Origin of the sequence: Pseudomonas sp. P7759, assembly GCF_013386445.1 — a bacterium.
GTDB lineage: Bacteria > Pseudomonadota > Gammaproteobacteria > Pseudomonadales > Pseudomonadaceae > Aquipseudomonas > Aquipseudomonas azotoformans_A.
This window is the reverse complement of the sequence record NZ_JACART010000045.1, coordinates 1-56,212: the sequence shown is the minus strand read 5'-3', so window position 1 is coordinate 56,212 and position 56,212 is coordinate 1. Positions and strand designations below refer to the sequence as shown.

55 protein-coding genes, 1 tRNA gene, 1 pseudogene and 1 riboswitch (1 of these 58 cut by a window edge) are annotated in these 56,212 nt (G+C 60.8%); of the genes and pseudogenes, 18 read left to right on the top strand and 39 right to left on the bottom strand.

Features of this window, described 5'->3' with window-relative positions:
- Window positions 1-143, top strand: the final stretch of a protein-coding gene (locus HX823_RS25555) for a response regulator transcription factor (protein WP_177077253.1). Its footprint begins 481 nt before the window's first position; 143 of the gene's 624 nt are visible here — the last part of the coding sequence; its start codon lies beyond the left edge, outside the window; the stop codon is at window positions 141-143.
- Between the two features lie 94 nt (window positions 144-237).
- On the opposite strand, the pseudogene HX823_RS32060 reads toward HX823_RS25555, so the two are convergent.
- The 6 genes and pseudogenes from HX823_RS32060 to HX823_RS25530 all read right to left on the bottom strand — a co-directional run.
- Window positions 238-399, bottom strand: a pseudogene (locus HX823_RS32060) (Arm DNA-binding domain-containing protein); the annotation flags it as partial.
- A gap of 226 nt (window positions 400-625) precedes the next feature.
- Window positions 626-701, bottom strand: a tRNA-Gly gene (locus HX823_RS25550).
- A gap of 60 nt (window positions 702-761) precedes the next feature.
- Window positions 762-1,322 (bottom strand): CDP-diacylglycerol--glycerol-3-phosphate 3-phosphatidyltransferase, encoded by a 561-nt coding sequence (pgsA, locus tag HX823_RS25545; RefSeq protein ID WP_003232771.1) that lies wholly within the window; start codon window positions 1,320-1,322, stop codon window positions 762-764.
- Between the two features lie 32 nt (window positions 1,323-1,354).
- Window positions 1,355-3,178: an excinuclease ABC subunit UvrC gene (uvrC, locus tag HX823_RS25540; protein ID WP_177077251.1), complete on the bottom strand. Its 1,824-nt coding sequence runs from the start codon at window positions 3,176-3,178 to the stop codon at window positions 1,355-1,357.
- Window position 3,179: 1 nt separating this feature from the next.
- Entirely contained in the window at window positions 3,180-3,821 is a 642-nt protein-coding gene (gene uvrY, locus HX823_RS25535) for a UvrY/SirA/GacA family response regulator transcription factor (protein WP_032886613.1), read from the bottom strand.
- A 151-nt stretch (window positions 3,822-3,972) separates the two neighbouring features.
- Window positions 3,973-4,338, bottom strand: coding sequence for a helix-turn-helix domain-containing protein (locus tag HX823_RS25530; RefSeq protein ID WP_033902122.1), 366 nt, complete (start codon window positions 4,336-4,338; stop codon window positions 3,973-3,975).
- A gap of 82 nt (window positions 4,339-4,420) precedes the next feature.
- Between HX823_RS25530 and HX823_RS25525 the strand changes: the two genes are divergently transcribed.
- Window positions 4,421-4,660, top strand: a complete 240-nt coding sequence (locus HX823_RS25525; RefSeq protein ID WP_038851376.1) for a DNA-binding protein — start codon at window positions 4,421-4,423, stop codon at window positions 4,658-4,660.
- Window positions 4,661-4,695: 35 nt separating this feature from the next.
- Here HX823_RS25525 and HX823_RS25520 read toward each other — a convergent pair whose 3' ends face one another.
- Entirely contained in the window at window positions 4,696-5,127 is a 432-nt protein-coding gene (locus tag HX823_RS25520) for a GNAT family N-acetyltransferase (protein ID WP_177077249.1), read from the bottom strand.
- Between the two features lie 611 nt (window positions 5,128-5,738).
- On the opposite strand from HX823_RS25520, the gene HX823_RS25515 reads away from it, so the two are divergent.
- Window positions 5,739-6,809, top strand: a complete 1,071-nt coding sequence (locus HX823_RS25515) for a 3-deoxy-7-phosphoheptulonate synthase (protein ID WP_177077247.1) — start codon at window positions 5,739-5,741, stop codon at window positions 6,807-6,809.
- A 130-nt stretch (window positions 6,810-6,939) separates the two neighbouring features.
- On the opposite strand, the gene HX823_RS25510 is transcribed toward HX823_RS25515, so the two are convergent.
- The 11 genes from HX823_RS25510 to HX823_RS25460 all read right to left on the bottom strand — a co-directional run bounded on the left by HX823_RS25510 (window position 6,940) and on the right by HX823_RS25460 (window position 19,971).
- Complete coding sequence (locus HX823_RS25510; protein ID WP_177077245.1) at window positions 6,940-7,641, bottom strand: NAD(P)H-dependent oxidoreductase; 702 nt, start codon at window positions 7,639-7,641, stop codon at window positions 6,940-6,942.
- A 9-nt stretch (window positions 7,642-7,650) separates the two neighbouring features.
- The gene (locus tag HX823_RS25505) at window positions 7,651-9,270 is read right to left on the bottom strand and encodes an ABC transporter ATP-binding protein (protein ID WP_177077243.1); all 1,620 of its coding nucleotides are present in this window, start codon (window positions 9,268-9,270) and stop codon (window positions 7,651-7,653) included.
- A gap of 2 nt (window positions 9,271-9,272) precedes the next feature.
- Window positions 9,273-10,100 carry an ABC transporter permease gene (locus tag HX823_RS25500; RefSeq protein WP_028619646.1) on the bottom strand — a complete coding sequence of 276 codons (828 nt, stop codon included), beginning with the start codon at window positions 10,098-10,100 and terminating at the stop codon, window positions 9,273-9,275.
- A gap of 3 nt (window positions 10,101-10,103) precedes the next feature.
- The gene (locus HX823_RS25495; protein WP_095017575.1) at window positions 10,104-11,063 is read right to left on the bottom strand and encodes an ABC transporter permease; all 960 of its coding nucleotides are present in this window, start codon (window positions 11,061-11,063) and stop codon (window positions 10,104-10,106) included.
- A gap of 11 nt (window positions 11,064-11,074) precedes the next feature.
- On the bottom strand, window positions 11,075-12,661 hold the full coding sequence (locus HX823_RS25490; RefSeq protein WP_177077241.1) for an ABC transporter substrate-binding protein: 1,587 nt from the start codon (window positions 12,659-12,661) through the stop codon (window positions 11,075-11,077).
- A 19-nt stretch (window positions 12,662-12,680) separates the two neighbouring features.
- On the bottom strand, window positions 12,681-14,288 hold the full coding sequence (locus HX823_RS25485) for a 5-guanidino-2-oxopentanoate decarboxylase (RefSeq protein WP_177077239.1): 1,608 nt from the start codon (window positions 14,286-14,288) through the stop codon (window positions 12,681-12,683).
- Window positions 14,278-16,386: an acetate--CoA ligase family protein gene (locus HX823_RS25480; protein WP_177077237.1), complete on the bottom strand. Its 2,109-nt coding sequence runs from the start codon at window positions 16,384-16,386 to the stop codon at window positions 14,278-14,280. The genes HX823_RS25485 and HX823_RS25480 overlap by 11 nt, the downstream gene beginning before the upstream one ends.
- Before the next feature lie 16 nt (window positions 16,387-16,402).
- Window positions 16,403-17,563 carry an acyl-CoA dehydrogenase family protein gene (locus HX823_RS25475; protein WP_038851362.1) on the bottom strand — a complete coding sequence of 387 codons (1,161 nt, stop codon included), beginning with the start codon at window positions 17,561-17,563 and terminating at the stop codon, window positions 16,403-16,405.
- Window positions 17,564-17,589: 26 nt separating this feature from the next.
- Window positions 17,590-18,381, bottom strand: a complete 792-nt coding sequence (locus tag HX823_RS25470; protein ID WP_177077235.1) for an enoyl-CoA hydratase/isomerase family protein — start codon at window positions 18,379-18,381, stop codon at window positions 17,590-17,592.
- 151 nt (window positions 18,382-18,532) lie between these two features.
- Window positions 18,533-19,171: a TetR family transcriptional regulator C-terminal domain-containing protein gene (locus HX823_RS25465; RefSeq protein WP_038851358.1), complete on the bottom strand. Its 639-nt coding sequence runs from the start codon at window positions 19,169-19,171 to the stop codon at window positions 18,533-18,535.
- Window positions 19,172-19,212: 41 nt separating this feature from the next.
- Window positions 19,213-19,971, bottom strand: coding sequence for a class II aldolase/adducin family protein (locus HX823_RS25460; RefSeq protein WP_177077233.1), 759 nt, complete (start codon window positions 19,969-19,971; stop codon window positions 19,213-19,215).
- 131 nt (window positions 19,972-20,102) lie between these two features.
- Here HX823_RS25460 and HX823_RS25455 point away from each other — a divergent pair, with 131 nt between their 5' ends.
- From HX823_RS25455 to HX823_RS25440, 4 genes are all read left to right on the top strand, one after another.
- A complete protein-coding gene (locus HX823_RS25455) occupies window positions 20,103-22,058 on the top strand; it encodes an FAD-dependent oxidoreductase (protein WP_177077231.1) in 1,956 nt (651 codons plus the stop codon).
- The gene (locus HX823_RS25450) at window positions 22,046-22,624 is read left to right on the top strand and encodes a cupin domain-containing protein (RefSeq protein WP_038851353.1); all 579 of its coding nucleotides are present in this window, start codon (window positions 22,046-22,048) and stop codon (window positions 22,622-22,624) included. Before HX823_RS25455 ends, HX823_RS25450 begins: the two co-directional genes overlap by 13 nt.
- A gap of 121 nt (window positions 22,625-22,745) precedes the next feature.
- Complete coding sequence (locus tag HX823_RS25445; RefSeq protein ID WP_016977387.1) at window positions 22,746-22,946, top strand: hypothetical protein; 201 nt, start codon at window positions 22,746-22,748, stop codon at window positions 22,944-22,946.
- Window positions 22,934-23,761 carry a hypothetical protein gene (locus HX823_RS25440; protein WP_177077229.1) on the top strand — a complete coding sequence of 276 codons (828 nt, stop codon included), beginning with the start codon at window positions 22,934-22,936 and terminating at the stop codon, window positions 23,759-23,761. The genes HX823_RS25445 and HX823_RS25440 overlap by 13 nt, the downstream gene beginning before the upstream one ends.
- A 10-nt stretch (window positions 23,762-23,771) precedes the next feature.
- On the opposite strand, the gene HX823_RS25435 is transcribed toward HX823_RS25440, so the two are convergent.
- The 3 genes from HX823_RS25435 to HX823_RS25425 form a co-directional block, all read right to left on the bottom strand.
- Entirely contained in the window at window positions 23,772-24,539 is a 768-nt protein-coding gene (locus HX823_RS25435; protein WP_038851349.1) for an outer membrane protein, read from the bottom strand.
- Window positions 24,540-24,663: 124 nt separating this feature from the next.
- A complete protein-coding gene (locus HX823_RS25430) occupies window positions 24,664-25,215 on the bottom strand; it encodes a DUF3455 domain-containing protein (protein WP_177077227.1) in 552 nt (183 codons plus the stop codon).
- 148 nt (window positions 25,216-25,363) lie between these two features.
- Complete coding sequence (locus HX823_RS25425) at window positions 25,364-26,062, bottom strand: hypothetical protein (protein WP_038851347.1); 699 nt, start codon at window positions 26,060-26,062, stop codon at window positions 25,364-25,366.
- A gap of 274 nt (window positions 26,063-26,336) precedes the next feature.
- On the opposite strand from HX823_RS25425, the gene HX823_RS25420 reads away from it, so the two are divergent.
- From HX823_RS25420 to HX823_RS25405, 4 genes are read left to right on the top strand one after another with little or no spacing between them, the layout of a single operon-like run.
- Window positions 26,337-27,185: a hypothetical protein gene (locus tag HX823_RS25420; protein WP_038851346.1), complete on the top strand. Its 849-nt coding sequence runs from the start codon at window positions 26,337-26,339 to the stop codon at window positions 27,183-27,185.
- A gap of 30 nt (window positions 27,186-27,215) precedes the next feature.
- Window positions 27,216-28,094, top strand: a complete 879-nt coding sequence (locus HX823_RS25415; protein ID WP_177077225.1) for a DUF3365 domain-containing protein — start codon at window positions 27,216-27,218, stop codon at window positions 28,092-28,094.
- A 10-nt stretch (window positions 28,095-28,104) separates the two neighbouring features.
- Complete coding sequence (locus tag HX823_RS25410) at window positions 28,105-29,508, top strand: serine/threonine-protein kinase (protein ID WP_177077223.1); 1,404 nt, start codon at window positions 28,105-28,107, stop codon at window positions 29,506-29,508.
- Window positions 29,505-30,320, top strand: a complete 816-nt coding sequence (locus HX823_RS25405) for a PP2C family serine/threonine-protein phosphatase (RefSeq protein WP_177077221.1) — start codon at window positions 29,505-29,507, stop codon at window positions 30,318-30,320. Before HX823_RS25410 ends, HX823_RS25405 begins: the two co-directional genes overlap by 4 nt.
- Before the next feature lie 6 nt (window positions 30,321-30,326).
- On the opposite strand, the gene HX823_RS25400 is transcribed toward HX823_RS25405, so the two are convergent.
- Entirely contained in the window at window positions 30,327-30,722 is a 396-nt protein-coding gene (locus HX823_RS25400; RefSeq protein WP_177077219.1) for a carboxymuconolactone decarboxylase family protein, read from the bottom strand.
- Between the two features lie 114 nt (window positions 30,723-30,836).
- Window positions 30,837-31,042, top strand: a riboswitch (cobalamin riboswitch).
- Window positions 31,043-31,132: 90 nt separating this feature from the next.
- On the opposite strand from HX823_RS25400, the gene HX823_RS25395 reads away from it, so the two are divergent.
- From HX823_RS25395 to dkgB, 4 genes are all read left to right on the top strand, one after another.
- Window positions 31,133-33,061, top strand: coding sequence for a TonB-dependent siderophore receptor (locus HX823_RS25395; RefSeq protein ID WP_177077217.1), 1,929 nt, complete (start codon window positions 31,133-31,135; stop codon window positions 33,059-33,061).
- Entirely contained in the window at window positions 33,061-33,420 is a 360-nt protein-coding gene (locus HX823_RS25390) for a ferredoxin (RefSeq protein ID WP_177077215.1), read from the top strand. Before HX823_RS25395 ends, HX823_RS25390 begins: the two co-directional genes overlap by 1 nt.
- The gene (locus HX823_RS25385; RefSeq protein WP_177077213.1) at window positions 33,417-34,349 is read left to right on the top strand and encodes an ABC transporter substrate-binding protein; all 933 of its coding nucleotides are present in this window, start codon (window positions 33,417-33,419) and stop codon (window positions 34,347-34,349) included. The genes HX823_RS25390 and HX823_RS25385 overlap by 4 nt, the downstream gene beginning before the upstream one ends.
- Window positions 34,350-34,436: 87 nt before the next feature.
- Entirely contained in the window at window positions 34,437-35,255 is an 819-nt protein-coding gene (dkgB, locus tag HX823_RS25380; protein WP_177077211.1) for a 2,5-didehydrogluconate reductase DkgB, read from the top strand.
- Here dkgB and HX823_RS25375 read toward each other — a convergent pair.
- The 6 genes from HX823_RS25375 to HX823_RS25350 all read right to left on the bottom strand — a co-directional run bounded on the left by HX823_RS25375 (window position 35,252) and on the right by HX823_RS25350 (window position 44,565).
- Window positions 35,252-35,674: a chemotaxis protein CheY gene (locus HX823_RS25375; protein WP_038851332.1), complete on the bottom strand. Its 423-nt coding sequence runs from the start codon at window positions 35,672-35,674 to the stop codon at window positions 35,252-35,254. The genes dkgB and HX823_RS25375 overlap by 4 nt on opposite strands.
- A gap of 134 nt (window positions 35,675-35,808) precedes the next feature.
- Window positions 35,809-39,423: a transporter substrate-binding domain-containing protein gene (locus HX823_RS25370; RefSeq protein ID WP_177077209.1), complete on the bottom strand. Its 3,615-nt coding sequence runs from the start codon at window positions 39,421-39,423 to the stop codon at window positions 35,809-35,811.
- A gap of 1 nt (window position 39,424) precedes the next feature.
- Complete coding sequence (locus HX823_RS25365) at window positions 39,425-40,051, bottom strand: response regulator transcription factor (RefSeq protein WP_033902088.1); 627 nt, start codon at window positions 40,049-40,051, stop codon at window positions 39,425-39,427.
- A 298-nt stretch (window positions 40,052-40,349) separates the two neighbouring features.
- A complete protein-coding gene (locus HX823_RS25360) occupies window positions 40,350-41,066 on the bottom strand; it encodes an MgtC/SapB family protein (RefSeq protein WP_033902087.1) in 717 nt (238 codons plus the stop codon).
- Window positions 41,067-41,082: 16 nt separating this feature from the next.
- Entirely contained in the window at window positions 41,083-43,788 is a 2,706-nt protein-coding gene (gene mgtA, locus HX823_RS25355; RefSeq protein ID WP_177077207.1) for a magnesium-translocating P-type ATPase, read from the bottom strand.
- A 432-nt stretch (window positions 43,789-44,220) separates the two neighbouring features.
- Window positions 44,221-44,565, bottom strand: a complete 345-nt coding sequence (locus HX823_RS25350) for an FKBP-type peptidyl-prolyl cis-trans isomerase (RefSeq protein WP_033902084.1) — start codon at window positions 44,563-44,565, stop codon at window positions 44,221-44,223.
- A gap of 397 nt (window positions 44,566-44,962) precedes the next feature.
- Between HX823_RS25350 and HX823_RS25345 the strand changes: the two genes are divergently transcribed.
- Complete coding sequence (locus HX823_RS25345) at window positions 44,963-45,208, top strand: DUF6124 family protein (protein WP_016976709.1); 246 nt, start codon at window positions 44,963-44,965, stop codon at window positions 45,206-45,208.
- Window positions 45,209-45,277: 69 nt separating this feature from the next.
- On the opposite strand, the gene HX823_RS25340 is transcribed toward HX823_RS25345, so the two are convergent.
- The 8 genes from HX823_RS25340 to HX823_RS25305 all read right to left on the bottom strand — a co-directional run bounded on the left by HX823_RS25340 (window position 45,278) and on the right by HX823_RS25305 (window position 51,944).
- Window positions 45,278-45,898: a lipoprotein gene (locus tag HX823_RS25340; RefSeq protein ID WP_033902081.1), complete on the bottom strand. Its 621-nt coding sequence runs from the start codon at window positions 45,896-45,898 to the stop codon at window positions 45,278-45,280.
- A gap of 70 nt (window positions 45,899-45,968) precedes the next feature.
- Complete coding sequence (locus tag HX823_RS25335; protein ID WP_177077205.1) at window positions 45,969-46,430, bottom strand: RidA family protein; 462 nt, start codon at window positions 46,428-46,430, stop codon at window positions 45,969-45,971.
- Window positions 46,427-47,311, bottom strand: a complete 885-nt coding sequence (locus HX823_RS25330) for a PhzF family phenazine biosynthesis protein (protein ID WP_177077203.1) — start codon at window positions 47,309-47,311, stop codon at window positions 46,427-46,429. Before HX823_RS25330 ends, HX823_RS25335 begins: the two co-directional genes overlap by 4 nt.
- On the bottom strand, window positions 47,308-48,348 hold the full coding sequence (locus tag HX823_RS25325) for an ABC transporter substrate-binding protein (protein WP_177077201.1): 1,041 nt from the start codon (window positions 48,346-48,348) through the stop codon (window positions 47,308-47,310). The genes HX823_RS25330 and HX823_RS25325 overlap by 4 nt, the downstream gene beginning before the upstream one ends.
- Window positions 48,349-48,372: 24 nt before the next feature.
- Entirely contained in the window at window positions 48,373-49,137 is a 765-nt protein-coding gene (locus HX823_RS25320) for an ABC transporter permease (protein WP_016976714.1), read from the bottom strand.
- Window positions 49,134-49,952, bottom strand: coding sequence for an ABC transporter ATP-binding protein (locus HX823_RS25315; RefSeq protein ID WP_016976715.1), 819 nt, complete (start codon window positions 49,950-49,952; stop codon window positions 49,134-49,136). The genes HX823_RS25320 and HX823_RS25315 overlap by 4 nt, the downstream gene beginning before the upstream one ends.
- 134 nt (window positions 49,953-50,086) lie before the next feature.
- Window positions 50,087-50,890, bottom strand: coding sequence for an AraC family transcriptional regulator (locus tag HX823_RS25310; RefSeq protein ID WP_033902075.1), 804 nt, complete (start codon window positions 50,888-50,890; stop codon window positions 50,087-50,089).
- A gap of 85 nt (window positions 50,891-50,975) precedes the next feature.
- Window positions 50,976-51,944 (bottom strand): hypothetical protein, encoded by a 969-nt coding sequence (locus HX823_RS25305; RefSeq protein ID WP_177077199.1) that lies wholly within the window; start codon window positions 51,942-51,944, stop codon window positions 50,976-50,978.
- A 175-nt stretch (window positions 51,945-52,119) separates the two neighbouring features.
- Here HX823_RS25305 and HX823_RS25300 point away from each other — a divergent pair, with 175 nt between their 5' ends.
- A complete protein-coding gene (locus HX823_RS25300; protein ID WP_177077197.1) occupies window positions 52,120-53,610 on the top strand; it encodes a PAS domain S-box protein in 1,491 nt (496 codons plus the stop codon).
- Window positions 53,611-53,717: 107 nt separating this feature from the next.
- A complete protein-coding gene (locus HX823_RS25295; RefSeq protein WP_177077195.1) occupies window positions 53,718-53,990 on the top strand; it encodes a DUF1652 domain-containing protein in 273 nt (90 codons plus the stop codon).
- Here HX823_RS25295 and HX823_RS25290 read toward each other — a convergent pair.
- The 3 genes from HX823_RS25290 to HX823_RS25280 form a co-directional block, all read right to left on the bottom strand.
- Entirely contained in the window at window positions 53,953-55,146 is a 1,194-nt protein-coding gene (locus HX823_RS25290) for an MFS transporter (protein ID WP_177077193.1), read from the bottom strand. The genes HX823_RS25295 and HX823_RS25290 overlap by 38 nt on opposite strands.
- A gap of 76 nt (window positions 55,147-55,222) precedes the next feature.
- Window positions 55,223-55,531: an RcnB family protein gene (locus HX823_RS25285; RefSeq protein ID WP_033902066.1), complete on the bottom strand. Its 309-nt coding sequence runs from the start codon at window positions 55,529-55,531 to the stop codon at window positions 55,223-55,225.
- Between the two features lie 77 nt (window positions 55,532-55,608).
- Complete coding sequence (locus tag HX823_RS25280) at window positions 55,609-56,067, bottom strand: transposase (protein WP_177077191.1); 459 nt, start codon at window positions 56,065-56,067, stop codon at window positions 55,609-55,611.
- Between the last annotated feature and the right edge of the window lie 145 nt (window positions 56,068-56,212).

Here is a 56,212-nt window from a genome sequence, read left to right as displayed (position 1 = left end):
GGGAGAGCAATACTGAAATTGCGGAGTCGTTGCATCTCAGCCGTAAAACAGTAAGCACCTATCGGAGCCGGCTGCAGCAAAAATTGCGTATAAATGGCCTAATTGAAATGGCAGAACTCGCTAAACGAAATGGGCTGCTTTAGCGCCATCTTGCTTATGATCTGTTTCAGCACGATGTCAACCCACCTTTCCACAATTAAGTATGACCGTGTAACGGTCGCAGTAGGGATGGCAGTTACCGAGAGACATGCGTGTCTGCTCGCCGTGCCAGGTAAAGCGAAAGTGCCACGAACGCCCACCCGAAGACCCAACTGCCAAAGAGAGGCCATCGATATCGCCGAGTGTGTAGTCTGTGCCTGTAGGCTTTGCGTGCCGAATGGCCGCGTCTGAAAGAGCCATTTCCTAGCCTCCTGAAGGTTGAATTCAGGGCTAGATGTTCAGCAAATGATTCGCTGGGCTCCGCTGACAATCCGATGTCGTAACCCACCCATTTGATGGACAAGATTATGGACAAAATCAGTCCAGAATCGGGTGGATTTCGATGGAAGTCGAAATAACGAAAAAAGACGCCTAAGCGTCTATTTCGTGGATCCCAGCGCCCAGTGGACATCTGTGGATCTATGTTTGGAGCGGGAAACGAGACTCGAACTCGCGACCCCGACCTTGGCAAGGTCGTGCTCTACCAACTGAGCTATTCCCGCTTGGTGATGCGCATTCTATAGAAATCTCGTAACCGGTCAACCCTTTGATTCAAAAAAGTTTTATTTCTTTTCAACGGTAGTGCGCAGATGAGGCCAAGCAGCGCGTAGGTACTGGAGCATAGACCACAGCGTCAGGCCAGCCGCGATCAGCAGCAAGGCATAGCCAGTCAGAACCCAGAACGAGAAGTCCGACGGGTTGGCCAGCAGGATCACCAGCGCAAGCATTTGCGCGGCGGTTTTCCACTTGCCCATGTTGGACACGGCCACGTGAGCGCGGGCGCCGATTTCGGCCATCCATTCGCGCAGGGCCGAGACGACGATCTCGCGACCAATGATCACCGCGGCTGGCAGTGTGAGCCACAGGTTGCCGTGTTCCTGCACCAGCAGGACCAAGGCGACAGCCACCATCAGCTTGTCGGCCACCGGGTCGAGGAACGCGCCGAACGGAGTGCTCTGCTCCAGGCGGCGGGCCAGGTAGCCGTCGAGCCAGTCGGTGGCGGCCGCGAAGGCGAACACTGAGCTGGAGGCGGCATAGCTCCATTCGTACGGCAAATAGAACAACAGAATGAAAATCGGGATAAGCAGGACGCGTAGAACGGTGATCAGATTAGGGATATTCATCGGCACAACTGGCTACGAGGTGGAAAGGCATTCTATTCGCTGTGCAGATTTGCATAAATCAACTCAGCGAGCTTTTTACTGATACCGGGTGCTTTGGCTATTTCGTCAATGCTGGCACGGGATAGCTCTTGCAAGCCACCAAAATGTTTAAGCAAGTCGCGTCGTCGTGTCGGCCCGACCCCCGCCACCCCTTCTAGGGTTGAGGTTCGCCGGGTTTTGCCGCGACGGGCGCGGTGGCCGGTAATGGCGAAACGGTGGGCTTCGTCTCGAATCTGTTGAATCAGGTGCAGCGCAGGTGAGTCGCCCTTCAAGGTGAACTCATGGGCGGCGTCATTCAAGTACAACGTTTCGAAACCGGCCTTGCGCGTGGCGCCCTTGGCCACGCCGAGCAGGATCAGATCGGGCACCGCCAGCTCGTTGAGCACGTCGCGGGCCATGGACAGCTGGCCCTTGCCGCCGTCCACCAGCAGGATATCCGGTAACTTGCCCTCGCCGTCCTTCAGCTTGCTGAAGCGTCGCGTCAACGCCTGGTGCATGGCGGCATAATCATCGCCGGCGGTAACACCTTCGATGTTATAGCGACGGTAATCGGCTTTGATCGGCCCTTCCGGCCCGAACACTACGCAAGATGCCACGGTAGCTTCGCCGCTGGAGTGGCTGATGTCGTAGCACTCCAGGCGCTGCGGTGGTTCGTCCAGGTTGAGGACTTCAGCCAGGGCGTCAAAGCGTGCGGCGACATGCTGTCGATTGGCCAGGCGTGCGCCCAGGGCCTGTTCGGCGTTGGTCACGGCCAGTTGCTGCCAACGGGCACGGGTGCCACGTACGCGGTGGCTGATGTCCAGCTCGCGGCCGCGCAATTCGTGGATCGCCTCGATCAGCGTGGGGAAATCTTCATGCACCACGTTGACGATCAGCTCCGACGGCAGGTCGCGCTCGGGACTGCTGACGTAATACTGGCCAAGGAAGGCGGCCATGACTTCGGCCACGTCCTCGTCAATACCGGTCTGCGGGAAAAAGTTCTTGCTGCCTAGCACCCGACCGCCACGCACGCTGATCAGGTGCACACAAGCGCCACCTGGATTGACGAAGGACGCGATCACGTCCACGTCGCCGGTGCCGCCTTCCATGCTTTGCTGGTCCTGCACACGGCGCAGCAGCGAGATCTGGTCGCGCAGTTCAGCGGCCTTTTCAAAATCCAGGGTGCTGGCGGCCTGCTCCATCGCGCCGGAGAGTTCATCGGTGAGGGCGTTGCTACGCCCTTCGAGGAACATCACCGAATGGCGTACATCTTCGGCGTACTCCTGCGGTTCGACCAGGCCCACACAGGGTGCCTTGCAACGTTTGATCTGGTATTGCAGGCACGGCCGGGTGCGGTTCTTGTAGAAACTGTCTTCGCACTGGCGCACAAAAAACGTCTTTTGCAGCAGGCTCAGGCTTTCACGGATCGCGCCAGCGCTAGGGTACGGCCCGAAATACTTGCCCTTCTGCTTCTTCGCACCCCGGTGAATACTCAGGCGTGGGAAGTTGCCGTCGGATAAAAACACGTAGGGGTAGGACTTATCGTCACGCAGCAGGATGTTATAGGGCGGCCGCCACTCCTTGATCAGCGTCTGCTCAAGCAGCAGCGCTTCGGTTTCATTGGCGGTAATGGTGGTTTCGACCTGGGCGATACGCGCCACCAGCGCAGCGGTTTTCGGCGCGAGACCGGTCTTGCGAAAGTAGCTCGCCAGGCGGTTCTTCAGGTTCTTGGCTTTGCCGACATACAGCAGGCGCGCCTCGCTGTCGAACATGCGGTACACGCCAGGGCGGCCGCTGCAGGTCGAGAGAAAGGCACTGGGATCAAACGGTGTGCTCATGTCAGGCGCTGGCGTCCACCATGCCGTGGCGCACCGCGAGCAGGGTCAATTCAACATCACTGCTGATGGCGAGCTTCTCGAAAATGCGATAGCGGTAGGTGTTGACGGTCTTGGGCGACAGGCACAGCTTGTCGGAGATCGTCTGCACCTTTTGGCAGCCGACGATCATCAAGGCGATCTGGATTTCCCGCTCCGACAGCGCATCGAACGGTGAGTCGCTGACGGGTTGGAAGGACTTGATCGCCAATTGCTGGGCAATCTGCGGGCTGATGTAGCGCTGGCCGGCAAAGACCAGGCGAATGGCTTGCACCATTTCCGCCAGGCCTGCACCTTTAGTCAGGTAACCGGCTGCGCCCGCCTGCAAGAGGCGAGTCGGGAACGGGTCTTCTTCGCACACTGTCACCACCACGACCTTGATGTCCGGATGGCTGCGCAATAACTTGGTCGTGGCGCCTAGACCGCCGATACCGGGCATCTTGACGTCCATCAACACCACATCGGGTTTCAACTCTCGAGCCTTGATCAGGGACTCTTCCCCGGACTCGGCCTGGCCGACTACTTGCAGGCCATCGATGTCAGCCAGCATTCGTGTAATACCTGTACGAACGAGATCATGGTCATCGACTACTAGCACCCTAATCAAGCAGACACCTCGCGATATGGTCTTATAGGTTGCTGAACACCTTAGCAAAAAACCAAGGCGCAGACCTAGCTGCAAGCGTCATATATATAGTGTTTGAACGCACAGCAGCCGCCCACCGAGGGGTGGACGGCTCTATTTGCTGGGCAGCGGGTCAGGAATCCTGGGGCTGCGGCTTGATTTTTCCATTCAGCGAACCGGAATGTTCGGCCAAGGTCGACGTCAGGCGGCGGATCGCATCCTGGTCTTCCTTGAACATGGCGCGGTAATCGCCCAACACTTTCTCTTCGATGTGGCTCAGGTTCTCCAATTGGATCGGTGTTGCCGTACCGGTCAACACGTACAACACATCCACACCTCTTTCAGCGACACGGGATAAATAGTCCGCTTTAGGCGCACGCCCTCCACTTTCATATTTACCTTGGGCGTTGGCTTCAACGCCGCCGATTTCACCAAACACTTTTTGCGACAGGCCAAGTCGCTCTCTTTCTTGCCTCAAACGCGAACCGATTCCACTCATTTGGATGTATGATCCTAGTTGGCACACCCCAAGAGGTGACACACTCATCTCTTCGTTAAACGAATTTGAACGGTTTTGAACTATGCCCGGAATCCGTACTGCTGCACAAGCCAAAGCCTGGCTGGAACATCAAGGAAAGTCAGTTCAAGCGTTCGCACGCGAACATGGCGTTGATCCGGCAACCACCTATCAAGTGCTCGCTGGGCGCAAAAAGGGACGGCGTGGAGAGGCCCATAAGGTGGCGGTCCTTCTGGGCATGAAAGAAGGGATCATCCTTGCTGAGGCAGATGGCCAAAACAACGATCAGGAAGTCGTCTCCTGAAGTCAGTATGCGCTTATTAGGATTGAGTGCATGGTTTAGCTTGATTGGCAGGCACGCTCCATGCGCCAGAAGCAGTCTTCCTCACCGACAATGCTCAACCCCATGCGCTGATAGAGCCGCCTGGCCGGGTTGGTCTTGAACACGGTCAAGCGCAACAGGCCCAGCGCCTGTGCCTTGAGTGCCATCTGTTCCAACACCCAACTGCCCGCGCCCAATCCACGACACGTTTCGAGCATATGCAGCTCTCGGATGTAGAGTGCGCGGCTGTCGCGGCTCAGGCTGATAAAGCCCATCACCGCATCATCGTTGCAGATCAGCCAGTTTTCACGGCCGGCCCAAGCGACATCGAAGCCATCGTTGGACCACATCAGGTCGTATTGCTGGTAGTAGCGGCTCATGGCCTCGATGGTCAGTGTTCGGGCGAACGGCAGGTCCAGGTCCGTGGCTGCGCGTAAGTGAAACGCCATGTGTCCGTGTCCATTCCAATGAGAGTCTCCACAGCATATCGGCATGCACCTCATAGTCGTAAGTACCCCACGACAATAGAAATTTCTGATTGAAACCACCTGTGCGCGTCGAGTAAGCTCTGCCCATCATTTGGAGACACACCATGTTGCAACTCACCCACACCCAGGTTTGCCCTGCTACCAGCGCCACGCGCTCGGTGTCGGCTACCCGTGTGAACGGTTCGAGCGCACCTGTCAGCTTTTATTTTGGGTATTGGTTTAGCCACTGGCGCGCCTGATACCTGAAATCGGCGCCCACTACTCAAGGGGTCGCCTACCAGAGAAATCTAACCCCCGGTCGGCTCCCCGACCGGGGGTTTTGTTTTTTCAGCCTCTAAAACTTTTTGAAGAACACTTAAAGGACACACGACATGAACTACGCCACCTATTACCGCTACGACACTTCCACCGCATGGCGATTTAGCCAGCTCCGCTCGGGACAGCCTGCCGCCTCCGATCGGTCACCTCTTGGTGGCAAGCCAACACACGTAGCCCATACGGCCAATTGTCGAACACCCCAGTAGGGCAGAGCGCGCGGGAACAGCCCGCCGCTTGCCCAGGAAGCCTTGAATATGAACTCTGCCACCGCCGCTCTGCCGATCTCTGCACTGACCAGCGCCAACGAAGCCCTGACCCAGCGCCTGCCCAGCTCCCTTGAGCTCAAGCACCAACTGCCCCTGAGCCCGTTCCTCAACGAACAAGTCCACGCCCATCGCCAAGCCGTGCGCGCCATCCTCAATGGCGAAGATTCACGTCTGCTGGTGATTGTCGGCCCGTGCTCGATCCACGATCCGGAATCGGCCATGGAATACGCGCGCAACCTGAAGAAACTCGCACTTGAAGTCAGCGACCAGATGCTGCTGGTGATCCGCGCCTACGTCGAAAAACCGCGCACCACCATCGGCTGGAAAGGCCTGGCCTACGATCCTCACCTGGACGGCAGTGATGACATGGCCGCCGGCCTCACCCTGTCCCGCGAACTGATGCGCGAAATGCTGCGCCTGGGCCTGCCGGTCGCCACCGAACTGCTGCAACCCATGGCTGCCGGCTACTTCGATGACCTGCTCAGTTGGGTCGCGATTGGCGCGCGCACCACCGAATCGCAGATCCACCGCGAAATGGCCAGCGGCCTGGGCATGCCCGTAGGCTTCAAGAACGGCACCGACGGCGGTGTCGCGATTGCCTGTGACGCGATGCGCTCGGCGTCCCATCCGCACCGTCACTTCGGCGTCGACAGCCAGGGCCACCCGGCGATCATCCAGACCCCAGGCAACCCCGACACGCACCTGGTACTGCGCGGCGGGCACCGTGGGCCGAACTACGATGCGCAAAGCGTGGCGCAGGTGAAGCACGATCTGGCCAAGTCCAAGGTAGCGGCGCGCATCATGGTCGATTGCAGCCACGCCAATAGCGGCAAAGACCCGCTGCGCCAACCGGCGGTGTTCAACGAGGTGCTGGAACAGCGGTTGCAGGGCGACACCTCGCTGATCGGCATGATGCTTGAAAGCCATCTGTTCGAAGGCTGCCAGCCGTTGAGTGCGTCGATGAAGTACGGTGTGTCGATCACCGATGGCTGCCTGGGCTGGAGTGGCACCGAGCAACTGCTGCGCAGTGCCGCCGAAAGATTGCGGAAACAACGCTAAATCATCAGGCATGTGAAGATCAAAATGTGGGAGCGGGCTTGCTCGCGAATGGGGTCTATCAGTGCCAAATGTACTGGCTGATCCACCGCTTTCGCGAGCAAGCCCGCTCCACATTTGAACTGTATTCAGCTCAGGGAATTGGGTACAGCGCCTCATCAAACTGCTCAAGCTTCGGAAACACCAAGGGCTGCTCGTCCGCCAGCCCTTGCAGCCGCTGCTCATACCCCACCAGGAAATCCCGCCGTGCCTCGTCGCTGATGTACGGCACATGCCACGCCACAAACGGTGGCAGCACGTCATACCCCACATACGCCAACGTGCCGCGCAGAATTGGCCGCAACATGTCCTCCAGCGGCCCATGAATCGCGCCCTCACCGAACATATGCTCGCGCCCGCCCAGGGTCACCGTGACCATCGCGCGCTTGCCTGCCAGCCCGCCTTGATCGTAAAAGCGCTTGCCGCCGTAACACACACCCGACACCAGCACCCGGTCGATCCACCCCTTGAGCATGGCCGGCGCCGAGAACCAGAAAATCGGAAAGTTGAGGATCAGCAGATCTGCCCACAGCAGCTTGTCCAACTCGCCCTGGATGTCCGCAGCGATCGACTGCTTCTTCACCCCCAGGCGCTGCTCCAGGGCGTACACCAGATACTCGGGATTTTCCCGCGTCGAAAAGTCCGCTGCCGACGCCACCGGGTTCCACTGCATGGCGTACAAATCACTGATCTTTACCTCATGCCCCTGACCCTCCAGCGTGGCCACCGCCTGATCGCGCAAGGCCGCAGTGAATGACTGTGGCTCAGGGTGGGCGTGAACAATCAGAACCTTCATACAAACTCCTCAAACGGTATGCGCCGCCCGTTGGGCCAGCAAGTGATCGAGCCAATCCGGGTCCATCTCGGGCTCCGATGAAAACAGCAGCCCGGTGTAGTCCTGGTACGGCGGGGTGAAAATCGCGCTGCGGCTGCCCTGATCCACCACCCTGCCCCGCTGCATCACCACCACCTCATCGGCAATGGCACGCACGGTGGCGACGTCATGGGTGATAAACAGATAGGCCACGCCCAGTTGCTGCTGGAGGCGGTTGAGCAACTTCAGCACGCCCTCGGCCACCAGCTGATCCAGGGCCGAAGTGACTTCATCGCAGATGATCAGTTGCGGGTCGGCCGCCAAGGCGCGGGCGATGCAGATGCGCTGCTTCTGGCCGCCGGACAACTCCCTCGGTTGGCGCTCCATGAATACCGCCGGGTCCAACTCGATCATCTCCAGCAACTCGGCAACGCGAGCGCGCATCGCCTTGCCCTTCAGGCCCAGGTAAAACGTCAGTGGCCGCCCGATAATGTCGACGATGCGCTGGCGCGGGTTCAGCGCGGTGTCGGGGATCTGGTAGATCATCTGGATCCGCCGCAATTGCTCCTTGCTTCGCTGACGAAAGTCGGCCGGCAATGCCTCGCCGTCATACAGCACCTGCCCCGCCGTGGCCGGCAGCAGTCCGGTGATCAGACGCGCCGTGGAGCTCTTGCCGCTGCCCGACTCGCCGATCACCGCCAGGGTCTGGCCGCGATAGAGCTTCATCGACACGTCATGCAGCACCGGCTGATGCCCATAACTGGCGCTCACTTGATGCACCTCCAACAACGGCACTTGCTGGTCCGGACAGGCCTTGGGTTCGGTGCGAAAACTGCGCACCGCCCATAGGGATTTGGTGTAGTCCTGCTGCGGCTGGCTGAGCATGCTGCGGGTGTCCGCCTCTTCCACCAGCTTGCCATGGCGCAACACCATGATGCGATCGGCCATCTGCGCCACCACCGCCAGGTCGTGGCTGATATAGAGGGCGGCGCTGCCGTAGGTTTTCACGGCATCGCGGATCGCCGCCAGCACTTCGATCTGTGTGGTCACGTCGAGGGCCGTGGTGGGCTCGTCGAAGATGATCAGGTCCGGGTGGCAGGCCATGGCCATCGCCGTCATGACCCGCTGCAGCTGCCCACCAGAGACTTGATGGGGATACCGTTGGCCGATGGTTTCCGGGTTGGGCAGGCGCAACACACGGTACAGTTCCACCGCCTCACGCTCGGCCTGGGCTCGATCAATGCCACCGTTGATCACCGCCGTCTCCACATGCTGGTCGATCAGGCGATGCGCGGGGTTGAACGACGCCGCCGCGCTCTGTGCCACATAGGCAATGCGCAGGCCACGCAATTTGCGCAGCGCCTCGGGCCTGGCCTGCAATAACTGGATACCGTCAAAACACACCGAACCACCGGTGATGCGGCAACCGTCCCGCGCATACCCCATCACCGCCAGCCCCAGGGTGGATTTACCCGCCCCCGACTCACCGATCAAACCCAGCACCTCGCCGCGTTGCAGGGTCAGGTCAATGCCCTTGATCAGCGGATGCCAGGCGTCTTCGTAATGCCCTTCGATCTGCAGGTTGCGGATTTCCAGCAATGGCTTGTCCATCCTCAACACTCCTTCAGGCCGCTGGATTTATGCAGCATCCAGTCGACGACAAAATTCACGCTGACGGTGATCAACGCCACCGCCAGGGCCGGCAGCAACGGGCTGATGTCGCCAAAGGTGATCAACACCGCGTTGTCACGCACCATGCTGCCCCAGTCCGCAGTGGGCGGCTGAATGCCCAGGCCGAGGAACGACAACGCGCTGATGAACAGGAACACAAAGCAGAAGCGCAGGCCGAATTCGGCAATCAGCGGCGCGGCGGCGTTGGGTAACACTTCGCGGGTAACCAGCCACCACAGGCCTTCGCCACGCAGGCGGGCGGCTTCGACAAAATCCTGCACCACCACGGTCATTGCCACGGCACGGGACAAGCGAAACACCCGCGTCGAATCCAGCAAGGCAATCACCAACACCAGCGACGTGGCGTTGGTGCCCACAACGCTCAGAATCAACAAGGCGAAGATCAGCTGCGGGATCGCCATCAGCACATCCACCACCCGCGACAAACCCTGGTCGATCCAGCCGCCCTTGATCGCCGCCACCAAGCCGCTCAAGCCACCCAGCAAAAACGCCAACGTGGTGGTCAGGAAAGCAATGCCCAGCGTGTTGCGCGCGCCGTAGACCAAACGACTGAACATGTCGCGCCCCAGGTTATCGGTGCCCAACAGGAACTGGCCGCTCCAGGGCGCAAAACCCTCGCCCACCACCTGGGTCTCGCCATAGGGCGCCAGCAACGGCGCAAACACAGCCACCGCGATGTACAACAGAATGATCAGCAGGCCGAACTTGGCGCTCAACGGCGCACGGGCCACTTGGCTCAACAGGTTCATGGACTACCCCTTGGGATGCATCAGGCGTGGGTTGCTGGCGATGGACAACACGTCCGCCCCGGTATTGAGCAGGATATAAGTGGCGGCAAAGATCAGGCTGCACGCCTGCACCACCGGGATGTCGCGCTTGGACACCGAGTCCACCAGCAACTGGCCGAGGCCCGGATAGACAAACACCACTTCGACCACCACCACCCCCACCACCAGATACGCCAGGTTCAGCGCGATCACGTTGACGATCGGCGCCAGCGCGTTGGGCAGCGCATGCCGCCAGATAATCCGCGACTGGCGGATGCCCTTCAGGCGAGCCATTTCGATATAGGGGCTGGCGAGCAAGTTGATCAGGGACGCGCGGGTCATGCGCATCATCTGCGCGATCACCACCAGGCTCAGGGTTGCCACCGGCAGCACCGAGCGTTCCAAAATCGTGCCAAAGGTGGCATCCGGCGCCAGGTTGGACAGGCTGGGGAACCAGCCGAGTTTCACCGAGAACACCAGGATCAGCAGGTAGGCGACGAAGAACTCCGGAAACGACACCGCGCTCAACGCCGAGGTATTGAGCAGGCGATCGAACCAGCTGTTGCGGTACAGCGCCGCCAGCATGCCCAGCACCAGCGCCGTGGGCACCGAGACCAATGCCGCCAATGCAGCCAGGCTCAGGGTGTTGCCCAATCGCGCACCGATCAAATCGGCAATCGGTCGCTGATTGGCCAGCGACGCACCCAGGTCACCGTGCAGCAGGCGCAGCAGCCATTGGGCAAAACGCGTGAACGGCGGCAGATCCAGGCCCAGCTGCGCCCGAAATGCCGCCACGGTTTCCGGCGTGGCAGACTGCCCGAGCATAGCCTGGGCAATATCCCCCGGCAGCATGCCCACGGCGAGAAAGATGATCACCGACACGGCGAACAACGACAGCACACCCAGGGCCAGGCGCTGCAGGACCAGCTTCAACAGGCTATTCATGGTGCCACTCCTCAGGCCTGCCACCACCGCTCGATCAGCCGCAGCCCATCCAACTCACCATAGGGCGCGGTCAGCGGCCCGTGGCTGACCTTGTTCGAACGCGCCGCCACCGAGCTGGCAAACAGCGGTACAATCGCGCCGCCATCATCCCGGCACAGGGCCTGCATTTCGTTGTACATCTCCTGGCGCAACGGCGCGTTCATCTCGCCACGGGCGGCGTTGAGCAGTTGGTTGAAACGCGGGTTGTCCCAATGGGTTTCATTCCACGCCGCGCCTTTGGCGTAGCCGATGCTGAACATGCGGTCGGCGGTCAGGCTGCTGTACCAGAACGAGGTGGTGAAAGGCTGCTTCATCCATACGTTGGAGAAGAACCCATCGGCCGGTTCACGCACCACATCGATGTCGATACCGGCCTGGCGCGCCTGTTCCTTGAACAATACCGAGGCGTCCACCGCACCGGTGTAGGCCGCGTCGGAAGCCTGCAGGCGCACCTTGAGCGACTCCACACCGGCCTTGCGCAGGTAGAAACGCGACTTGTCCGGGTCGTATGTGCGCTGCTCGAGGGCCGCATTGATAAAGCGACTGCCGGGCTGGATCGGGTGGTCGTTGCCCACCAGGCCGTAGCCATGCAGCACGGAGGCCAACAACGTCTCGCGGTTGATCGCATGCTTCATGGCCATGCGGATGTCGTTGTTCTTGAATTCGTTGCTGTCGCACAGCATCGGGAAGGTGTAGTGCTGCGCGCCCTTGATTTCTTCGATCACCAGGCCGGGGTTGCGCTTGAGCAGCGCCACGGTTTTCAGGTCGACCTTGTTGATCACATCCACCTGCCCGGTGACCAGCGCATTGACCCGCGCGGCGCCGTCGGCAATGGCAAGCAATTCGGCGCTGGCGAAGTGCGCGCGGCCGGGTTTCCAATAGTCTGGGTTGCGTTCCAGGTCCATGCGCACACCGGGTTCGAAGCTTTTCAGGCGATAGCCGCTGGTGCCCACACCGGCTTGCCAGTCCGCCACGCCGTCCTTGGCGGGCATGATCACCAAGTGGTAATCAGCGACGACATACGCAAAGTCGGCGTTACCCGAATGCAACTCGAACACCACCGCATCGCTGCCCTGGGCGGTCACGCTGGCGACATCGCCCAGCACGGTCTTGGCGGCGGAGGTGGACTTGGCGTCCAAGTGGTGATTGATCGAGACCACCACGTCGTCGGCGGTCAAGCTTTTGCCGTTGTGGAAGGTCACGCCGGGGCGCAAGTGGAAGGTCCACACCCGCGCATCGGGCGTGGATTCAAAGCGCTCGGCCAATTCGGGAATCGCGCTGCCGTCCACCGCGATTTCCGTGAGGGTGTTGTACACCGCCGAGAAACCGACAAAGGTGAAGGTATCAACCCAGGAACCCGGATCGCGGGAATCAGTGGTGCTGCCACCGGCCAGGCCCAGGCGCAACACGCCGCCCGGTTTGGGCGTGGCGTCTGCGGCAAAGGCCTGAAACGGCAAGCCCATGGAAAACGCCGCGGCCACCGCGCCAGCCACGGCGCTGTGTTTGAGGAAGTCGCGGCGGTGCATCGCTTGAGTCATTTTCTTGTTGTTTTCGCTCATGGTCTTGTCTCTCTAAAGGTCAACAGGCACAGGCATGTTTCAACTCGATCAACGTCACGCCATTGCGTTTGAACGCGTTGCGCAGGTCCGTCTGCAATTCATCCAGGGTGCGGGGCTGGTTCACGGTGCAACCGAACGCCTGGGCGAACAGCGCGAAATCCGGGTTGCGCGGCAGCACGCCGATGGGCTCGATATCGAGGCTCAACATGTCATCGCGAATCTGGCCAAGCGCGTCGTTGTTCCACAACAGCACCACCAACGGGCTGTCCAGTTCCTCCACGGCAGTCGCCAGTTCCTGGGCGGTGTAAAGGAAACCACCGTCGCCCACCAGCACCAGGCCCGGCCGCTGTGGCGCGCCAAACTTGGCGCCGATACCTGCGGGCAGGCCGTAGCCCAAGGTGCCGTAGCCGGTAGGATGCAACCAGCTGCGCGGCGCACGGCTGCGGTAGGCGTAATTGCCGGTGTAGGCCAGTTGGGTCATGTCGCTGCTGATAAAGGCATTGGCCGGCAATTCGGCTTCGATACGGTCGAGAATGGCTTGGTGGATGGACTGCAAGGGGCCGTGCCCCAACTCGACTGCCTGCAACAACGCCCTCACTGTCGAGACGGCGGCTTCAGCGTCGCGCGCTGTGGCCGGCAGGCGCTCCAGCAAGGCCAGCACGGTCTGCTGTGCATCGCCTTTGAGCGCCACGACACAGGGGTAGAAATCATTGAATTTGCGTGCATCGATATCCACCCTCAACAACTCGCCGTTGAGCGGCAAACGCTCACGCCAATAGTCGGTGTCGGCCATTTCCGTGCCGACCGCCAGCACCACATCCGCCTCGCTGATCAGTTGCCATCCGGGTTCGACGCACAGGGTGGAACCGGCATTCAGCGGATCATTGAAGGGCAGTAAACCCTTGCCGGCCACGCTGGTGAAGAGCGGCGCCGCCAACTGAGTGCTCAAGCGCTGCAAAGCCTCGCCCGCCGCCAATGCACCGCCACCGGCAATGATCATGGGTCGCTTGGCCGTCGCGAGCTTGGATGCAGCCTGATCCAAGGCTTCAGCGGACGGCAAGCCACGACCAGGGCGGCGTACGACCTCATTGCTCCAGTCGCGCAGGATCGGCGCCGCCAACACATCCAGCGGCACCGAGATATGCACCGGACGGGGTCGCTCGCTGTCGAACACCGCGTAGGCGCGGGCGACCAATTCAGGCAAATCCTCGGTGCTCAGTGCCACCGCCGAAAACGCGGTGATAGGCGCCGTAATGGCGCGCTGGTCCTGGGTCTCATGCAGGATGCCCCAACCTTTGCCGAGGCTGGCGGTGCTGTTGACGCTGGAAATCACCAGCATCGGAATGGAATCAGCGTACGCCTGGCCAATCGCGGTGGCGGCATTGGTCACGCCGGGACCGGTGATCACAAAACACACCCCCGGCTTGCCGCTGACCCGCGCGTAGCCGTCAGCCATAAAGCCGGCACCTTGCTCATGCCGCGTGAGCACATGGCGAATGCCGCTGCCGGGCAGGCCGCGATACAGCTCCAGGGTGTGCACACCGGGAATGCCAAAGACCGTGTCGACGCCATAATTGGCCAGCAACCGCACCAGGGCCTGGCCGCCGGTCAGGGTGTTATCGTGCATGTTCATCTCCTAGACGGATCAACGCATCGACCGCCATCGCGCCCTGGGCATTGACCAACAATGGGTTCACATCCAGCTCCAGCAATTGCCCGGCATTGGCGCAGGCGTAGTCGGCCACGGCCCGGATGGCCGCCACCAGCGCCTCCAGATCCGCCACTTCACGCCCGCGAAAACCCTGCAATAACGCGGCACTGCGCAGGCTGAGCAAGGCGTTGCGGATGGCACTGTCGGTGGTCGGCAACAACAGGCTGCGGCTATCCTTGAGCAGCTCCACCAGAATGCCGCCGGCACCGATGACCAGGGCCAGGCCAAAGTTGTTTTCGCGCTTGATGCCCACGATCAACTCGGCCAATGGCGGCGTCGCCATCGACTCCAACAGCAATTGATCGAAAACGACATGCGGCACATAAGCCGAAAGATGCTCGCGCATCTGCTCAAGTGCGGCGGTCAGGGCCATGCCGTTCTGCAGGTTCAGCACCACGGCCCCGGCCTCGGTCTTGTGCGGCAACTGCGCGCTGACCGCCTTGAGCACCAACGGATAGCCGAGCAGTTCTGCATCACTGACCGCCCTTCCCGGCGTACTCAGCACACCAGCGGGTGTGGTCAAGCCGAACGCACGCAGGGCTTGCTTGGAAGTCCACTCGTCCAAAGCTGCGCCGCTGTCATCCAGGGCTTTTGGGCACAAGGGCTCGAGGATCGACTCGCCTCGCTCCAGCAACACGCGCCGGTTGCTTTGGTAGTCGGCAATCCGCCCCCAAGCCGCCAGTGCATCCTCTACGCCTTGCAGCGCGGCGATCCCCTGAGCATGCAGACGCTCGCGGGCATGGGCCGGCAACAGTTCGGGAAATGCCGAGGTGACAAATCCGGTCTTGCCATGCCGGCCGAGCGCTGCACAAAACAGCTCCAGCAACAGGTCGCACTCCTTGCGCTCGCCGGTGAACTCGGCCGGGTAATCCAGCACCAGCATGGCGGCATCGGCGTCGGTTCGTAGTGCGGTGTCGAGCATCGTGTTCAGGGCATCACGGTCGCCCCAGATAGCGGTGGTGAAGTCCAGCGGGTTGACCAGGTTGGCGTAGCTGGGCAGCACCTGGGCCAGTTCAGCACGTTGCTCTTCGTCCAGTTTCGGCAAGGCCAGATGATTGCGTTCGGCATAGTCGGCAATCAGCCCCGCATCGCCACCCGAACAGGCCAGTGCAATCAGCCGATTGCCCGCAGGAAGATTGCCGCAGGCGGCCGCCTTGAGGGTTTCGACAAAACTCACCGGCCCGCTCACACGGATCACGCCCAGGCGCGCAAACAGGCTGTCGTACAGCGCGTCGGAGCCGGACAACGAACTGGTGTGACTCAAGGCCAGTTCGGCGCCGATCTGCGACACGCCGGTTTTCAGCGCAATGATCGGAATACCTTTCTCCAGCGCCTTGTGCGCTGCTCGGGCAAAACCGGGCACATTCTTCAAGCCTTCCAGGTGCAGGCCGATGGCGGTGACGCGCGGCTCGTCGAGCAACACATCCATCAATTCGGCAACGCCCAGTTGTGCCTGGTTACCCACCGAAGCCATGTAGGCCACCGGCAGCGAACGGTCGCTCATCGACAGGTTGTAGGCGAAGTTGCCGCTCTGGGTGAGCACCGCCACGCCCTTCTCCACCGACTTGCCGCCGTGGGCCACCGGCCATAGGGCCGCGCTGTGCAGGTAATCCAGCAGGCCATAGCAATTGGGGCCGAGCAAGGCCATATCGCCCGCAGCCCTTGATAGCTGCTGCTGCATGGCGGCGCCGCTGGCGCCGGTTTCGGCAAAACCGGAGGCGTAGCAAATCGCGCCACCGGTGCCGATAGCGGCCAGTTCAGCCACGCAGGTCAGCGTCAACTCTCGGTTGGTGGCGATAAACACCGCATCCGGCCCACAGGGTAAATCGGCCACGCGGCGCACACAGGGGATGCCATCGAGGCTGTCATGTTGCGGGTTGACCAGCCACATCGGCCCGGTAAAACCGCCGTCGGCGCAGCGCTTGAGCGCGCGCGCCATGCTGCGTCCACCCACGAATGCCAGGTGCCGGGGCGCCAGCAGGCGCTTGAGGTTGTCGCGAATAGCCTGGGACATACGCTCTCCTCGCCGCTTAGCGCAACAGTGGCCGCAACAGTTCACGGGCGATGATATGGCGCTGGATTTCCGACGTACCTTCCCAGATCCGTTCGATCCGCGCATTGCGCCAGATGCGTTCAACCGGCCCCTCATCCATCAAGCCCATGCCGCCGAAAATCTGCACCGCCTCATCGGCAACCTTGCCTAGGGTTTCGCTGGCAAACAGCTTGGCCATGCCGGCCTCGCCGTCGGTCATGCTGCCTTGGTCCATTTTCCAGGCGGTGTGCAGGGTCAGCAGTTCAGCGGCACGAATCTGCGTGGCCATGTCGGCCAGCTTGAAACTCACGCCTTGGTAGGTGCCGATCGGCTGGCCGAACTGTTTGCGGTCCGCCGCCCATTGCAACGACACATCCAGCGCGCGCTGGGCCTGGCCGACGCAGTTGGCGGCCACCATCACACGGCCAGCGGTGAGCCAGGCGTTGGCCACTTCCCAGCCTTTGCCCACTTCGCCCAGTACCTTGGACGCCGGGACGCGGCAGTCGTCGAAGAACATTTCATAGGTGTGATAACCCCGGTTGCTCACGCACTTGGGGCCACGGCGGATGGTCATGCCAGGCGTACCCCGATCCACCAGGAACGAAGTCACCGCGTTGCGCTGTCGGCCGTTGTGTTCGTAGGTATCCGTGACCGCAAACACGATGGCGAAATCAGCGTGTCCGGCGTGGCTGATGAAGTGCTTGCTGCCGTTGATCACGAAGTCATCGCCACTGCGCACGGCGCGGGTCTTGATGGCATTGGCGTCGGAACCGGCGCCGGGTTCGGTCAGGGCAAAACAGTCGATTTTCTTGCCTTGCACACAGGGCAACAGGTAGTCGCCAATCTGTGAGCCCGTGCACGCCATCAGGATCTTGGAGGGCCGCGCGACAAACACATGCAACGCCCAGGAAACGTTGGACAACTCACGCTCGATCAGCGCCTGGGACAGGTAGTCCAGGCCACCACCACCCACCTCTTCCGGCATGTTGAAGGCGTAGAAACCGGCAGCAATCGCCTTGTCGCGAATCTGCGCAGCCAGCTCCGGCGAGACCTCATCGGCACGGTCTACCGCCTCTTCATGGGGCAACAATTCCTTGGCAACAAAACTGCGTACCGCGTCCACCAACATGTCTTGTTCTTGGCTGAGTTGGAAATTCATGGCGCTACCTGTTCGGGGTGTTGTTGTTATTGGCCGGAGAAATTCGGGAGGCGTTTTTCCAGGGAAGCACGCAAGGCTTCGGCGCCATCGGCACTGCGTCCGCACAACAGGCCAGCGGCCAGTTCGGCCTGCAGTTGCTCGGGCAGGCTGCGCTCGGCGCCTTCACGGATGAGGGTCTTGGTCTGGGCGAAGGCGAAGGTCGGGCCGTTGGCCAGGCGCGTGGCGAGTTCGGCGGTGTGGGCGTGCAGTTGATCATCCGCGACCACTTCACCGACCAGGCCGGCAGCCAGGGCGCGGTCGGCGCTCCATAGCTCGTCAAGGAACAGCAGGCGCTTGGCTTGCTCGCTGCCGATCAGGCGCGGCAAGTGCCAACTGGCGCCAGCGTCGGGCGAATAGGCCATGCTGGTGTAGCCGGCCTTGAAGCGCGCCGATTGACCGGCGACGCGCAGGTCGCAGCACAGCGTCAGGTCCATGCCCGCGCCGACGGCGGTGCCGTTGATGGCGGCAATCGTCGGTTTGTCGAGGCTGTGCAGGCGGGTCATCAAGGCGTGGGCGGTTTCGGTCCAGCCGTAGGTTTCGAGGGCGCCACGGGCTTCGGCGTCGGCCCACTCAGCCAGGTCGGCCCCGGCGCAGAAACTGCGACCGTTGCCGGTCAACACCACAACACGCACCGCAGGGTCGGTGTTGAAGGCATCGAGCAAGGCGTGCAGGTGCTTGAGGGTGGGAATGTCCAAGGCGTTGCGCTGTGGGCCACGGTTAAGGGTGATCCAGGCAACGCCAGCTTGCACTTGAGTGAGCACGGGCGAATCGTTAGTCATGGCTTCCTCGAATTATTTTAGTTGGCTTGAGGGGTGCGACATGAGGCGATACTAAACAAGTGTTCAGTAAGAAGGCAATCGGCAAACTGCAAATATTTTCAGAAGGAGAAATGGCCGACCTGAACCTTGCGTTCAGGCGGCCGCAGAAGGCTCAGGGCTTGAGCTGATAACGCTGGCGACCACCGGCCTGCAGGCCATCGACCCAGGCTTCGCAGATCTGGATACCCTGCTCCGGTGTGAACGTGCCGGGGTTGAGCCCCGACTCCAGCCACAACCCGTCGAGCAGCGCGCTCAAGCCGATGGCGGCCAGATCGGCGTCGAAGTGCTTCCAGCCCTCCTCCCTGGCCATGTCGGTCAGGGCCGAACGCATGATGGTGCGGTACTCGCCATAGGAGTGTTCGTGAGCCAGGTTGATCGCCGGCGCGGTCTTGACCGCGCCCCAGAACACCAGCCAGGCATCCAGCAGGTGCGGGTCGAGCAATTCGGCGGAAAACGAGCCACGGAACAACGCCGACAGACGCTCCCGCGGGTTCGGCGGCGCCTTGGCCATGGTTTCGCGCAGCAGGCTCATGACCTGGTCGGTGATGGTGCGGTAGGCCTCCGCCACCAGCTCATCCTTGCCCGAATAGTGATGGCTGATCAGCCCCACCGACACCCCGGCCTCGGCGCTGATCTTGCGGATCGACGCCCCCTGGAAACCATCACGCTTGAGACACGTGAGTGTGGCCTGGACCAGATTGGCCTTGCGCACTTCCGGGTCCATCCGGGAAAAACGGGATTCCTGGGTCATGCGGCAAATTCCTACGATTGAGTCGGCAGCACGACTCTACCTCAGTCGCGATAGCCCGGCGACACCCGATCCAGCATCCGCAGCAACGCCGCCCAGGCCAGTTGCATGGCGTCCAAGTCGACCAACTCACCCTCTTCCAGCGGTCGCCCAGGGTTGTTGAATTGCTGCTCGGTGTAGGCGCAGACCTCGGCGGACGGCAGCACCAGCTGGCCGCACGCCTGGGCGGCGATCTGGATATCGCAGGCCTTTTCCAGGTAATACATGCGCAGGAACGCCTGGCTGACCGTCTCGCCCACCGTCAGCAAACCATGGTTGCGCAGCATCAGCACCGGCTTGTCGCCCAGGTCCCGCACCAGCCGCTGCTGCTCATCCATGTCCAGGGCCACGCCTTCGTAGTCGTGGTAGGCCACCTTGCCGTAGAACTCCATGGATATCTGGTTGACCGGCAACAACCCGCACTCCAAGGCCGCCACCGCACAGCCGGCACGGGTGTGGGTGTGCAGCACGCACTGGGCGTCTTCGCGGGCGCCATGAATCGCGCTGTGAATCACGAAGCCCGCCGGGTTGACCGCGTAAGCCGAGGGCTCCACGGCGTGACCGTCCAGGCCGATCTTCACCAGGCTTGATGCAGTGATTTCGTCGAACATCAGCCCGTAGGGATTGATCAGGAAGTGATGCTCGGGCCCCGGGATGCGCACCGAAATATGCGTGAAAATCAGATCGCTCATGCGGTAGTGCGCAATCAATCGGTAGCAGGCGGCGAGCTGTTCACGCAGCTGCTGTTCGGTGGAGTGAGTCATTTTTATTCTCCAGGCACGGGGTTGATGAAGGCGACGCTAATCCAGTCGCCAGTAAAAAAACAAGTTGATTTTTTACTGGCGCTCGCCTCCTATAGAAAAATAACAATAACAGCGCCTGGAGTCTCTGCACCATGTCGCACCCGACCTTTCCCCATCTGTTCGAACCGCTGGAACTGCGTGGCAAACGCCTGAAAAACCGCATCATGTCCAGCGGGCATGACACCTCTATGCCCACCGATAACCGGGTCAATGCGCAGTTGATCGCCTATCACCGCGCACGTGCCGAGGGCGGCGTGGGGTTGATCGTGCTACAGGTGGCCGGGGTGCATGACAGTGCGCGGTATACCTCCCATGTGCTGATGGCGACCGACGACAGCTGCATTGACGGCTACCGCGAACTGGCCGAGACCTGTCACGCCCACGGCACTATGGTGCTGTCGCAGATCTTCCATCCTGGACGCGAAATCATGGAGTCCGCCGATGGTCTGCTCGCCGTGGCGTATTCGGCGTCAGGGGTACCCAATGAACGCTTTCGCGTGATGCCACGAGCGCTGGACCAGGCGATGATCAACGAGATTGTCGCGGGTTATGCATCGGCAGCGAGGCGCTTGCATGAGGCCGGGATCGATGGGGTTGAGGTGGTCGCCAGCCATGGGTATCTGCCAGCGCAGTTTCTCAATCCTCGGGTAAACCGGCGTACCGATGATTACAACGGTTCTCTTGAGCATCGAATGAAGTTCTTGAGGGAAATCATCGAAGCCGTGAGGGCCGCCACCGACGAACAGTTCATTATCGGGCTGCGTATTTCTGCCGATGAACGCGATCCCGAAGGGCTCACTGAAAACGAGTCCCTGGAAGCCGTTCAACACCTGCAAACCCAGCTGGATTACGTGCATATCGTCGCAGGTACATCAGCGTCACTCGGCGGCGCGATCCATATCGTGCCACCCATGGCGATTGCCGCCGCGTACCTCGCCAACGAGGCGGCGACGTTCAAGGCCAGTCTGTCGATTCCGCTGTTCGTCACCGGGCGTATCAACCAACCCCAGGAAGCCGAGCTGATATTGGCGCGGGGCCAGGCCGATGTCTGCGGCATGACGCGTGCGTTGATCTGCGATCCACTGATGCCGGCCAAGACCCTTGAGGGCCGTGCCGAAGATGTACGAGCGTGCATCGCCTGCAATCAAGCCTGCATCGGCCATTTTCACAAGGGACTGCCGATCTCCTGTATCCAGCATCCCGAGACCGGCCGCGAGCGGGTGTTTGGTGAATTGCAACAGGCAGTGAAGACCAAACGCATCATGGTGGTGGGTGGTGGCCCGGCAGGCATGAAAGCAGCGGCAGTCGCCGCGCAACGCGGGCATGATGTGACGCTATACGAAGCCAGCGGGCAATTGGGCGGGCAAGTGTTGCTGGCCCAACTGCTGCCACGGCGCAGCGAATTCGGCGGGGCCAGTACCAACCTGCAACGTGAAATGGAACTGGCGGGCGTACGGTTGGTGCGCCATACCCGGGTCGACCGTGCGCTGGTGGAACAGGAACAGCCCGATCATGTGATTATCGCCACCGGTGCCGAGCCCTATTGGCCAGCCTTCGAACACGGCGGCGAACTGCAAGTGGTGGACGCGTGGCAGGTGCTGCGCGAGCAGGTCACGTTGGGCCGCTCGGTGGTGGTCGTCGACTGGCGTTGCGACTGGATCGGCCCCGGTATTGCTGAGCGCCTGATGCGCGCCGGCCACCAGGTGCACCTGGCGGTCAATGGCACGCACTGTGGAGAAAACCTGCCGCTGTATGTACGTGATCAATTGGCTGGCGAACTGCATCGGCTGGGCATCCCGATCATCCCTTACGCCCGCCTATACGGCTGCGATGACACCACGGTCTACCTGCAACACACCGCCAGCGGCGAGCCAATGCTGCTGGAGAATATCGACACCCTGGTGTTGTGCCAGGGCCACCAGCCGGTGGACACTCTGGGCGCGGAGTTGCAAGGCTTGGTGCCCTTTGATCGCATCGGCGACTGCCTGGCCCCGCGCACCGCCGAAGAGGCGATCTACGAAGGACTCAAGGTAGCGTGGAACCTGTGACAGACAATCCCCAGCAACTGTTTCTCGGCACACGCATTCGTGGGCTGCGCAAGGCGCGTGGCCTGACTCTCACGGCCCTGGCGCAGGCCAGCGAATTGACCGCCGGCTATCTCAGCCAGTTGGAGCGTAACCTGGCGTATCCATCAATTGCGGCACTGTTCAATATTGCCCGAAGCCTGGGCGTGACTCTTCAGTGGTTCTTCGCCAGCGAAACCGTGCCCGCTGTCGAGGACGAAGGCTATGTGGTGCGCAAAGATAACCGTCAAAGCATTCACTACGAAGACGGCATCGTCGACCAATTGCTGACGCCGTTGCCCAACCACCAACTGGAAATGCTGCAATCAAGCTTCCCGCCCGGCACCTATAGCCAGCAAAGCTACAGCCATGAAGGCGAAGAAGCGGGATACGTACTGAGCGGCCGGTTCGAGTTGTGGGTGGGTGAGCGACACTTCCTGCTGCAGGCCGGTGACAGTTTCAGCTTCGCCAGCCGTGAGCCCCATCGGTACGGCAACCCTGGCAAGGTAGAAACCGTGGTGATCTGGGTGATTACACCGCCGACATTTTAGGCCACCCATACAAATGGAGACGTTTCCTACGGGAACTGGCGACAGTGGCAAGGCGGCCATCAATGGTGAAGGCCCCTTTCGCTTGCTATAAAAATGGCTACTTCTCTTCGAGGATGTCGCCATGTCGTTATTGCATTTGTTGTTCGGGAAGCCGACCCAGGATGAGTGGGAGCGTGCGAAAGAGGTCAAGTCCCGTAAAACCTGGAAAGTCGTATACGGAGGTATCGGCTTGGACGCCGCTGAAGTCTTGGAGTCGCAGGGTTACAAGGACGCCATGGAGCAACTACGTAAAATGGAGGCTGATCATTCATGGGCTTGCTGATCATCGTCCCCTTGCTGGTCAGCGGATACATGGTCTGCATCAGGCACCCCTTTTTCTACGTACGCCTGCACCGCTTCCAAGGACAACTGCTCTATTTGCAGGTGGCCAGAATGGGGATGACTTGCCTGATCGTCTCGACCCTCCTGACTGCAGCCGTTCTGGCAGTGTCAAAGCAGGCGGTCCCGATCATGGGGCACGTCATTGCAACAGACTACAGCAGCTACTTGGGCACGCTATTGGTGCAGCTTGATATTGCCAGCGAAAAAAACGGTACGCTGTGGGTTTTCCTGATGCAGGTTGGCCTGACGGCCCTGGTAATTCCTTTCTTCTGGTCGGCGTTCTATGTGGGCGCGAAGAAGAAAATATTGCAACTGGAAACAGACGTCCAGCTCCACTCGCTGCTGGCGCTGGGTGTCCTTGAGGGCACGCCTTTCAGAGTCTTGCTGAGAGAGTCCATCGTGCAGTGCATGCCGTGCATGTTCAGCTTGAACGATCGCAAGGTTTATGTCGGAGTCGTACTGTTCGCCGGTACACCGACCGAGTCCGAAGGTGTCGATCATGCCTTCACGCTGATTCCCATACTCAGTGGGTACCGAGACAAAGACACACTGGAGATCACACTGAATACTCACTACTCAACTGCAGCCAACCCGCCGCCCATCACACTGATCCAGGAAAATGTCGTCTCCGCCACACAGTTCGACTTCACTCTCTGGAACGCGGTCCATACCCGCAAAACCCGCAAGACGCGACAGGGCCAATTGCATCAACACCGCCCCGCGCGCCCGATGCACGCTGAAAGCCTCTGCGCTTGAGGCTCCAACGTCAGTCAAACTTCCAGTTCAACCCAACACGCAGCATCTGCCCATCGTTCTTGAACTTGGAATCATACCCAGTCCCTGCTCCACCGCTGCCCGGAATCACAGCGACGTTCAGCTTGTCTTCACCCAGGTCGTAGTACAGGTATTCGGTCTTGAACGACAGGTTCTTGGTGATGGCCTGTTCGATACCAGCTCCCACCGTGTACCCCATTTTGAAATGGCTCTGGTCGCCGCTGAACTGGGTATTGCCTGTGGGGCCGAACATGTCGACGCTCTGGCTGGTTTCGCCATAGGCCAGACCGGCCGTACCATAGACCAAGGTGTGGTCGAACGCATAACCGAAGCGACCGCGCAGGGTGCCAAGGTATTTGATCTTCGATTCGAATCTGTTGTTCAGCGCCAAGCGGGTGTTGAGTTGGGCGGTGCCGATGTTTCGGCTGTCTTGCAGGTCGGTATGAGAGATGTCCGCTTCGATACCGGCCACCCACTGGCCGAACTGGTAGTTGTAGCCGAACTGTATGCCGCCTAAGAGGCCGTTGCGGTCCAGGTCCACACGGCCAGGGCGTGCACCGCCGTTGATGTTGGCAATGTTCGGTGCGGCCTGGCCCTTGGTGTCGACATCGCCGTCGCCACCAAAGCCGTAGCCGGCACTCAAGCCGCCGTAGAAGCCGGTCCAGTCGGTAGGGCCTTCGGACGAATAGGCATCCGCCGCCTGTGCGCCGGTTGAAGCAACAACAGTCAGTGCCGTAGCGGCAAGTAAACGCGTGATCATATGCAGAGCTCCTAGGTTTTTTAGGGGTGTAACAGGCACAGCGTTGCCGCACGCCGAGGGCAATCGGCGCGAGACATGAATTCAATTCGAGGGGTATTACTGAGCCGAAGGGCCCGGAATGAAGCTATTGGCCGAGAAAGCGGTAATCGGCACTGTAGGGTTCCAGGTGCAGTTCACCGACCTGGGCACAACTACCGCTGAATACGCCGCCCAAGGTATGCAGACGTTCCACCGCAACCACTTGTGCGAGCCCGCCGTCGCCCTGATGGCTCACCACGTCAAGGCGCAGCAGCGAAATATCCTGGGCACCCGCCCCCGGCGCCTGGGCAATGACCTTGCCGACCACCGCGCTGCGATCATCCAGTTGCCAGGTGGGCCCGGCAAAGTGTCGGCCAACGGTCTTGCCATTGATCATCAGCGTGGCAAGCGGCTCACGAAACTGCCAGGCAAGTTGACCCTTGTTATCGCGGGCACAGGTGTAGATCTGTACGCCGGCAGCCCGCACGGTCATCAACACTTGCTTGGCCGCGCCATTGGGCGGTTCCGGCAAGTCCTGTGCCTGTGCCCGCTGCGCGTCGACCGCACAGATCACCAACACAATCAGGCCGATCACTTGCACGACCAGCAGCGCCAGACGATTACGTCGGGTGATGGCATCAGGATCGGTGTCACTCATTTTTCGCCTGCCAGAAGAAGGGTCAAGAAGCGTCTGCTCAATCATGTTGAAGTCCGTCGGTAGCGGCTGGTTATCAGCGTCTGCAGGATGAACAACCGACCCGAACGGTTTATTCCCGACTATTTTCCAAGCCGGGCAAAAACCTCGCCTACCAGACTTCGATCTCCAGCTCCGCGAGCTGACTGGCCGGTGTCGGCACGATCTTGCCGCTGTGCATCACACCCTGGCGTGGCGGCTCGCGCTTGAGGTTTGGCACCGGTATCCGCCCGCCTCCGCGTACCGTTTGAGCACCGACCATCGCGAACTGGCCATTGGCGAAGTTCAGCCCCACGCCATTCTGGCGCTGGAAGTAGATCCACCAGCGTTCCTCCTCAAACTTCATGAACGCGAACCCGCGTGGATACGCAGCTTCGCCATAGTCGTCAAAGGTCATCGCGGTGGCCAAACCCAGGCCATGCCCATCAGCACGACTGAGGTATTCCTTGCTCAAGTAGTCGCTGCCACCCTGGACGTGAAACACCCGATACGTGAGCTCATCAAGCTGGTCGATCAAGATCGAACAGCCACTGAAGTCCGGCGTGAACACATAGCCAGTCGCGCCTGGATTGACCGGAATATCGCAGTAATCGCCCTGGGGAACCCAATGCCCCATCAGCGGCCGTTCGATCTTGCCGAAATCACCCGGTTTATCCAGGGTGGCCAGTCGGTATCCACCGGCTTTATGGCTATTGACGTCAAACACGTTGATCCCCTTCACAAGGCTTGGAGGAATGCGTTTGGCGGTCATGAAGTTCTGTTGCAGGAAGGTCTTGGTGGACGATAACGCGGTCATGCACGTGTTGGTCATAGGTGCTCCGGATAGAAGGAATGTGCAGACGTCTCGCCAGTCCCTGCAAACGCCGTTCGAATCACGGGAAATCATCAGAAGAACACCCTCCCCGGACGCTTTATTCCATGATTTCGTTTAATCGGAATTCGTCTTTTCCATGCAGATAATTGTCTTCTTCCTACGCCCTATCAGCCGGTAGCCTTCGGCCCTGCGATGCCTTGCGCACGCACGAACACCGGCTGTTGCGACAGCATCGGTGCCTGACCCCCAGTGCTCGATAGATGGCGCCCACGTGAAAAAACTTTCGATAGTCCTCTTGCTCGCAGGCTTGCTCCAGTTGCCGCATGCCCTGGCGGCGCCAGCCACTATTGGCGTGATCGCCTATGCGGAAAAACCGCTGAAGCTGATACGCGCCACCAGCCTCTACACCGTGGGCGTCGGCACCCGGCTGCAAGGGGGCGATATCCTGCAGACCGGTACGGCAGGCGTGCAGATCGAAGGCATTGCGTCGACGACCCTGGCATTGGGTCCCGATACCCGCATCCTGATCGCGACCAACCGCACCGCCGCCCAAATCAATCTGCTCAATGGCTGGCTGAAGCTGCAACCAGTGGCGGGCAACACCCACGCCAACCTGGCGGTGACCACCGGCGCACTGGCGTTCACCGCCACCCAAAGTTCGAGCGTGATTCACGTGAGCCCACGCCAGACCGAGATATTCATCGAGGACGGCAGCCAAGTGGTCAATGAACTCGACACCCACGGCAAAGGCGAGCACAGCGTCACACTGGGCCATGAAGACTTTGCGCAGCGCAGCACCGGCAGCGCTCTCAAGATCGTGCCGCGTCCCGAGCAGGCATTTATCGACGCCCTGCCCCGCCAATTCCTCGACCCGCTGGTGCCCCTGGGCAAGAAAATCCCTGCCGCATCCGAGCCGAAAAAGGAACGTGACATCACCTACGACGACATTGCCCCCTGGGTTGTCAGCCCGCTCAACCTCAGCCAGCAGATGCTCGCCAGCCGCTTTGCGCCGCGCCTTAACGACCCGACGTTTCGCCAGGCGGTGAAGGTCAACCGTGGCGGGGTGCTGGAGTGGGAACTGGAGCTGTTGCGCCTGGAGCGTCGCAAGAATGCGCACTGATCCCCATCACGTCGGTCCCCGAAGGTCTTTATGAAACTGTCGCTTGCGGTCAAATTCAACGTGGTGTTCCTGGCGGTGTTTATCGTCGGTTTTATCGCCACCAGCCTCTCAACCCACTACATGCTGCAACAGAGTGCGCGCCGGGAAACCCTGGAAACCGCACGCATGCTGATGCGCTCGGCCTCTGCCGCCAGCACCTACACGGCCGAGCAGATTGTGCCGCTGCTGGAGAACCGCCTGAAGTTCCAGTTCCTGCCGCAATCGGTGCCGGACTTCGCCGCCATTTCGCACCTGCAGGAACTGCTCAAGTCTTACCCGGACTATGCCTACAAAGAAGCCACGCTCAACCCCACCAACCCGCACGACCTGGCCAACGACTGGGAAAAAACCCTGATCAGCACCCTGCGCAGCCAGCCGCAGACCGACGAAATGGTGGGTGAGCGCGCCGATGAGAAAGGCACATCGCTGTACATCGCGCGACCGATCCAGATCAAGGACGCCGCCTGCCTGGCCTGCCACAGCACGCCAGATGCGGCGCCAAAAACCATGGTCGACATCTACGGAGCGGTAAACGGCTTCGGCTGGAAACTCAATGACACCATCGGCGCGCAACTGGTCTCAGTGCCACTGGACTTGCCGATGCAACGCGCCACCAGCCTGCTGCACAGCTACATGCTGTCGATGCTGGGGATCTTCGCTGTATTGTTCGTGGCCTTGAACGTGGCGGTGCACCTGTTTGTCACCCGGCGCCTGCGACAAATGTCGGCGTTGGCTGACCGCGTCAGCCTGGGCGAAACCGATGTGCCGCCGATGGACGTCAGCGGCAGCGACGAGTTGGCACGCCTGGGTCAGTCCTTCGGCCGCATGCGCACCAGCCTGGTCAGTGCCATGAAGATGCTTGAGGAATAGGGCCGCGATCATGCTTGAACAACTCGGCAAATACCGCATCGACAGCGTGCTCGGCAAAGGCGCCATGGGCACGGTGTACAAGGCGTTCGACCCGAACATCGCCCGCACCGTGGCGCTCAAGACCATCCGCAAGGAGCTGTTCGGCGACAGCCAGCACGCCGAGCTGGTCAGCCGCTTCAAGAATGAAGCCCAGGCCGCTGGCCGGCTGATGCATCCCAATATCGTCGCGGTCTACGACTACGGCGAGGACGAGGGCTCGGCGTACATCGCCATGGAGTTCGTCGAAGGCACACCGCTCAACACCCTGCTCGCCGCCCAGACACCCCGGGACCTCAGTCACAGCCTCGGCTGGATGCGCCAGTTGTTGCTGGCCCTGGAGTACGCGCACTCCAAGGGCGTGGTGCACCGCGATATCAAGCCGGCCAACCTGCTGATCACCGCAGACAACCACGTCAAAGTCACCGACTTCGGCGTGGCGCGCCTGGACTCCTCCACGCTCACCCAGACCGGCTCGATGATCGGCACCCCCAGCTACATGTCGCCGGAGCAGTTTTGCGGCGAATTGATCGACGGTCGCTCCGACGTGTTTTCCGCTGGGATCGTGCTGTACCAACTGCTCACTGGCGAGCGACCGTTTTCCGGCTCGGCAACCATGGTCATGCAGCAGATTCTCAACCAGACGCCGGTAGCACCGTCGAGCTTGAACCTGGCCCTCGACCCGGCGTTGGACAGTGTGATCGTCCGCGCCCTGGCCAAGCGCCCGGCCGACCGCTATCCCTCGGCGCACGCCTTTCTGGATGACCTTGAAGCGCTGCTCGGCACTACCACCGGCAGTTGGACAAGCGCCGATATCGACGATGATCGCACCGTGCTGATGCGCCCCAACCAACCCTTGAGCAGCGGCGTGACACCGTTAGCGACCGAAGCCGTGGAAACCCTCACGCCGTGGAAGCTGGCCGTGATGCCTGAGCTGGAGTCGCTGCTGTCCCACCAGATCGGCCCGCTTGCACGCTTCCTGGTGCGCAAGAGCCTCAATGGCGCCGATGACTTCGAGGGTATCTGCGCCGCATTGTTGCCGCATATCCCGTCGGAGCGCGGCCGTGAGCAGTTCGCCAGCGCCAGCCAGTCGCTGTTCCAACGCCTTAACCCGCCGACTGCCGCGCCCGAGGTGGTGGCTGAACCCACCGCGATTGTTCCGACCACCGAGGTGATCCATACGTCAGTCGACCCCGACTTCGCACACATGGCCGAACGCCGGCTGGCGGTGCTGATTGGTCCCATCGCCCGCATCGTGGTCAGTCGCGCCTTGCGTGCAACCTCACTGCGCCAACCCTTTGTGCAACGGTTGGCCGAGTCTATCGAGAGCGAGGCCCAGCGCCTGGCGTTCCTCAACAGCTTTGAGCCCCTGCCATGACCGACTCCCCCCTCAGCGCCTGCGGGCCCCATCGCCTGGCCTGCGCGGTCGCCTATGGGGCCAGCGATGTCGGTACGGTGCGCCAGAGCAACGAAGACAATTTTCTGGTGGAGCCCAGCCTCGGGCTGTTTGCCGTAGCCGACGGCATGGGCGGCCATGAAGCCGGCGCCCTGGCCAGTGCCGAAGCCCTGATCAGTTTGCGCCAGGCGCTCAATGCCCACCGTGTCGACCCACTGAACGACGGCAGCGACCCGGACGCCACCTGGTCGGACCCGGACATGCAAGCCGCCAGTCGCCTGCACAACGCACTCGATCAAGTGAACCAGTGCGTCTACCAGCAAAACGTGGCACGGCAGATGAGCGAAGGCAGCGGCATGGGCACGACCCTTACAGGGGTATGGCGCCCGCATGCCGATGGGCCACTGTTGCTGTTCCACGTAGGCGACAGTCGTTTGTACCGCTACCGCGACGGCGAACTGAGCCTGCTGACCCGCGACCAGACCTGGTATCAGCAAGCCCTTGAGGCCGGCAAAGTCGACCGTTTACCGGCACGCAACCTGCTGTTGCAAGCCATCGGTCCAGGGCCGCGGGTAGAACCGCAAGTACGCGTGCAACCCGTGAAGCGCAACGACCTGCTGATGCTCTGCAGCGATGGCCTGCACGGTTGCGTTCCACACCAGGAAATGGCTCAGGTACTCGCCGCTGCCAGCCGCGACACGCTGGAGACTGCCTGCCAGCGGCTGATCCACCTCACCCGCGAATACGCCGGGCGCGACAATGTGACGGTGCTGCTCGCCTGGTTCGACGGCTGAATCGCCTTAAGGCAACTTGAACGCCTCATCCACCGGCACGCGATAGCCGGTGGCCAGGCGGTTGGTTTCGTTGGCCATGCCGACCACCGCTTGCAACTCGCCGAACATCTCGTCGGTCATCCCCGCCTTGCGCGCTGCCGCCGTGTGGGACGCGATGCAATACGCGCAATTATTGGTCACGCTGACAGCCACATAGAGCAGTTCCTTGGTCAGTGGATCCAATGCCCCCGGCGCCATGATTTCCTTGAGGCTTTCCCAGGTCCGGCGCAGGGTCGGCGGGTGGGCGGCCAGGCACTTCCAGAAGTTGTTGACCTGATCGACCTGGCGCGTGTGCATGATGTCGTCATAGACCGCGCGCACTTCGGGGCTGGCATTGGCGTATTCGGTGAGGTGTTGAGTCATGGGATGTCCAAGGCGGATGGCGAGTGTTCTGGAATACCGCGCCGCCCCCATTGCTGGCAAGTGAAGCCGGTGAATCCTGAGTGACGGAGTTGACGAACGGTCATGCGAATGTTCAGATGCCGGCCTGTTTCAGGTGCCCCCTGCCGCCGTGCTTGGGGTGAAACGGGAAACCGGTACGCTCTTTTGAGCCAGTCCGGTGCTGCCCCCGCAACGGTATTCGCGTGATCCCTTCGACACACCACTGTGGCCTGCGTGCCATGGGAAGGTGAAGGGTTCCATACGCGAGAGCCCGGAGACCGGCCTGGAATTTCTGTTAGGCAAACTCCTGCGGTGGGCGGGCATGGGCCGGTATCGGCGTGTGCGCGATGCCTTCTCCTGCGTGCTTCTGCGAAGATACTTTCGAGAAGACTATGATTCGACGTTCCCTGATCCCTTTGTTCGGCTCGCTGTTCAGCCCCCTGTTGCTGGCCGACGACAACACCCTGGTGCTCAACCAGCAGATCGTCTCCGCCCCTTCCGTGGAATCCACCACTGTCGCCGCCATGGCCCAGTACGGCAGCAAAGTGGAGATCGTCACCCGCGAACAGATCGAACGCGCCGGCCCCGCCGCCGACGTGACGCGGGTGATGCAGATGTTCATCCCCGGCCTGTATGTGGCGCCGAAAAACGGCCCGTTCGACTACGGCACCTATTCCCTGCTGGGCGGGCGCAACGATGACACATTGATCCTGCTCGACGGCGTGCGCCTGAACAACCGCCTGTATGGCGGCCTCTACCTCGACACGCTGCCAGCCAACGCCATCGAGCGCATCGAAGTGCTCAAGGGCGGCCAGAGCCTGTTGTTCGGCACCCAGGCGGTGTCGGGGGTCATCAACATCGTCACGCGCAGCCCGCAGACCCGCGAGGCGTCCGGTGAGGTGAATCTGGGGGTCGATACCTTCGGCGGCACCACCGGCGATGCGCGGGTGGAGAAGATCTTCACCAACGGCTGGGGCGACCTCGGCCTGCTGGCGTATGTCAGCCGCAACGCCTCCGAGGGCTACCAGCCGTTTCGCAACAGCGACTACAGCGGCCGCGTCAGCGACAAAAAGCGCTCGTACGAAGTGACCACCTTCGGCACCAAGGCCATCCAGTCGTTTGGCGATGACTCGCGCCTGGAACTGTTCTACCAATATGCCGATGCCAACCTTGATTTCGCACGGCCGGTGAACAACTACAAGACCACCAACGACCGTGTGCAACAGATCGCCACGGCGACTTTCGAACAGGCGGTCAACGAGCGCCTGAGTTATTTCATCAAGGGCCATATCAACGACTGGGACACACGCTACACGCGGATCGATAACACCGCCGACGGTGGTCGTAACGTACGTAACAACAACGACTACTGGGGCTTCACTGACTGGGGTGTACAAGCCGAGGGCAAGGCCGAGTTGCCAGGCGGCCATGTGCTGGTGGTGGGCAGCGACAACCAGTGGTTCAAGGGCCAGGACGATGTACTGGTGATCGACGACAACAAGGCCCAGGCCCACGCGCTGTATACGCAACTGCGACCGCAGGTCGACGCGCTGCCCAACTGGCACCCCAGCGTGGGCGTGCGGCATGAAGCCATGAGCGGCGGTGACAGTGCCACCGTCGGCATGCTCACCTCGCTCTATGATCTCAACGACCACTGGGCCCTGCGTGGCCAATACGGTACGGCCTACAAACTGCCCAACGCCGAACAGTTATTCGTCAACGAGCCGGGCGACGAGATCGGCAACCGCAATCTCAAGCCGGAGAAGAGCCGCAACGCCGAACTGGGGATCGACTACAAGGGACTGCTGGGCGAGCGCGACTTCAGCGCCAGCGTCACGCTGTTCAAACGCAAGATCACCGACTTGATCACGCTTGACGATGTGCAGTGGGTCAACGGCCAGGGCCAGCTCCAGATGCGTGGCTTCGAGGCCGACGCCAAGCTTGCGCTCAACGACCAGTGGAGCCTGCAAGCCGACATGACCCGCAACCTCACCGAGTCCCGCACCGGCGTCACCCTCAACGACATTCCGAGCTTCTTTGCCCGTTCACGGATCGGTTTCGAATCGGAAAACCGCTTATGGGGCGCAGGTACTGCGATCCGCTATATCCGCGACATCACCAGCTCAAAAAAAGTCGAATACGGCCACTACTCCGTGGTGGACGCCGATGCCTATCGCTACCTCGACGCCGCCCACCAGCACCGCCTGAGCCTGCTGGTGGAAAACCTGTTCGACCGCGACTACGTCACCAGTCGCGCCAGCAACGTCGACAACCTCGGCCGCCCATTCACGTCTGAGGTGCGTTACACGTATCGCTTCTGATGACTGAGATCACCAAAATCGACGGGGTGGACTTCCATCCCGACTGGTCCCGCATACCGGACCACGCCCGCCATGTACTCCTGTGCACCGGCCCGCGCTGTACGCAGCGCGGCGCCTTGCAACTGTGGAAAACCCTGCGCCGCCGACTGCTGGAACATGAGCACATCGAAGTGCCCGGTGGCGTGCTGCTGACGCGCACCCATTGCCAGTTCCCGTGCAATCTCGGACCGGTGCTCACGGTGTATCCCGAGCGTTGCTGGTATGGCGTGCACAACAAGGCCGAAGTGCTGCGTCTGGTGGATGTGCACCTGGTGGGCGGCGATGTGGTGCAAGACCTGCTGATCAAGGACGCCCTATGAAACAGCCATGGCTATGGTTGAGCGCCCTGCTCTGCTGCACACCGGCGCTGGCAGACAGTTATCGCAACTGCGCCCAGGACTGGAGCGTGCCTCCTTCACCACCGTCGCGCATCGTGGCACTCAACCAGCACGCCGCCGATTTGCTGCTGGCGTTGGATGCCGGGCCTTCGCTGGTAGGTGTCGCGTACCTGGACGACAACGGCATTACGCACCGGCACGGCGAGTACTTTGACGTGCCGGTCATCGCGGCGAAATACCCGTCCAGTGAAGTGCTGTATGCACAGCGCCCAGACCTGGTAGTCGGCGGTTTCGCCAGTGCCTTTGGCGATGGCGTGACCTCACGTACGGGACTAGCGAACAACGGGGTGGCGTCGTACCTGCTGGAAGCCGCCTGTGCGGGTCACTCCCTGGATTACTTTGGGCATATCCGTCAGGACTTGTTTACCCTCGGCGCCCTGTTGCACAAAACCCAGCGCGCTCAAATGCTCAGCGATGCGTTGGATGCTGACCTGGCGCGCGCCCATGGGCTGATGGGTGATGCCCGTCCGCTGTCGGTGTTTTACCTGGACAGTGAAGTGGGTGGACTCGATAGCGAAGGCCAACGGGGTTTTGTCACCACCCTGCTGATGGCCTCCGGTGCACGCAATGTACTGGCCGATATCCCGTTGTCACGGGTGACCGTCAGCAATGAAACCCTGTTGGCCAAGGACCCGGACGTGATCCTGTTGGCCGATGCGCTGTGGTCACCGGCCAGCCGCAAGCGGCAGTTGCTGACCACCGACCCGGTACTCTCCAAGCTGCGCGCCGTGCGCGAGAACCGCATGATCGACATTCCCTTCACCCACGTGGTGCCCAACATGGGCAGCGGCCAGGTGGTTCTGTCATTGGCACAGCGGTTCAAGGCGCTGGCGATTCGTGACCTGCGGTAAAGAGTCCTTTTCGGATTCGGCGGTTTTTCCAGAGGAACGACGGGCGGATACTCGACTCCATTGTTCATCCCCCTTCAGGAGTTACTGATGTCTACCCCAACACAAAATGTCCCGGCCTTCGGCCTTGGCACCTTCCGCCTGCAAGGCCAGGTGGTGATCGATTCGGTCAGTACCGGCCTGGAACTCGGCTACCGCGTCATCGACACCGCGCAGATCTACGAGAACGAAGCCGATGTTGGCCAGGCGATTGCCGACAGTGGCATCCCGCGTGATGAGTTGTTCATCACCAGCAAGATCTGGATCGCCAACTTCGCCGAAGGCCAGCTGATTCCAAGCCTGAAAGAAAGCCTGCGCAAACTGAAGACCGACTACCTGGACTTGACCCTGATTCACTGGCCCTCGCCGGAAGACAAGGTGCCTGTCGCCGAATTCATGGGCCAGTTGCTGGAAGCCAAGCGCCTGGGCCTGACCCGCCAGATCGGCATTTCCAACTTCACCATCGACCTGATGAAGCAGGCGATTGCCGCCGTTGGGGCCGAAAACATCGCCACCAACCAGGTCGAACTGCACCCCTACCTGCAAAACCGCCAGGTCGTGGACTTCGCCACCGCCAACGGTATCCAGATCACGTCCTACATGACCCTGGCCTACGGCGAAGTGCTCAAGGACCCGGTGATCCAGCAAATCGCCGAACGCCATCAGGCGACCCCGGCGCAAGTGACACTGGCCTGGGCCATGCAATCGGGTTACGCGGTCATTCCGTCCTCGACCAAACGCGCCAACCTTGAAAGCAACCTCCAGGCCCTGCAACTGACCTTGAGCGCCGCCGACATGGCACAGATTGCCAAACTGGAACGCGGCCATCGCCTGACCAGCCCCAAGGGTATCGCACCAAAATGGGATTAAATCCCGGCTGCTGGCGCTTGGGATAACTCCCGCAACCACGGCAACACCCGCAGGCCAGCAGTGGCTGCGGGTGGGTCGATAATGTCCATGAAGTGTTCGAGGTTGACGTTGTCAGGCACGCCGGGTAGCCGCACCAGCACTGCCGGCGTTGCGTCGGCGCGGGTGCTCAGGTCCAGGTGATCGTAGACCAGCACGTGGTGCGCCTGGGGTTGAGGCCCGTAAGCGTGGGCCGTCAGCCCCGCATTGATAATCAGCACATCAAAGGGCCGGGCCGGGATGGCAGTGAGCAACTGGACCTCTTCAAAGGTTTCCACTGGTACGATCCGGAAATATCCCAATCGGTTGAGCATCTTCTCGATATACAGGCGTTGCAGGTGTTGTTCATCGGCAATCAGGATGGTCAGTGCTTTGTTTGGCATGGTGAACCCCTGGGCAGGCAGCGCTCGTCGGTGAGCGGGGCCCATTTTCCAGACATATCCCGAAGACAAAATCAGGTTTGTTCCTGTTCCATGTAGGAACTCTCCCAAATCCACCGAATGGCCATCCACTTCAGTCACGCCTGCTTGATGCGGGCGCTCAGACTGTGATGCAAGCTATCAATGGCGCGGCCCATGGCTTCAACCGACGCCGCCAGTGCATCACGATCCCTGCTTTCACACACACCCTCCAACGTTTCACAACACGCGATCAGCGCCGGCGCCTTGACCATGCGCGCCCCACCTTTGACGCGATGGGCCAAGTCATGCAACTTGCCAAAATCCGCGTGTTCTTGCAGCGCCGATAGCAGCAAGCGGTCCTCTGCGAGGCTACCGAGCAATGGCGCCAGCAACTCATTGAGCCCGGCAGTATCATCGCCGGTCAGTGCGACCAGCGTACTCAAGTCACACACCGGCACGGCCTCCTCCGCCACCGGTGCCGCGGTGCGCGATGCCAACGCCGTGCGCAGGTCATCAAGGCCGGTCGGTTTGAAGAGACAGCCGTCCATGCCCGCCTGCCGGCAGCGTTCGGCCTCCTCCGGTTGCGCGTTGGCGGTAAAGCCCAGGAGCAGACACGGCACCAGGCCACGCTGACGCTCGTGGGCCCGGATATCACGGGCCAATGTGTAGCCATCCATGACGGGCATGTTGCTGTCGGTGATGACGCCATCAAACTGCCCGGCCTGCCACAGTGCGAAGCCCTCAGCGCCGTCCTCGGCCGTGACGATGTGATGCCCCAGGAAGCTCAGTTGTCGCGTCAACAGCAAGCGATTGGCCGGGTAATCATCGACCACCAAGAGGTTCAATGCAGGTGTCGCAGGCGCAGGTTGAACAGGTAAGGACACCGCCGTTGCGGTGGTCAGCGCCAGCGCCAACGTCACGTCCACTCGCGTCCCCTTGCCCTGCACACTGCTCAAATGCAATTGACCGCCCATCATCTCGCACAAGTTACGGCTGATCACCAACCCAAGGCCGGAGCCACTGCGCGCCGATTGGTCGTTGTTGCTGCCCTGGATAAACGGGTTGAACAAGCGCTGCTGATCTTCGGCGCTGATGCCAATCCCCGTATCTTCCACAAATAGCCGGAGGTTCAAGTGGTCACCGGCCAATGCCGGTGCGCTCTGAGCGCCCAGACGTACCTGCCCGGTGGTGGTAAATTTGATGGCATTGCCCAGCAGATTGGAGACCACTTGCTTGAAACGCAACGGGTCGATCAACACCATCCGGTCGATCAGCGGATCAAACTCGACTAGCAGCTGCAACCCCTTGTCCCGCGCCAGCCCCTCGAAAACGCGTGCCACGGAGGCCAACAACTCGTGGAGGTTGGCCTGCTCCAGGCTCAAGGACAGGTGACCGGTTTCAATCCGTGCAATGTCCAGGATATCGCCGATCAGCTCCAGCATGCTCCGGGATGCCATCGACGCCACCTCCAGCGCATCCTGATCGACACGGCCCTGCTCGGCGTTTTTCTGGGCCAACTCGATCATGCCGATCACCGCATTCATGGGTGTGCGGATCTCATGGCTCATGGTCGCCAGGAACGTGGTTTTGGCCCGGTTGGCGGCGTCGGCTTCCTCCTTGGCCTCCTGCAACTGGCCCAGCAGGCGCTGGCGTTCGCTGACATCCACCCAGCCGGCAATCATGCCCACGACGCTACCATTGCTGTCACGGTATGGCAGCATCCACTGGTAAATGGTCAGCACGCCACCTCCCGGCACCTTGAGCACGCGATCCTGGATCTGCGGCTCGCCCCGCTCCATCAGGTCCAAGTAATCGGCATGGAACGACTGGGCCTGCGGCGGGTTGCCCGTGTCGGTTTGCACCACCGTCTTGCCGATTACGTCCTCCAACCTGAAGCCAAATACATTAAGGTATGCGTTGTTGCAGGCCATTAACCGGCCCTGGCGATCGCGCACGTAAATCGGATGGGGTGTGCCGTCGATCAGCACGCTCATGAACCGCATCTGGTCGCTCAAGGCGCGTTCTGCCTGGGCGCGCTTGCGTATCAGGTTGCGCAGGTAGAGTCCCCAACCCAGGGTCACCAGCAGCAGCAACGCAGCCAGGCCAAACCCCTGGATGATCACATTGCGATGGCTGCTCCAGTAACTGTCTTCGATGACGATCTCACTGCGCCACCGGTTGGTGAGTTCGTCCATTTCTTCGGGGGTGATACTCAGCAATGCCTTCTCGAGGATCGAATACAGTTCCAGTTGGCTGCGGTTGACACCGAAGGCAATGCGCGCCGGTTCCGTACCGATCGTGCTGGTAATACGCAGGCGGTCTCGGAAATTGCGTGCAATCATGTAGCGTGCGCTGATCAATGAAATGACCGTCGCATCGACACTGCCCTTTGCAACCAACTCCATGGCCTCTTCAGGATTTTCGACGTCAACGAACTCGATACCTGGGTAGTCTCGGGCAATTTGCGCGGCCAGGCTGTTGCCGCCAATGAATGCCAGGCGCTTTCCGGGCATATCTTCCAGGGTGAGCAACCGCTCGTCGTTGGCCCGCGTCACCAGCACATAAGGATTGGACAGGTAAGGCCGGGTAAAGCGGACCTTTTCGGCACGCTCGACGCTGGGCGTGATAACTGCAAGCATGTCCACTTGCCCGCTGCTAACCTCATCAATTTGCCTAGGCAACGAATTGCCATGCACCGCCTCGAATTTCAAGCCTGTGCGCAAGCTGATCCGCGACAGCACTTCATCGCTCAACCCCACGAACTGCCCTTTCTCATCTAGAAATGACAACGGCATGAACTTGTCGAGCACCGCGACCGTTACCCGTGGATGCTTCTCCAGCCAACGCTGCTCACTGTCGCTCAAGCGCAGTCGGTCTGCCTCCAGAAAACCGCTGTCTCCGGCACTCCAGCGGCGCAGTATGCTCATTTGCTGACTGGCCGGGATAACGGCCAGTGCTGCGTTGATGATATTCAGCAGACGGATGTTATCCCCGGTGAACGCGAACCCGAACGGGTTGACCTCCAGCCCGGAAAAATCGGCCATGCGCACATTATTGAGATGATTTTTGTTGATCAGGTAACGGGTACTGATGACGTCCCCCAGGTACACATCCGCCTGACCGAACGCCACGGAGCCGATGGCTTGGGGGGTAGAGCCATACAACAGCAACTGCGCCTTGGGGTAATAGGCTTGTACCGCTTCGGGCTGCATGTAGTGGTAGAGCATCGCCACGCGTTTGCCGGCCAGGTCGGCGCTCAGTAAATGACTATCCCCCGTGCGGGTTACCAGCACAGGTTGATCATTGGCGTAGGAACGCGACAGTAGCAGGCTCTTGTCGGCCTTTTCGTAACCATTGGCGGACCCTACCATGTCCACCTCACCGAGCTTCAGCGCCTCGATCACCTCATCGCGGGTGTCGTAGCGTCGAACCTCGATAGGGATACTCAAGATAAGGCTGATCAACCACGCGTAGTCAGCGGTGATCCCTTCAAAATCATTGTTGTTGCTCAGGTCGAAAGGCGCGTAGTCGGGTGCCGATACCCCCATCACCAACGTGCGTCGCTGGCGCAACCAGCGCCAGTCGCTTTCATCAAGCTCCACGCCTGGGTTCTCAAGGGTGGCGTGACCGAGGAGCCGTAGGGAGTGCGGCTCATCCAGGGCCATCGCTGCATGGGAAAACAACCCGATCAGCAGGATGGCCGTGAATCTCAACAGCCCGGAGGTGGTCATTTCAGATCAGATGATTGCGCTGGGCGAACTTGGACAAGTGCACCACCGAAGACATGCGCAGCTTTTCCTTGAGTCGCGTCTTGTAGGTACTGATGGTTTTGTGGCTCAACAGCATATCCTCGGCGATTTCCTTGTTGCCCAGGCCCAGGGCCAGTTTTTGCAACACAGTCAGCTCGCGGTCCGACAGCGCGTCGACCAGTTCTTGCTCGGTAGTCTGTATATCGTCACGGCGCACTGAACTGGTGGCCACGCTGGGGAAGCAGCTGTAGCCGGAGCGGATCGCCCGGATCGCCTTTTGCAACTCGTCCAGCTCACCCGTCTTGGCCACAAAGCCCATGGCCCCGGCGCGCATGCAACGGGTGGAGAAGAACACCGCCAGGTAGGAGGTCAGCACCAGAATCTTGCAAGGCAGTTCCAGAGCCTTGATCCGGCTGATCACCTCCAGCCCGCCGAGTTTGGGCATGGCCAAGTCGAGGATGATGAGGTCCGGGCGCTGCTCACGCGCGCACTGCATGGCGTCGGCGCCGTTGCCCGCTTCATAGATTTCATCAAAGCCTTCTTGCTTCAACAGGTACTTCACGGTGGCACGGATAAAAGGGTGATCATCCACAATTAAAGCTTTGCTCATAAGACTCCCCGAGGGATCAGTACGCTTACATATCACACGGGACCTATCTACCTGTGAAAAGTAACAGTTCCGACAAACGGTGCTGATTACTCCGCATGACACTTCAGGCAGTACAGACCCCTCCTTTTGATAAAGCACGGTCAAAACGTTGAGCTGCGCCCTGGTTCCTGAGGCGCAAGGGCGCAACCTTAACAACGGTGTGGCTTATCAAATGAAGGGATAATCTCGATTGTTTGTAGGACTTTTCCTGGTAACAGCATAGTCTGCTTCGCGCGGGACAACGCCTTACAGCCGGGGACTACTCGGTGGTACTTGGACTCCAGAACGCTTGCACCACCAGGGTCGACATCGAGATTCGCGCCACCAGCGCGTCCAGCTCGTCGCCGTCCACGGACGTCACGGCCAGGGTGGCTTCGATCTCCACTTCTTCCGTGCCGAAGGGGCGCACGTCCACATCGCTGGCTGGATAGTTGCAACGTGCCAGCTCCGCTTCCAGCAAGGCCAGTACGGCTTTCTGCTGGGTACGCCGGGCGATCACATAGAGGATGTTGGTGACCTCTGCCGACACCACGTCCAACGGCTGGCGGTTGATGTTGTTGACGATCGGTCGCAGCAAGGTGTTGGCCGCCAGCACAAACAGCGTGCCCAACAGCGCCTCAAGCACCAGGTCGGCCCCCGCGCAGGCGCCCACCGCCGCCGACGCCCAGAGCGTGGCCGCCGTGTTGAGCCCACGCACGTTGCCCTCTTCGCGCATGATCACACCGGCACCGAGAAAGCCGATGCCCGAAACCACATACGCCACCACCCGCACCGCGCCTTCCGCGCCGCCGAGCCGGCTGGCCATGTCGACGAAAATCGCCGCACCCACCGCCACCAGCACATTGGTGCGCAGGCCCGCCGTGCGTTGACGGTACTGGCGTTCGAAACCGATCAAACCACCGAGAATAAAGGCCGCAGTGAGGCTGACCAGGGTGTCGACCAGGGATTCAAGGTTGATGTTGTTAATTGCTTGCATAGGAAATCTTCCCTGTTCATTGCCAGCCAAACTTACGGATGTAGTAGCCCTTCACCGCCTGGGTCAGTGCCATGTACGCCAGCAGGATCACCGGCAGGAACACGAAGTACAGCGACGGCAGCGCCTGCAACTTGAAGTAATGCGCCAGCGGCCCCATCGGCAGGAAAATCCCCACGGCCATGATCACGCCGGTCATCACCATCAACGGCATCGCCGCACGGCTTTGCAGGAACGGGATTTTCGGGGTACGGATCATGTGCACAATCAGCGTCTGGGTCAGCAGCCCCACCACGAACCAGCCGGACTGGAACAGGGTCTGGTGGTCAGGCGTATTGGCATCGAAGACATACCACATGAGTGCGAACGTGGTGATGTCAAAGATCGAACTGATCGGCCCGAAAAACAGCATGAAACGGCCGACATCTCCCGGTTGCCAGCGTTGCGGTTTGCTCAGCATCTCGTCGTCGACGTTATCGAACGGAATCGCAATCTGCGAAATGTCATACAGCAGGTTCTGCACCAGCAAATGCATCGGCAGCATCGGCAGGAACGGGATGAACGCACTGGCCACCAGCACCGAGAAGACGTTGCCGAAGTTGGAACTGGCGGTCATCTTGATGTACTTGAGCATGTTGGCGAAGGTGCGCCGGCCTTCCAGCACGCCCTCCTCCAGGATCATCAGGCTCTTTTCCAGCAGGATGATGTCGGCGGCTTCCTTGGCGATATCCACAGCGCTGTCCACCGAAATGCCGATATCAGCTGTACGCAATGCTGGCGCGTCGTTGATGCCATCGCCCATGAAGCCGACCACATGCCCGTTGGCCTTGAGCAAGCGCACGATGCGCTCCTTGTGGCTCGGGGTGAGCTTGGCGAACACATTGGTGGTTTCCACGGCCTTCGCCAATTCGGCATCGGTCATGGCCTCAATGTCGTTGCCCATCAGCAGGCCCTGTTGCTCCAGGCCCACTTCGCGGCAGATCTTGGCCGTGACCAGTTCGTTGTCGCCGGTCAGCACTTTCACTGCCACGCCATGGGCTTTGAGGGCCTTGAGCGCAGGTGCAGTACTTTCCTTGGGTGGGTCGAGGAACGCGACGTAACCGATCAGCGTGAGGTTATTCTCATCCGCCAGGCTGTAGGTATCGCGCCCCGGCGCCATCGGCTGCGCGGCCACGGCGACTACGCGCAGGCCTTCTTCGTTGAACGCGGCGGTGACCTGACGGATACGCGCCAGCAGGTCGTCGGTCAGCGCTTCGTTGACGTCGCCATGGCGCACGTTGTTGCACACCGACAGAATCTCTTCCACGGCGCCCTTGCAGATCAACAGGTGCGGCTGGTCGTGCTCGGCGACGACGACGGACATGCGCCGACGGTTGAAGTCGAACGGAATTTCATCGACCTTCTGGAACGCCGTGCCGACTTTCAGCTCGCGGTGCACCTCCACATGCTCCAGCACCGCCACATCCAGCAGGTTTTTCAGGCCGGTCTGGTAGTAGCTGTTGAGGTAGGCCATTTCCAGTACGTCATCGGATTCGGCGCCCCACACGTCCACATGGCGCGCCAGGAAGATTTTGTCCTGGGTCAGGGTGCCGGTCTTGTCGGTGCACAGCACGTCCATGGCGCCGAAGTTCTGGATCGCATCCAGGCGCTTGACGATGACTTTCTTGCGCGACAGAAACACCGCGCCCTTGGCCAGGGTGGAGGTGACGATCATCGGTAGCATTTCCGGGGTCAGGCCCACGGCAATCGACAGCGCGAACAACAGTGCTTCGGTCCAGTCGCCCTTGGTGAAACCGTTGATGAACAGCACCAGCGGCGCCATCACGAACATGAAGCGGATCAGCAACCAGCTGACCTTGTTGACGCCATGCTGGAACGAGGTGGTCGCCCGGTCAGTCGCGGTCACGCGCAGGGCCAGGGCGCCGAAGTAGGTGCTGTTGCCGGTGGTCAGAATCACCGCCGTCGCCGCGCCGGACACCACATTGGTGCCCATGAACAGGATGTTCTCCAGGTCCAGCGGGTTGCGGGTCTTGGCGTCTTGCTGCTGGGCGAACTTCTCCACCGGCATCGATTCACCGGTCATCGCCGCCTGGCTGACGAACAGGTCCTTGGCGCTGAGCACGCGGCAATCGGCGGGGATCATGTCCCCAGCGGACAGCACGATCAGGTCGCCCGGCACCAACTGTTTGATCGGCAGTTCGATGCGCTTGGCTTCATCGCGGCGCAGTACCGTGGCGGTGTTGCTCACCATGGCTTTCAGCGCATCGGCGGCCTTGTTGGACTTGGCCTCCTGCCAGAAACGCAACAGCGTCGACAGCACCACCATGGAGAAAATCACCGTGGCGGCCTTCATGTCCTCGGTCAGCCAGGAGATCACCGCCAGCAACGTCAGCAGCAGGTTGAACGGGTTTTTGTAGCAGTGCCACAGGTGCACCCACCACGGCAGCGGCTGCTCATGCTCGACTTCGTTGAGGCCGTATTGCACGCGCAAGGCGTCGGCTTCCTGAGTGGTCAAACCCTCGGAATGGCTGCCCAGGGTGCCGAGCAATTGCACGGCACTGCTGTTGGCCGAGACCACCAGGGTTTGCGCCAGGGTCGGCGGCACTTCGCGGCTGACGCTGGCGTCAGTCACGGTGTCGAGCATCGCCAGGCGACGGAAATGCCGGGCGATGTGCCGGGTCCGCAGGAAGCCGGCAAAGAACTCTTTCAACAGAGTCAGGTTCATGGTGTTACTCCTGCGCGAGGAAAAAACCGTCGTGCAGGTACCGCCGTCTGCACCGCGCCTGTTTTATAGGCACAGCCAGCTAGGCCCGCCTGTCGTAAAAGACAGGCGCGTCCGTAGCATCCCGAGGTGAGCCGGGTGCTGGTCAGCGTCGATGAGAGGGATTCGGGCAGGCGCCAGGACTGGCCACTGCCGGGATGCCGCTTCTCGCTTTTAGTGGCGAGACAACGGCACCGGAAAAATGCGCGTTACCTTGCCAAGCCTGTGCCGGTTACCGAAACCGGCCGACTACTGTCACTCGAACAAGTACCCACTGAGGGTCTCCGCTATTGATGAAAACGCGCGAAGCTTACGCCCCGATGATCAGAGAGTAAACCGTAGGAAAGTTTCCGTATGGGGAATAAGAGGATTCTTCAGGGTGGGTTCAGGAAGCGCTCAATCGTCCCGCGTCAGCACTTCCAGCAACTCAATCTCAAAACGCAGATTGCTGTTGGGCTTGATATGCGCCCCCATCGACCGCTCGCCATAGGCCAGATGCGCCGGCACAAACAGCGTGCGCACACCGCCCACCTGCATGCCCATCAACCCCTGGTCCCAGCCCTTGATCACACGCCCGGTGCCGATCACACACTGGAACGGCTTGCCGCGCTCCCAGGAGGAATCGAACACCGTGCCATCTTCCAGGGTGCCAGTGTATTGGGTGGTGATCAGCGCGCCTTTGACCACGGCTTTGCCGGTGCCGGGGCGGATGTCGGTGATTTGGAGTTCTTCGGGGTTCATAGGGCGCTCGTTGACGGTACAAAGGGTGGGGTTTTCCCAGAATTGGGTAGGTTTGGCAAGTGTAGGAAGAGTCGCTGCGATGACATTTCCCTTTATCTCGCAGGACGTTTCCGAGAGAATCCCAACCGCTTGCGCCGCTCAAATCACGTGGCTAGTCTTCGTCGGTCACTGCCCATTCAGTGATTCGGGGTTTGGTAGACCACGAGTGATTAGGCGCTAAGCGCCCCCTTCTGCAAGGCGCTTTTTTTCGGCCCTGCGTTATGGTGGCCGTGCGCAGGGCACCTTCGGGTGCACCGGGTCCTAATCACCGGTCTACCAATCTGCGTACGGTCACCACCCTAAAAGTCGTTTGGTAGCGATGGTGGTGACATTCCAACTTAGATTAGGAGTTGAACCCATGGACAAACCTGTCCCCGCGCCACCCGCTTCAGAACTGCAATTCTTCACCACCACCCCAGACCTCAGCTTCGAAGACGCCCTGGCCCACGCCAGCAGCGTGTTGCGTTGTGCCGCCGTTGCGGCGCAAACGGCCGGGGATCAACTGGAAGGGACTTCACGCACGCTGGTGCTGTCGGTCATGCACCTGGTGGACATGGCCAGTGTGATGGTGGATCGGTCGCTGGAGTGTATGCAGCCGAGCTAACCCCTGTGGCGAGCGGGCTTGCCCCGCTCGCCACACAAGCATACTCACCACAAGGGTTAAATCACTGCATCACAACCACCGCCAAAACCGACTCCAAAACCCCCGCCCCAAATCATCCTTGCACCGCGCATACTGCGCCGCATACAACTGTGACCGCGCCTGCACCTTGCTCGCCACCGGCGGCAGCCAGGCCTTGGCGGCGTAGGTGCGTTGGCGGTAGCCGCCCCAGCCTTCGTGGTAGTTCAGGTACTGGCCATACGCGTCGTATTTGTAGACGCCGTTGACGGTGTAGGTCTTGTCCATGTACCAACCGACAAAGTCGATGGCGTCGTCGAAGTCCTGGCGACTGGCGCCGCTGCGGCCGGTGCTCTTGCGGTAGTCGTTCCACACTTCGTCCTTGGCCTGGGCGTAGCCGGCGGCGGTGGAGACGCGGCCCCAGGGGATGATCCACAGCAGGTATTTGCGGGGAGCCAGGGCGTCCTGGTGGAAGCCGGACTCCTGATACATGATGGCGAACGGCACCTGGATCGGCACGCCCCAGCGTTTTTGCGTGACTTTGGCGGCGTCGTACCAGTCGTCCTTTTCGCGGAAGATGCCGCAGAGGTCATTGGGCGTGCGTGGCGGCGAGGTGCCGCACGCCGCCAACAGGGAAGTGAGTAGTAACAGTCCGACGGCTTTGCCTGCGCTCAAGGGGCACCTTTGCGAGATACGCGTAAAAAGACCGGCATTTTACGCGCTCATTGAGGTGAGTGCCGATCTGTCATCCAGTCGTTTTGATAACGGCGGTGACCTCCAATTCCAGCATGCCGCTGCTGGGCAACCCCGCCACGCCCACCGCCGACCTCGCATGCCGGCCCTGCTCACCGAACACATCAATCAGCACCTGGGAAGCGCCGTCGACCACTTTGGAATAGCTCTGGAAACCCTCGCCGCCATACACAAAGCCACGCACAAACAGAATGCGCTCGACGTTCTCCAACCCCACCGCCTGATCCAGCACGCTCAAGGCACGCAGCGCACAGGTTTGACCAGCTTGTGTCACCCGCGCGGGCGAGGTCTGGTCCGTCACCGGCCCGCTGATCACGCCATCGCCCAGTCGGCACACTTGCCCACTCACATAGGCCACCCCCGCATGAATCGTCACCGGCACATAGTCACCCTTGGGGCCTGGCGCCTCGGGCAGTTGCAAGCCCAAGGCGGCGATACGTTCGCGAATACTCATGCGGGCACCTCGACAAATTCCACATGCCCACCCAACCAGCACCCCTGCACCTGCCCTGCCGCATCGTGACGAAAGCGCAGCGAAATCTGCGAAGGCCGGCCCATCGCGCGGCCTTGGCGGATGTACACCGGACGATCGTCAGCAGTCACCAAGCCGTTTTCCAACAGGCCAAAGGACAAGGCTGCCGCCGCGATACCGGTGGCGGCGTCTTCCGGGTAACCCGAAGACTTGGGGAACTGCCGCGCATCAAACTGGCGGCCTTCAAGGTCCGACGGCGCGTAGGGATACAACCCGGTAGAGCCGATGCGCTCACACAGTTGCTCCATGCGGCGGAAGTCCGGCTTGAGGCTGTCCAGCACCGCCACGCTTTTCAGCGCAACCAGCGTTTTGACGCGGCTGGTGCGGGCGTTCTGGATCGGCAACGGCGCCAGTTCGTTGGAGGTAATGCCCAGCACCGATAGAATCTCGGCCTCAACCTGCGGATCGCTCAAGGTTTCAACGTGCCCCTTGGGTTGGCTGATTTCCACTTGGATCTGCGCAGTGCCCGCATTGGCGATCTGGGCATCAACCCGCCCGCTCAACGTCCACAGTGCCAGGCGCTCCTTGTGCAGCATGCCCAATTGATCCAGCAGCCAAATGGCGCCGACGGTGGCATGGCCGCACATTTCCATCTCATGGTTGGGCACCCAGAAACGCAGGGCAAAATCGAAATCGCTGCCGGCCGGTGCGGCAAACACAAAGCCGCATTCATGACCGTAATCGCGGGCGACTTGCTGCATATCGGCATCACTCATGCCGTCGGCCAGCGCCACGGTGGGCGCCGGGTTGCCGCCACGCGCGGTGGCGGGAAAGACATTGACCAGATGAACCTCGGGCGTCATTTTGCCTCTCCCTTGAGGGTGGAAACAGTCGGCGCCACGGCGTCGACGATGGTGTTGGTGTAGACCTGCTGCGGGTCGAGTGTCACGGGATCATTCTCGACGGCGTTCATGAAGCTGATGTTCTTCTCGACGCCGTCTTTTTCGATCCGTGGCGTGGCCGGATAGGACGGCAACGAAGCCGTCCAGGCGGCGTCGAAGATCGCCGCATCGGTGTGGGCGAAGTACGGGCGCACCGACTCGCGGGCCTTGTCCGGTTCACTGGCGATCAAGTGTTCGGCTTTCCAGATAGCGCGCACCAGTTTCTCGGCGGTGGCCTTGTTGCTGCTCAACCAGTCCTCGCGGGCGATCATCGCGGTGAACAGGAAGCCGTCCAACGGTTTGTATTCGCCCTTGGCCAGGTCCATCAACACAAACCCGCCCTGCTGCGCCGCCGTGGTGACGGTGGGCGGCGACAGCGAGAAGCCGTTGATGCTGCCCTGGGAAAACGCTGCCAGCATGTTCGGCGCGCCGCCGATGGGCATGATGGTGAAGTCCTTGTCCGGGTTCAGGCCGGCGTCCTTGGCCAGGTAGCGCACCAACATATCGGTGGTGCTGCCGGGGCCGGTCACGCCGATCTTCAAGCCTTTGAGGGCTTGGGCACGCGCCGAAATGGGCGACGCGGCCGACACCCCAGCCTTGCGCGCCGACTCGCCATCGATCACCACGGTGCTGCCGAATTGGGTCTGCACGGCGGCAAACGCCTGCACGTTCTGACCCTTGGACCGCGCGCGCACTGCCACTGCAGGCAGGCCGACGTAGGCATCGGCATCGCGGCCGAGCACGGCCGTCAACGCCGCCGAGCCGCCCTTTTGAAACACGATCACTTCAACATTCAGGCCTTCTTCGGCGAAGTAGCCCTGCTTCTGCGCGACGTAGATCGGCACATACAGAAAGCCTTCGCTGGGGAACGCCAGGGTGACCTTGGTGAGGTCCTGGGCCTGGGCGGCGGGCAGGAAGGCAACGCACAACAGACCGGCAATCACAAGACGCTTAAGCATAATCAAGCTCCAAACCAGAGGGGGTTAAACCGCGACTTCACGTTCCGCTTCATTGGCTTTCCACGGCATCAGCTTGCTTTCAGCCAGCTTCACCGCCGTGTTCAGGATCAGCGCCAGGGCAATGATCCCCACCAGTGCGGCAAACACGCCGGCGGTGTCGAACTGCGAGGCCGCATCCGACAGCAGATAACCCAGGCCACGATTGGCCGCGATGATCTCGCCCACCAGCGCGCCAATCAGCGCATAGGGCACCGACAACCGCAGGCCGGTGAACACCCAGGTGAAGGCTGAGGGAATCACCACCATGGTCAGCAGGTCGCGCTCCTTGGCGCCCATCAGGCGCAGGATGGTCAGTTGCTCGCGGGACACGTTGCGCACGCCGCTGTAGGTGTTGAGGAACACCAGGAAGAACACCACCGCGGCGGTGAGGATGACTTTCATCGGCAGACCGATACCGAACCAGAGGATGAACAGCGGCGCCAGCGCCACTTTCGGCAGGCTGTAGAACGCGGTCAAAAACGGATCAAGGATGTCAGCCAGCAATTTGGCACGGCCCAATACAAGGCCTGCAATCAAGCCCGCGAGGGAACCGAAGAAAAAGCCCAGCACCGCCTCCAGGGTGGTGATGCCGGCATGGTAGAAAAACACCCCATTGAGCAGGATTTTCCACAGGCTCTGGGCCACGGCCGAAGGGCGGCTGATGAAGAATTCCACGCCAAACCAGCGCGACACGCCTTCCCACAACAGCATCAGAAACACCAGGAACAGCAAGCGATAAACCTGGATCATACGACCTCCAGCGAGTGAGCCAATGAAGAAGGGTCAGCGGCGCCGGCAACGTCGGGCGCCAGGCGTTTCCACAGTTCGGCGCAGAGTTCCACGTAGCGTGGATCGGAGCGCAGTTGCACCAGGTTGCGTTCACCGGTCAGAGGGATATCGAGCACATGGTCGATGGTGCCGGGGCGACCGGCGAACACCACGCAGCGGTCGGCCAGGGCGATGGCTTCATCGACGTCATGAGTGACGAACAGCACGGTCTTGTTGAGTTTGCGGCACAGGCGCAGCAGTTCGGTCTGCAAGGTCAGGCGCATCTGCGCGTCGAGGGCGCCGAAGGGTTCGTCCATCAGCAGGGTTTCCGGGTCGCTGGCCATCAAGCGCGCCATGGCCGCGCGTTTGCGCATGCCGCCGGAAAGTTGGTTGGGGTAGCTCTCGCCGAAACCGGTGAGGCCGACCAGCGCCATCAATTCCTCAACCCTCGCCTCGATCTCGGCCTTGGGCACGCGGCGAATCTGCAGCGGCACCGCGATGTTGCCCGCCACCGTGCGCCACGGCAGCAGGTGATCGGCCTGGGTCATGTAACCGACCCGGGTGTTGACGCCTTTGACCTCGGCGCCGTCGTAATGCACCACGCCCTCGGTAGGGCCGAACAGCCCGGCCGTCATGTTGAGCAAGGTGGACTTGCCACAGCCCGAAGGGCCAACCAGGGTGATGATTTCGCCGCGCTGGACCTCCAGCGACACATTGCGCACGGCCACAAACTGGCGGCCCTCGACTTTGAAGCTTTTTTGCACGCCTGAAAAACGGATAAAGGGTTTTGCGCTCACCGCCCCTCCTCGTCCGGTACGCCGGACTTGTTTGTTGTTGGTGAGCAGAGGATGAACGGATGACAGATTTGTGGCGCACGGGATCGGGCCGGATCATGCGCGGGATTGGGACAAGGGGAATAGGAGGTCTGAGGTTAACCGCGCCGCCACTCATCCGGCGACACGCCCAGCACCCGCCGAAACACATGGGCCAGGTGCGACGGCGATTCATAACCGACGTTATTGGCAATCTCCAGCACCGACATGCGCGTGTGCCGCAACAGGGTCTGTGCCCGCTCCAGACGCAGCCGTTGCACGTAGGCCAGCACCGTTTCACCGGTGTGCAGCGCAAACAGCCGGGTCAGGTGCCGACGCGACATATGGAACACCGCCGCAATCTCATCCAGCCCCGGCGCGTGCTCGAGGTTGCCTTCCACATAGGCCTTCACGTCGCGCACCAGCATCGCGCCGTGACGCTCGGTGGACGAGCGCTGCAGGCTCGGTTGGCTGAGGGAAACCGCCAGGCATTCGAGCAGCAGCAAGTGATCGGCCTGGGCCAGTTGGCGACGGCGATCGACATAGGGGTCGGGTTGACTGAAGGCTTTTTTCGCCAGCAGCAAATGGTGCAGCGGCGCCGAGGTTTGCCAGATGCCCAGGGTGGGCACGCGCAGCAAGCGGTTGGCATCGCCGGACAGGTCACGCAGGGCGTAGCGCATGTAGTCGGGGTCGACATAGAACGCCAGGTGGCCCTGGCTGGCCGTGAGTGACGATGAGGAATGGCTGCACTGCGGCGGCACCAGCACGAACTGGCGTTCGATCACCGAAGTGGTGCGCCCGCTGTCTTCGTCCTTGAAGCGCAGCAAGCCGTGCTCGGGCACCATCAGCATGAACTCGTCATGGGCATGGGCCCCGGTTTCATAGGCGCCATTGGAGTTGAAGACGCTGTAGATATCACGCATCGCCAGGCACTGCCGGTGGGTGTTGGAGTGCTGACACTAGCATGTTTGGTGCCAGCGAAAAGCAGCGTCCTTGCTGCAAACCCCGTTAAGCCAACGGCACTCGACGCGTGGTCAGGGCCATGCGCCCCACCAGGAAGCTCAACGCTGCGCCCAGCAGCAACATCGCCAAGGTGCCCCACGCCGCGCGGGAGAGCTGTTTGGCGGCCACTTCGCCGGCTTCACGGGCTTTCTGCTCGGCCTGCTGTTTCAGTTCATCGACCTTCTGCATGGCTTGTTGATAAGCCTGGGCGTAGTTGTCGACGATCTGCGTGGCTTCTTCTTTGCTCTTGCCCGTACGCGCAGCAACGATGTTGACCAGCGCGTCTTTATCCGCCGCATTCAACGCAGGTTCACCGGACGCCTTGACGCGTTCGAACCACTGCTTCAACTGATCAGTTGCTTGGGCGGGGTGGGTCGCCGCATCGGTGGCAGTCTGTTTGCCATCGGCGGCGGCCTGATCGGTTTTCTGTTCGACGTTGGCCGGGTCCAGCTCAGGCTTGCCGCTTTGCTTGAGCAAGGTGTCGAGCTCGCCTTGCAGGCTGTTCCAATCCAACTGGATGCCCTGCTCGTTCAGTTGCTGCTTGACGCTGTCGCCAATCCCCGGCGCTGCCGCCGCGATGCCGCTACCGACAGCCGACAGGCCTTTACCGACCACATTGCCGGCGGTGCCGACGACACTGGCGGCCAAGCCCGCCAGCAGCCAGGTGGTGAGCAGCGTGGTGAGGGTCCAGGTCAGTACGCCGTGCAGGCCGCCGCGATCAGGGGCCGTGCGGCCGGCCACAAAGGCGCCGAGGCCAACAGCTACCAGGGTCGAGACAAACAGCCAGATCCCGGCGCCCGTGCCGAACCCACTCAAAGGGTTGCCGGCTTGCATGGGGTCGACGGCGCTGGCGCCGATGGCGGTGCCCAGCACGCTCAGCACCAAGTAGGTCACCAGGGCGATTGCACTACCGGCCAGCACGGAACTCCAGGACACGCGAAACAGCGAACGGTTGGTTTCATAGACAGTGGTCATGTTCGATCCTTTGACAGTGATTGACCGTTTCAGTCTGGCGAGACGGCTGCTTGCCGTCCCCGCTCAAATGCACCAGGCCATCTGGTGCATTCGCACCCCGTATTGCGGATTGCCTCTGCACTATCCTGAGGTGCGGGTGTCGTACTTCACATGCGCCCAAATCCCCGGAGAACCTATGACCCAGGACGTTCTAGCCAAAGAAACCAACCGTCGCCAACTGCAGCAGATCATCTCCGGGCTGTCCGACGGTGTGATTCTGGCCGAGATCGATCAAACCATTCTCTGGGCCAACGAGGCGGCACTCACCATGCATGGCGTGGGCGACGTGATGGGGCTAGGCGCCGATGGCCAGCAATATGCCAAGCGTTTCGCCTTGCGCTACCGCAACAACCACCCCGTGCAGCTGGAAAACTACCCCCTGGCCCGAGCCGCCGCGGGCGATGAATTCAGCGACGTAGTGGTGGAAGTCACGCCCACCGCCGATGAAGAGAAAACCTGGGTCCATCGCCTGCGCAGCCTAGTGATTACTGACGCCAAGGGTGAACCTGAGTTGCTGGTACTGATCCTCAGCGACGCCACCGAGTGGGCCAGCGCCGAACAACGCTTCGAAAAAACCTTCAACGCCAACCCGGCCCCGGCGGTGATCTGTCGCCTGAGCGATTTGCGTTATATCAAGGTCAACCAGGGTTTCCTGGAGATGACCGGCTACAACCGCGACCAGGTTATCGGTAAATCCGTCTATGAGCTGGACGTGCTGGAACAGGCCGAGCGCAAGGACCTGGCCATCCAGCGCCTGGGCGAAGGGTCCACCATCCCGCAGATGCAGGCCGAACTGCGCCTGCCTGAGGGAGGCAGCAAACTGGTGATCGTTGCCGGCCAACCCTTGGACATGAACGAAGAGGATTGCATGCTGTTTTCGTTCATGGACCTGGAGCCGCGACGCAAGGCAGAAATCGCCCTACGCCAGAGTGAGGAGCGCTTCGCCAAATCCTTCCGTCTGACGCCCGTGCCGACCCTGGTGTGCAGCGCCGGCAACCGTCAGGTGGTCGACATCAACGAAGCCTTCATGAGCATCACTGGGTACATCAGTGAAGAATTGATCGGCAAGTCCATCGAAGACATCGACTTTATCGACAGCGCTTCTGCCTGCGACCAGTTGTTCACCACCCTGGAAAAAGCCGGCAACCTCGACGGCCAGGACCTCAAGGTGCGCAAGAAAGGCAACGAAGTGATCGACTGTGTGGTGTCCGCCGACACTGTGGTCATTGAGGACGTGCCTTGCTACCTGCTGGTGATGATGAACATCACCGAACGCAAACGCTCCGAGCTGGAGTTGGTGGCGGCCATCGAGGAAGTGATGCAGGACGCCTCCTGGTTCAGCCAGACATTGATCGAAAAACTGGCCAACGCCAAGAGCGTCAACAGCCCTAACCAGCCGAATATCGCCTTTACCGACCTCACGGCCCGTGAACGCGATGTACTGGGGTTGATCTGTGAAGGCCTGGCCGACAAAGAGATCGCCTCACGCCTGAAACTGGCACCCAATACCGTGCGTAACCATGTGGCGACGGTATACTCGAAATTGGGGGTTCATAGCCGCAGTGCGGCTATCGTCTGGGCCCGTGAACGCGGGCTATTCGCCGGGGAATTGCGCCTCAAGAAATAGATCGAGAAAGTGCAAATGCACTAGTGCACTTAGTGCGAATTCGCCTTATTGCTGCGGGAAGCACGCCATAACCTTTAAGCATCGAACTTATGCCTGAAGGAACCCGCATGTTTACCCTCTCTCAACTGCGAAATTGCATCGAAGAAGGCCTGTCGCCGCTGACATGTGAATTTACCCTGTGCCGGGACGCGTCCCTGACCCTCAAGGTCTACGACGCGCAAACCGGCCGTGTGGATCTGGTGGTGACCGGGATCAGCACCAACCGCCTGCAGACCCCGCAAGAAGTGGAAAAGATGGTCGAAGAATTGCGCTACGAACTGCAGAGCAACACCATGGGCAAGCTCACGCTGGATGACTTGCCTTCAACGACGCCCCGATGAAATAGAACACCCCGCCCCCCACGATGAACGCCCCCAGCATGTAGAACATGTAGTGGGCCGGCAGGCTGGCCAGCACCAGCCCACACAACACCGGCCCCAACGCGGCACCGAGATTGGACAGGTTCTGTGCCCCGTAATACATGCCCCGCAGGTGGTCCGGTGCGATCCGGTCGATGAACATGTACTCGGCCGGAAACACGATGATCTCGCCCACCGTGAACACCGCCATCGCCAGCACCCACCACAACACGCTGGTGGACAGCGCGAACCCAACGATGCCCAGCATGAACATGCCCAGCCCCGCGATCAGCCACTGGCCCAGGTAGCGGTGCGAAATGCGCCGCCCAATCACGTACTGCAAGGCAATCACCAGCACCGCGTTGGTGGTCAGCACGGCGCTGACCACGGTGTAGGTGTATTCAGCGGTGGTGGTGGTCACCAGGTACTGCGACAGCCACGCAGTGAACTGGCCGAATACAACGGCACTGAGCACGCCGCCGAGGGTAAAGCACACCAGGCGATGATCGCTTAAAAGCACTCGGCCGACGGCCAGGAATGGCACCGGTTTTTGCGTGGCATCCACGGTGGCCAGGGTACGGTCGCCCCAGCGCCAGTACAGCAGGAAAAACCCGCCCCCCAACAGCGCCGACAGAATAAACGGCAGGCTGATATCCCACTTGGCAATCATCGCCCCGAAAAAAGGCCCGACGGCATAACCGATGTTGGTCAGGGTGTACTTGATGGAAAACACTTCACTGCGTGCGTCTTCCGGCAACAGGCTGGCAAAGCCGGCTTTGACGGCGATATCGATCACCGCGTAAGCCAGGTTGATCAGAATCAGGCAGCTGTAGAACGCCCAGATAGTCTGCGCCAGTACCGTGCCGATAAAACCCAGCACAAACAGCACGCTTAAGGCCAGCAATAGCCGGTAGCTGTTGATGCGGTCTACGAGGAAACCGCCGTACACACTGAGCAGCGAGCCAACGATCAGCGAACTGCCGATCACCAGGCCGACCTGGGTGATATCGAGGGCGAAGTGGCGGGTGAGGTAAATCACCAGGTACGGAAACGTGATGGCCTTGGCCAGCGTGAGCAGCAACGTGGCGGACAGCAACAGGTTAACGGTGCGGGGGTAGTTTCTTATTGTGGCAAGCATCCTGCTCTCTTTCCTTGAAGGTAACGCGGCCTTTCAGCCGGCTACCTTAACTCAGGAACAGAGCAAAAATGCAAGGTCATTTCTTGACGGGGGTGATCTCAAGAATGGTGCCGTTGGTGGTCTTGAGCAGCACGAATCTATCGCCCACCCGCGCCCACTGGCTGTCTTCTTCAGGCTGCTTGAGGCCGCGCTTCTTCCAGTCACTGACGGCCGACTCCTTGCGCATCAAGATGTCGGGCGCACGGTCGCCTTCTTTCAGGTCACGGGTGTTGATGTTCGAAGGTTGCACGGTTTCCTGAGGGGTATCACCGGCTTGCACGATGAAGCTGGCGGTGGACAGGCTGGTAGCGACCAGCAGCGAGGCGATCAGGGATTTTGACTTCATGGGTGCTCCTTCAATGAATGATGCTTACCCAAATTCGGACCGCTGCCGCGCATGATCATTCAATCCACCTGTGGCCTTCATAACCAGGTGGCGTCCCAGAGTGGGTAGTCGCCTATGCGCTCCACCAAACCCGCTCGCAAGGGGTTACCGATGATGTAGCGTGCGATGGGAATAAGGTCTTCCTCGGCACGTGCTGCACGGTCATGGTATCCGCTCTGCCAAAAAGCGCCCTGTGTACCACAGGCTCGATTGATCGCCAGCGTACTCCTTGATTTCACCCTTTGCATAACCTGGGACAACGATGCACCCCGCAACTCAAACAGCCAATGGAAATGGTCCGGCATGATGACCCATGCGAGGGATGCAACCCTGCCGAGGTCATGGGCCTGTTTGAGTTCTGCCACCAGTAACCGACCCAGATAAAAGTCAGTAAATACTGGCTGGCGTTGGTAAACCACTGCGGTCACCAAATAGGCACGGCCTGTTTCTGAATAGCGACCACGACGCAACAGATGAGAGTTGGGCTTCTGAAGCAACTCACTGCTCCTGTGAATGAATAAGAGATCAATTCAAGCTAGCAGTCACCGCCCATCTTTCTGCTCAGTTCAATTTCCTCATATTTCCCCCCCCCATTGTGGCGAGGGAGCTTGCTCCCGCTGGGGTGCGCAGCAGCCCCAAAAA

Bases quoted from the DNA above. Each gene is read 5' to 3' on its own strand.
- pgsA (WP_003232771.1), bottom strand. From the start codon at position 1,322: ATGAATATCCCTAATCTGATCACCGTTCTACGCGTCCTGCTTATCCCG.
- uvrC (WP_177077251.1), bottom strand. From the start codon at position 3,178: ATGAGCACACCGTTTGATCCCAGTGCCTTTCTCTCGACCTGCAGCGGC.
- HX823_RS25530 (WP_033902122.1), bottom strand. From the start codon at position 4,338: ATGAGTGGAATCGGTTCGCGTTTGAGGCAAGAAAGAGAGCGACTTGGC.
- HX823_RS25525 (WP_038851376.1), top strand. From the start codon at position 4,421: ATGCCCGGAATCCGTACTGCTGCACAAGCCAAAGCCTGGCTGGAACAT.
- HX823_RS25520 (WP_177077249.1), bottom strand. From the start codon at position 5,127: ATGGCGTTTCACTTACGCGCAGCCACGGACCTGGACCTGCCGTTCGCC.
- HX823_RS25515 (WP_177077247.1), top strand. From the start codon at position 5,739: ATGAACTCTGCCACCGCCGCTCTGCCGATCTCTGCACTGACCAGCGCC.
- HX823_RS25510 (WP_177077245.1), bottom strand. From the start codon at position 7,641: ATGAAGGTTCTGATTGTTCACGCCCACCCTGAGCCACAGTCATTCACT.
- HX823_RS25505 (WP_177077243.1), bottom strand. From the start codon at position 9,270: ATGGACAAGCCATTGCTGGAAATCCGCAACCTGCAGATCGAAGGGCAT.
- HX823_RS25500 (WP_028619646.1), bottom strand. From the start codon at position 10,100: ATGAACCTGTTGAGCCAAGTGGCCCGTGCGCCGTTGAGCGCCAAGTTC.
- HX823_RS25495 (WP_095017575.1), bottom strand. From the start codon at position 11,063: ATGAATAGCCTGTTGAAGCTGGTCCTGCAGCGCCTGGCCCTGGGTGTG.
- HX823_RS25490 (WP_177077241.1), bottom strand. From the start codon at position 12,661: ATGAGCGAAAACAACAAGAAAATGACTCAAGCGATGCACCGCCGCGAC.
- HX823_RS25485 (WP_177077239.1), bottom strand. From the start codon at position 14,288: ATGCACGATAACACCCTGACCGGCGGCCAGGCCCTGGTGCGGTTGCTG.
- HX823_RS25480 (WP_177077237.1), bottom strand. From the start codon at position 16,386: ATGTCCCAGGCTATTCGCGACAACCTCAAGCGCCTGCTGGCGCCCCGG.
- HX823_RS25475 (WP_038851362.1), bottom strand. From the start codon at position 17,563: ATGAATTTCCAACTCAGCCAAGAACAAGACATGTTGGTGGACGCGGTA.
- HX823_RS25470 (WP_177077235.1), bottom strand. From the start codon at position 18,381: ATGACTAACGATTCGCCCGTGCTCACTCAAGTGCAAGCTGGCGTTGCC.
- HX823_RS25465 (WP_038851358.1), bottom strand. From the start codon at position 19,171: ATGACCCAGGAATCCCGTTTTTCCCGGATGGACCCGGAAGTGCGCAAG.
- HX823_RS25460 (WP_177077233.1), bottom strand. From the start codon at position 19,971: ATGACTCACTCCACCGAACAGCAGCTGCGTGAACAGCTCGCCGCCTGC.
- HX823_RS25455 (WP_177077231.1), top strand. From the start codon at position 20,103: ATGTCGCACCCGACCTTTCCCCATCTGTTCGAACCGCTGGAACTGCGT.
- HX823_RS25445 (WP_016977387.1), top strand. From the start codon at position 22,746: ATGTCGTTATTGCATTTGTTGTTCGGGAAGCCGACCCAGGATGAGTGG.
- HX823_RS25440 (WP_177077229.1), top strand. From the start codon at position 22,934: ATGGGCTTGCTGATCATCGTCCCCTTGCTGGTCAGCGGATACATGGTC.
- HX823_RS25435 (WP_038851349.1), bottom strand. From the start codon at position 24,539: ATGATCACGCGTTTACTTGCCGCTACGGCACTGACTGTTGTTGCTTCA.
- HX823_RS25430 (WP_177077227.1), bottom strand. From the start codon at position 25,215: ATGAGTGACACCGATCCTGATGCCATCACCCGACGTAATCGTCTGGCG.
- HX823_RS25425 (WP_038851347.1), bottom strand. From the start codon at position 26,062: ATGACCAACACGTGCATGACCGCGTTATCGTCCACCAAGACCTTCCTG.
- HX823_RS25415 (WP_177077225.1), top strand. From the start codon at position 27,216: ATGAAACTGTCGCTTGCGGTCAAATTCAACGTGGTGTTCCTGGCGGTG.
- HX823_RS25410 (WP_177077223.1), top strand. From the start codon at position 28,105: ATGCTTGAACAACTCGGCAAATACCGCATCGACAGCGTGCTCGGCAAA.
- HX823_RS25405 (WP_177077221.1), top strand. From the start codon at position 29,505: ATGACCGACTCCCCCCTCAGCGCCTGCGGGCCCCATCGCCTGGCCTGC.
- HX823_RS25400 (WP_177077219.1), bottom strand. From the start codon at position 30,722: ATGACTCAACACCTCACCGAATACGCCAATGCCAGCCCCGAAGTGCGC.
- HX823_RS25395 (WP_177077217.1), top strand. From the start codon at position 31,133: ATGATTCGACGTTCCCTGATCCCTTTGTTCGGCTCGCTGTTCAGCCCC.
- HX823_RS25390 (WP_177077215.1), top strand. From the start codon at position 33,061: ATGACTGAGATCACCAAAATCGACGGGGTGGACTTCCATCCCGACTGG.
- HX823_RS25385 (WP_177077213.1), top strand. From the start codon at position 33,417: ATGAAACAGCCATGGCTATGGTTGAGCGCCCTGCTCTGCTGCACACCG.
- dkgB (WP_177077211.1), top strand. From the start codon at position 34,437: ATGTCTACCCCAACACAAAATGTCCCGGCCTTCGGCCTTGGCACCTTC.
- HX823_RS25375 (WP_038851332.1), bottom strand. From the start codon at position 35,674: ATGCCAAACAAAGCACTGACCATCCTGATTGCCGATGAACAACACCTG.
- HX823_RS25370 (WP_177077209.1), bottom strand. From the start codon at position 39,423: ATGACCACCTCCGGGCTGTTGAGATTCACGGCCATCCTGCTGATCGGG.
- HX823_RS25365 (WP_033902088.1), bottom strand. From the start codon at position 40,051: ATGAGCAAAGCTTTAATTGTGGATGATCACCCTTTTATCCGTGCCACC.
- HX823_RS25360 (WP_033902087.1), bottom strand. From the start codon at position 41,066: ATGCAAGCAATTAACAACATCAACCTTGAATCCCTGGTCGACACCCTG.
- mgtA (WP_177077207.1), bottom strand. From the start codon at position 43,788: ATGAACCTGACTCTGTTGAAAGAGTTCTTTGCCGGCTTCCTGCGGACC.
- HX823_RS25350 (WP_033902084.1), bottom strand. From the start codon at position 44,565: ATGAACCCCGAAGAACTCCAAATCACCGACATCCGCCCCGGCACCGGC.
- HX823_RS25345 (WP_016976709.1), top strand. From the start codon at position 44,963: ATGGACAAACCTGTCCCCGCGCCACCCGCTTCAGAACTGCAATTCTTC.
- HX823_RS25335 (WP_177077205.1), bottom strand. From the start codon at position 46,430: ATGAGTATTCGCGAACGTATCGCCGCCTTGGGCTTGCAACTGCCCGAG.
- HX823_RS25330 (WP_177077203.1), bottom strand. From the start codon at position 47,311: ATGACGCCCGAGGTTCATCTGGTCAATGTCTTTCCCGCCACCGCGCGT.
- HX823_RS25325 (WP_177077201.1), bottom strand. From the start codon at position 48,348: ATGCTTAAGCGTCTTGTGATTGCCGGTCTGTTGTGCGTTGCCTTCCTG.
- HX823_RS25320 (WP_016976714.1), bottom strand. From the start codon at position 49,137: ATGATCCAGGTTTATCGCTTGCTGTTCCTGGTGTTTCTGATGCTGTTG.
- HX823_RS25310 (WP_033902075.1), bottom strand. From the start codon at position 50,890: ATGCGTGATATCTACAGCGTCTTCAACTCCAATGGCGCCTATGAAACC.
- HX823_RS25305 (WP_177077199.1), bottom strand. From the start codon at position 51,944: ATGACCACTGTCTATGAAACCAACCGTTCGCTGTTTCGCGTGTCCTGG.
- HX823_RS25300 (WP_177077197.1), top strand. From the start codon at position 52,120: ATGACCCAGGACGTTCTAGCCAAAGAAACCAACCGTCGCCAACTGCAG.
- HX823_RS25295 (WP_177077195.1), top strand. From the start codon at position 53,718: ATGTTTACCCTCTCTCAACTGCGAAATTGCATCGAAGAAGGCCTGTCG.
- HX823_RS25290 (WP_177077193.1), bottom strand. From the start codon at position 55,146: ATGCTTGCCACAATAAGAAACTACCCCCGCACCGTTAACCTGTTGCTG.
- HX823_RS25285 (WP_033902066.1), bottom strand. From the start codon at position 55,531: ATGAAGTCAAAATCCCTGATCGCCTCGCTGCTGGTCGCTACCAGCCTG.